At 60.2% G+C, this 57085-nt stretch carries 52 protein-coding genes and 1 other RNA gene (1 of these 53 cut by a window edge); 36 read left to right on the forward strand and 17 right to left on the reverse strand.

Translation table 11 applies throughout. The features are described from left to right. A partial coding sequence (locus G5358_RS01200; protein ID WP_421323439.1) for an acyl-CoA dehydrogenase family protein occupies positions 1 to 890 on the reverse strand: 890 nt, incomplete at its 3' end. 319 nt (positions 891 to 1209) lie between these two features. Here G5358_RS01200 and G5358_RS01205 point away from each other — a divergent pair. The 8 genes from G5358_RS01205 to ffs all read left to right on the forward strand — a co-directional run bounded on the left by G5358_RS01205 (position 1210) and on the right by ffs (position 9095). Then, positions 1210 to 2367 (forward strand): acyl-CoA dehydrogenase family protein, encoded by a 1158-nt coding sequence (locus G5358_RS01205; protein WP_421295747.1) that lies wholly within the window; start codon positions 1210 to 1212, stop codon positions 2365 to 2367. Positions 2368 to 2507: 140 nt separating this feature from the next. Further along, positions 2508 to 3290, forward strand: coding sequence for an enoyl-CoA hydratase (locus tag G5358_RS01210; RefSeq protein ID WP_069527382.1), 783 nt, complete (start codon positions 2508 to 2510; stop codon positions 3288 to 3290). A gap of 18 nt (positions 3291 to 3308) precedes the next feature. Then, on the forward strand, positions 3309 to 4421 hold the full coding sequence (locus G5358_RS01215) for an enoyl-CoA hydratase/isomerase family protein (RefSeq protein WP_323905606.1): 1113 nt from the start codon (positions 3309 to 3311) through the stop codon (positions 4419 to 4421). Positions 4422 to 4472: 51 nt separating this feature from the next. Beyond that, positions 4473 to 5375, forward strand: a complete 903-nt coding sequence (mmsB, locus tag G5358_RS01220; RefSeq protein WP_088869123.1) for a 3-hydroxyisobutyrate dehydrogenase — start codon at positions 4473 to 4475, stop codon at positions 5373 to 5375. Between the two features lie 52 nt (positions 5376 to 5427). After that, positions 5428 to 6207, forward strand: coding sequence for an SDR family oxidoreductase (locus tag G5358_RS01225; RefSeq protein ID WP_421222545.1), 780 nt, complete (start codon positions 5428 to 5430; stop codon positions 6205 to 6207). Positions 6208 to 6565: 358 nt separating this feature from the next. After that, positions 6566 to 8002 carry an arginine-ornithine antiporter gene (gene arcD, locus G5358_RS01230; RefSeq protein ID WP_005336921.1) on the forward strand — a complete coding sequence of 479 codons (1437 nt, stop codon included), beginning with the start codon at positions 6566 to 6568 and terminating at the stop codon, positions 8000 to 8002. A 105-nt stretch (positions 8003 to 8107) separates the two neighbouring features. Beyond that, a complete protein-coding gene (locus G5358_RS01235; RefSeq protein WP_421275241.1) occupies positions 8108 to 8896 on the forward strand; it encodes a sulfite exporter TauE/SafE family protein in 789 nt (262 codons plus the stop codon). A gap of 102 nt (positions 8897 to 8998) precedes the next feature. Then, an RNA gene (gene ffs / locus G5358_RS01240) (signal recognition particle sRNA small type) lies at positions 8999 to 9095 on the forward strand. Positions 9096 to 9425: 330 nt separating this feature from the next. Here ffs and G5358_RS01245 read toward each other — a convergent pair. Next, positions 9426 to 11252, reverse strand: coding sequence for an ATP-binding protein (locus G5358_RS01245; RefSeq protein WP_421298045.1), 1827 nt, complete (start codon positions 11250 to 11252; stop codon positions 9426 to 9428). Positions 11253 to 11260: 8 nt separating this feature from the next. Beyond that, entirely contained in the window at positions 11261 to 11752 is a 492-nt protein-coding gene (locus G5358_RS01250; RefSeq protein ID WP_149153032.1) for a molybdopterin-dependent oxidoreductase, read from the reverse strand. A 338-nt stretch (positions 11753 to 12090) separates the two neighbouring features. Here G5358_RS01250 and G5358_RS01255 point away from each other — a divergent pair, with 338 nt between their 5' ends. From G5358_RS01255 to G5358_RS01280, 6 genes are all read left to right on the forward strand, one after another. Further along, positions 12091 to 12441, forward strand: coding sequence for an STAS domain-containing protein (locus tag G5358_RS01255; RefSeq protein ID WP_005333409.1), 351 nt, complete (start codon positions 12091 to 12093; stop codon positions 12439 to 12441). Further along, positions 12438 to 12854 (forward strand): hypothetical protein, encoded by a 417-nt coding sequence (locus G5358_RS01260; protein ID WP_421323440.1) that lies wholly within the window; start codon positions 12438 to 12440, stop codon positions 12852 to 12854. Before G5358_RS01255 ends, G5358_RS01260 begins: the two co-directional genes overlap by 4 nt. Positions 12855 to 12872: 18 nt before the next feature. After that, on the forward strand, positions 12873 to 14978 hold the full coding sequence (locus G5358_RS01265; protein WP_421323441.1) for an SLBB domain-containing protein: 2106 nt from the start codon (positions 12873 to 12875) through the stop codon (positions 14976 to 14978). Position 14979: 1 nt separating this feature from the next. Beyond that, entirely contained in the window at positions 14980 to 15648 is a 669-nt protein-coding gene (locus G5358_RS01270; protein ID WP_421323442.1) for a capsular biosynthesis protein, read from the forward strand. A 23-nt stretch (positions 15649 to 15671) separates the two neighbouring features. Further along, entirely contained in the window at positions 15672 to 17162 is a 1491-nt protein-coding gene (locus G5358_RS01275; RefSeq protein WP_421323443.1) for a SpoIIE family protein phosphatase, read from the forward strand. 80 nt (positions 17163 to 17242) lie between these two features. Then, the gene (locus G5358_RS01280; protein ID WP_421323444.1) at positions 17243 to 18244 is read left to right on the forward strand and encodes a glycosyltransferase family 4 protein; all 1002 of its coding nucleotides are present in this window, start codon (positions 17243 to 17245) and stop codon (positions 18242 to 18244) included. Between the two features lie 298 nt (positions 18245 to 18542). Here G5358_RS01280 and G5358_RS01285 read toward each other — a convergent pair whose 3' ends face one another. Genes G5358_RS01285 through G5358_RS01295 form a run of 3 tightly spaced genes read right to left on the reverse strand, consistent with a single transcriptional unit; the run spans position 18543 to position 21527 of the window. Continuing rightward, positions 18543 to 19178 carry a sugar transferase gene (locus G5358_RS01285; RefSeq protein WP_005333398.1) on the reverse strand — a complete coding sequence of 212 codons (636 nt, stop codon included), beginning with the start codon at positions 19176 to 19178 and terminating at the stop codon, positions 18543 to 18545. After that, positions 19175 to 20368 carry a glycosyltransferase family 2 protein gene (locus tag G5358_RS01290; RefSeq protein ID WP_267516499.1) on the reverse strand — a complete coding sequence of 398 codons (1194 nt, stop codon included), beginning with the start codon at positions 20366 to 20368 and terminating at the stop codon, positions 19175 to 19177. The genes G5358_RS01285 and G5358_RS01290 overlap by 4 nt, the downstream gene beginning before the upstream one ends. Positions 20369 to 20399: 31 nt before the next feature. Then, positions 20400 to 21527: a glycosyltransferase gene (locus tag G5358_RS01295; protein WP_421323445.1), complete on the reverse strand. Its 1128-nt coding sequence runs from the start codon at positions 21525 to 21527 to the stop codon at positions 20400 to 20402. A 157-nt stretch (positions 21528 to 21684) separates the two neighbouring features. Between G5358_RS01295 and G5358_RS01300 the strand changes: the two genes are divergently transcribed. From G5358_RS01300 to G5358_RS01310, 3 genes are all read left to right on the forward strand, one after another. Beyond that, positions 21685 to 23100 (forward strand): GumC family protein, encoded by a 1416-nt coding sequence (locus tag G5358_RS01300; RefSeq protein ID WP_043819760.1) that lies wholly within the window; start codon positions 21685 to 21687, stop codon positions 23098 to 23100. 407 nt (positions 23101 to 23507) lie between these two features. Next, positions 23508 to 24584 (forward strand): hypothetical protein, encoded by a 1077-nt coding sequence (locus G5358_RS01305; RefSeq protein ID WP_245094231.1) that lies wholly within the window; start codon positions 23508 to 23510, stop codon positions 24582 to 24584. Positions 24585 to 24821: 237 nt separating this feature from the next. Then, positions 24822 to 25457 carry a hypothetical protein gene (locus G5358_RS01310; protein ID WP_159163473.1) on the forward strand — a complete coding sequence of 212 codons (636 nt, stop codon included), beginning with the start codon at positions 24822 to 24824 and terminating at the stop codon, positions 25455 to 25457. A 440-nt stretch (positions 25458 to 25897) separates the two neighbouring features. Here G5358_RS01310 and G5358_RS01315 read toward each other — a convergent pair whose 3' ends face one another. After that, a complete protein-coding gene (locus G5358_RS01315) occupies positions 25898 to 26743 on the reverse strand; it encodes a DUF1194 domain-containing protein (RefSeq protein WP_368151326.1) in 846 nt (281 codons plus the stop codon). A gap of 157 nt (positions 26744 to 26900) precedes the next feature. Between G5358_RS01315 and G5358_RS01320 the strand changes: the two genes are divergently transcribed. Then, positions 26901 to 27668 carry a hypothetical protein gene (locus G5358_RS01320; RefSeq protein WP_421323446.1) on the forward strand — a complete coding sequence of 256 codons (768 nt, stop codon included), beginning with the start codon at positions 26901 to 26903 and terminating at the stop codon, positions 27666 to 27668. Between the two features lie 87 nt (positions 27669 to 27755). Then, positions 27756 to 28205: a hypothetical protein gene (locus tag G5358_RS01325; RefSeq protein WP_421323447.1), complete on the forward strand. Its 450-nt coding sequence runs from the start codon at positions 27756 to 27758 to the stop codon at positions 28203 to 28205. Here the strand turns inward: G5358_RS01325 and G5358_RS01330 are convergent. The 4 genes from G5358_RS01330 to G5358_RS01345 are packed head-to-tail and all read right to left on the reverse strand — an operon-like array spanning position 28183 to position 33171. Beyond that, entirely contained in the window at positions 28183 to 28659 is a 477-nt protein-coding gene (locus tag G5358_RS01330) for a hypothetical protein (RefSeq protein ID WP_323912020.1), read from the reverse strand. The two genes, G5358_RS01325 and G5358_RS01330, sit on opposite strands and share 23 nt — an antisense overlap. Positions 28660 to 28670: 11 nt before the next feature. Continuing rightward, the gene (locus G5358_RS01335) at positions 28671 to 31223 is read right to left on the reverse strand and encodes a hypothetical protein (protein WP_421323448.1); all 2553 of its coding nucleotides are present in this window, start codon (positions 31221 to 31223) and stop codon (positions 28671 to 28673) included. Next, on the reverse strand, positions 31220 to 32419 hold the full coding sequence (locus G5358_RS01340; RefSeq protein ID WP_421323449.1) for a glycosyltransferase: 1200 nt from the start codon (positions 32417 to 32419) through the stop codon (positions 31220 to 31222). The genes G5358_RS01335 and G5358_RS01340 overlap by 4 nt, the downstream gene beginning before the upstream one ends. Then, the gene (locus G5358_RS01345) at positions 32416 to 33171 is read right to left on the reverse strand and encodes an acyltransferase (protein WP_139748195.1); all 756 of its coding nucleotides are present in this window, start codon (positions 33169 to 33171) and stop codon (positions 32416 to 32418) included. The genes G5358_RS01340 and G5358_RS01345 overlap by 4 nt, the downstream gene beginning before the upstream one ends. Before the next feature lie 299 nt (positions 33172 to 33470). Between G5358_RS01345 and G5358_RS01350 the strand changes: the two genes are divergently transcribed. From G5358_RS01350 to G5358_RS01425, 16 genes are all read left to right on the forward strand, one after another. Then, complete coding sequence (locus G5358_RS01350) at positions 33471 to 34790, forward strand: lipopolysaccharide biosynthesis protein (protein ID WP_421323450.1); 1320 nt, start codon at positions 33471 to 33473, stop codon at positions 34788 to 34790. Beyond that, on the forward strand, positions 34778 to 36184 hold the full coding sequence (locus tag G5358_RS01355) for an O-antigen ligase family protein (protein WP_421323451.1): 1407 nt from the start codon (positions 34778 to 34780) through the stop codon (positions 36182 to 36184). The genes G5358_RS01350 and G5358_RS01355 overlap by 13 nt, the downstream gene beginning before the upstream one ends. Then, positions 36181 to 37452, forward strand: a complete 1272-nt coding sequence (locus tag G5358_RS01360; protein ID WP_216953704.1) for a glycosyltransferase family 4 protein — start codon at positions 36181 to 36183, stop codon at positions 37450 to 37452. Before G5358_RS01355 ends, G5358_RS01360 begins: the two co-directional genes overlap by 4 nt. A 12-nt stretch (positions 37453 to 37464) precedes the next feature. After that, a complete protein-coding gene (locus G5358_RS01365; protein WP_216953702.1) occupies positions 37465 to 38601 on the forward strand; it encodes a glycosyltransferase family 4 protein in 1137 nt (378 codons plus the stop codon). 971 nt (positions 38602 to 39572) lie between these two features. Beyond that, the gene (gene hybO, locus G5358_RS01370) at positions 39573 to 40706 is read left to right on the forward strand and encodes a hydrogenase 2 small subunit (protein ID WP_047435203.1); all 1134 of its coding nucleotides are present in this window, start codon (positions 39573 to 39575) and stop codon (positions 40704 to 40706) included. Positions 40707 to 40708: 2 nt separating this feature from the next. Next, positions 40709 to 41755 carry a hydrogenase 2 operon protein HybA gene (hybA, locus tag G5358_RS01375; protein WP_421323452.1) on the forward strand — a complete coding sequence of 349 codons (1047 nt, stop codon included), beginning with the start codon at positions 40709 to 40711 and terminating at the stop codon, positions 41753 to 41755. Beyond that, the gene (gene hybB, locus G5358_RS01380; protein WP_021230238.1) at positions 41748 to 42935 is read left to right on the forward strand and encodes a Ni/Fe-hydrogenase cytochrome b subunit; all 1188 of its coding nucleotides are present in this window, start codon (positions 41748 to 41750) and stop codon (positions 42933 to 42935) included. Before hybA ends, hybB begins: the two co-directional genes overlap by 8 nt. Continuing rightward, entirely contained in the window at positions 42932 to 44635 is a 1704-nt protein-coding gene (gene hybC / locus G5358_RS01385) for a hydrogenase 2 large subunit (protein WP_268011003.1), read from the forward strand. The genes hybB and hybC overlap by 4 nt, the downstream gene beginning before the upstream one ends. Continuing rightward, positions 44635 to 45165 (forward strand): HyaD/HybD family hydrogenase maturation endopeptidase, encoded by a 531-nt coding sequence (locus G5358_RS01390; protein ID WP_268011001.1) that lies wholly within the window; start codon positions 44635 to 44637, stop codon positions 45163 to 45165. The genes hybC and G5358_RS01390 overlap by 1 nt, the downstream gene beginning before the upstream one ends. After that, positions 45147 to 45662, forward strand: coding sequence for a hydrogenase-2 assembly chaperone (hybE, locus tag G5358_RS01395; RefSeq protein ID WP_268011000.1), 516 nt, complete (start codon positions 45147 to 45149; stop codon positions 45660 to 45662). The genes G5358_RS01390 and hybE overlap by 19 nt, the downstream gene beginning before the upstream one ends. 131 nt (positions 45663 to 45793) lie before the next feature. Next, the gene (locus G5358_RS01400) at positions 45794 to 47404 is read left to right on the forward strand and encodes an ABC transporter substrate-binding protein (protein WP_319920648.1); all 1611 of its coding nucleotides are present in this window, start codon (positions 45794 to 45796) and stop codon (positions 47402 to 47404) included. After that, complete coding sequence (locus tag G5358_RS01405) at positions 47389 to 48393, forward strand: ABC transporter permease (protein WP_319920649.1); 1005 nt, start codon at positions 47389 to 47391, stop codon at positions 48391 to 48393. The genes G5358_RS01400 and G5358_RS01405 overlap by 16 nt, the downstream gene beginning before the upstream one ends. Next, positions 48383 to 49198, forward strand: coding sequence for an ABC transporter permease (locus tag G5358_RS01410; RefSeq protein ID WP_421323453.1), 816 nt, complete (start codon positions 48383 to 48385; stop codon positions 49196 to 49198). Before G5358_RS01405 ends, G5358_RS01410 begins: the two co-directional genes overlap by 11 nt. After that, on the forward strand, positions 49192 to 49980 hold the full coding sequence (locus tag G5358_RS01415; protein ID WP_270905745.1) for an ATP-binding cassette domain-containing protein: 789 nt from the start codon (positions 49192 to 49194) through the stop codon (positions 49978 to 49980). The genes G5358_RS01410 and G5358_RS01415 overlap by 7 nt, the downstream gene beginning before the upstream one ends. Further along, positions 49980 to 50615: an ATP-binding cassette domain-containing protein gene (locus G5358_RS01420; protein ID WP_421323454.1), complete on the forward strand. Its 636-nt coding sequence runs from the start codon at positions 49980 to 49982 to the stop codon at positions 50613 to 50615. The genes G5358_RS01415 and G5358_RS01420 overlap by 1 nt, the downstream gene beginning before the upstream one ends. A gap of 57 nt (positions 50616 to 50672) precedes the next feature. Continuing rightward, the gene (locus G5358_RS01425; RefSeq protein ID WP_319920652.1) at positions 50673 to 50804 is read left to right on the forward strand and encodes a hypothetical protein; all 132 of its coding nucleotides are present in this window, start codon (positions 50673 to 50675) and stop codon (positions 50802 to 50804) included. 88 nt (positions 50805 to 50892) lie between these two features. Here the strand turns inward: G5358_RS01425 and hypB are convergent, their stop codons facing one another. Continuing rightward, positions 50893 to 51741: a hydrogenase nickel incorporation protein HypB gene (gene hypB / locus G5358_RS01430; RefSeq protein WP_421323469.1), complete on the reverse strand. Its 849-nt coding sequence runs from the start codon at positions 51739 to 51741 to the stop codon at positions 50893 to 50895. Here hypB and G5358_RS01435 point away from each other — a divergent pair. Next, positions 51628 to 51984, forward strand: a complete 357-nt coding sequence (locus G5358_RS01435) for a hypothetical protein (RefSeq protein ID WP_421323455.1) — start codon at positions 51628 to 51630, stop codon at positions 51982 to 51984. The two genes, hypB and G5358_RS01435, sit on opposite strands and share 114 nt — an antisense overlap. Here the strand turns inward: G5358_RS01435 and hypA are convergent. The 5 genes from hypA to hypF form a co-directional block, all read right to left on the reverse strand. Continuing rightward, positions 51962 to 52303: a hydrogenase maturation nickel metallochaperone HypA gene (gene hypA, locus G5358_RS01440; RefSeq protein ID WP_101316454.1), complete on the reverse strand. Its 342-nt coding sequence runs from the start codon at positions 52301 to 52303 to the stop codon at positions 51962 to 51964. The two genes, G5358_RS01435 and hypA, sit on opposite strands and share 23 nt — an antisense overlap. 69 nt (positions 52304 to 52372) lie before the next feature. After that, positions 52373 to 53377, reverse strand: coding sequence for a hydrogenase expression/formation protein HypE (gene hypE / locus G5358_RS01445; RefSeq protein WP_421323456.1), 1005 nt, complete (start codon positions 53375 to 53377; stop codon positions 52373 to 52375). Continuing rightward, positions 53374 to 54486, reverse strand: coding sequence for a hydrogenase formation protein HypD (hypD, locus tag G5358_RS01450; RefSeq protein ID WP_421323457.1), 1113 nt, complete (start codon positions 54484 to 54486; stop codon positions 53374 to 53376). Before hypD ends, hypE begins: the two co-directional genes overlap by 4 nt. Continuing rightward, entirely contained in the window at positions 54480 to 54731 is a 252-nt protein-coding gene (locus G5358_RS01455) for a HypC/HybG/HupF family hydrogenase formation chaperone (RefSeq protein ID WP_040065728.1), read from the reverse strand. The genes hypD and G5358_RS01455 overlap by 7 nt, the downstream gene beginning before the upstream one ends. Positions 54732 to 54736: 5 nt before the next feature. Then, positions 54737 to 57085 carry the 3' portion of a carbamoyltransferase HypF gene (gene hypF, locus G5358_RS01460; RefSeq protein ID WP_421323458.1) on the reverse strand. Its footprint extends 90 nt past the window's final position, so only the last 2349 of its 2439 coding nucleotides appear in the window; its start codon lies off the right edge, out of view; its stop codon occupies positions 54737 to 54739.

Raw genomic sequence — 57085 nt, forward strand, 5'->3', positions numbered from 1 at the left:
ACCAGCGCCCGGCTGCTGGCGAGGCGGGTATACATGTCGGCGAGCTTGCCCTGCACCAGCTGGAACTCGCCGATGGCTTGACCAAACTGCTTGCGCTCACGCACATAGGGCAGCACTACATCCATGCAGGCCTGCATGATGCCAAGGGGGCCCGCAGCCAGCACCACCCGCTCGTAATCGAGCCCGCTCATCAGCACCTTGACCCCGCCGTGCAAGGTGCCCAGCAGGTTTTCCTGCGGCACTCGGCAGTTGTCGAACACCAGCTCGCAGGTGCTGGAGCCGCGCATCCCCAGCTTGTCGAGCTTCTGGGCGGTAGAAAAACCGGGAGTGCCGGCTTCAACGATAAAGGCAGAAATTCCTTTGGGGCCCGCACTGGTATCTGTCTTGGCATAGATGACGAAGGTGTCGGCATCGGGCCCGTTAGTGATCCACATCTTGTTGCCGTTCAGCACGAAGTGATCGCCCTCGCGCTCCGCGGTGAGGCGCATGCTGACCACATCGGACCCAGCTCCCGGTTCGCTCATGGCCAGCGCCCCCACATGCTCGCCGCTCACCAGCGGGGGGAGGTAGCGTGCTTTTTGCTCCGCCGTGCCGTGGCGGTGGATCTGATTGATACAGAGATTGGAGTGGGCGCCGTAGGAGAGGCCGACCGAGGCGCTGGCACGGCTTACCTGTTCCATCACCAGCACGTGGGCCAGATAGCCGAGGTTCACCCCGTCATACTCCTCCGCCACCGTGATGCCGTGCAGCCCCAGTTCACCCATCCGGGGCCAGAGATCACGGGGAAAGGCGTTGCTCTGATCGATCTCGCTGGCGCGCGGGGCGATCACTTTCTGGCAGAAGGCCGCAACCTGTTCGGTCAGGGCATTCAGGGTCTCATCCATCTGCATCCATGCTCTCCTTGCGGATATGACAGTCGGGTAGGAAGGTTGGTTCGACCGGCTGACTCGGCGTTACGGCTGGCAGTGGTCGGTCCATTTTGTACTTCACTTCTGCCATAAGTTTACGTTAGCGTAAACGTAAATCAATTGTTAATCTGTTGTGTATCGATAAAGCCGTGGTAGTGAGAGCGTCATCAGCTACCACGACAACAGCGCCATAGTGGCAGATCCGACTGACGCAGCGTGTGGGCGCCGCGTCATAAAGTGCTAACTCAGGAAAATAAGCGCGGGGAAGAAAGCGCGGGGCAACAAGGGAGCGAACGACAAGATGGATTTTACCCTGACCGATGATCAACAGGCGTATGTGGAGGCGGCCGCCGCCTTTGCCGATGAGGCGCTCAAACCCCATGCCGCGCGCTGGGACAAGGAGCATGAGTTTCCGATCCCGACCATCAAGCAGGCGGCAGAGCTAGGTTTTTGTGGTCTCTATACCCCGGAGCAGTTTGGCGGATTGGGGCTGCCGCGCCTCGATGCGAGCCTCATCTTCGAACGCCTCGCCATGGGCTGTACCTCGACCACGGCGTATCTGACCATCCACAACATGGTGAGCTGGATGCTGGGTAACTGGTTGCCCACCGAGGTTGCCAAGGAGTGGGTGCCCAAACTGGCCAGCGGCGAGCTGCTGGGCTCCTATTGCCTCACCGAGCCGGGGGCGGGTTCCGATGCTGCGGCACTCAAGACCCGGGCGGTGCGCGAGGGTGACAGCTACCTCATCGAGGGGACCAAGGTCTTTATCTCGGGAGCAGGCAGCAGCGATGTGCTGGTGGTGATGGCCCGTACCGGTGGTGAAGGTGCGAAGGGGATCTCTGCCTTTATGGTGCCGGCAGATAGCGTGGGTATCGTCTATGGCAAGCCGGAAGAGAAGATGGGCTGGAACAGCCAGCCGACCCGGGAAGTGGCGTTCAACGGAGTGCGAATTCCCGCACGCTACCGGCTGGGTGAGGAGGGGGAAGGGTTCAAGTTCGCCATGCAGGCCCTAGATGGTGGGCGCATCAATATTGCCACCTGTTCGGTGGGCACCGCCCAGCAGGCGCTGGACGATGCGCTGGCTTATGTGCAGCAGCGCCAGCAATTTGGTCACCCGATCAGCGAATTCCAGAGCGTGCAGTTTCGCCTGGCCGATATGGCGACCGAGCTGGCTGCCGCCCGTTTGCTGGTGCGTCAGGCCGCTGACAAGCTGGATCGCGGGGCACCCGACAAGAGTGCCTGGTGTGCTATGGCCAAACGGTTTGCCACCGACGTGGGTTATCGAATCTGTGATGAGGCTCTGCAACTCTTTGGCGGCTATGGTTATATCCGCGAGTATCCGCTCGAGCGCTATCTGCGCGATACCCGGGTACACCGCATTCTGGAGGGCACCAACGAGGTGATGCGACTCATCATCGCGCGCCGCCTGCTGGCCGATCCCGGTTTGTCGCTGGGCTAACCGGTGGTCGCATCAAGGGTGTGTTGCCTGCCACCCGGTTTGCACCATGCCATGCCGGTTTCGGCTTTGTGAGCCAGCCACAGGTTGGTGTCATTCAAGCCTGTCATCATGGCGGCAGCTTCATCGACAAGGACAATGTTATGACAAGGATCAGACTCGAATATCATGGCCACGTGGCCTATATCACCCTCGACCATCCCCCTGCCAACACCTGGACCCTCGCCAGCCTGCAGGCCTTTTTGCAGATGATGGTGGAGCTCGACAGTCGTCCCGATGTGGTGGCGCTGGTGATCCGTGGTGCGGGCGACAAATTTTTCTGCGCTGGTGCCGACCTCAATATGTTTGTCGAGGGGAATGTCGAGCTGGCCCGCGAAGTAGCCGAGGCCTTTGGCAAGGCCTTCGAGGCGCTGGCTCGTTTTCACGGCGTCAGTATCGCCGCCATCAATGGTTATGCCATGGGCGGTGGGCTGGAAGTGGCGCTGGCTTGTGATATCCGCATCGCCGAGCAGCAGGCGTTGCTGGGACTGCCGGAGGCCTCGGTGGGCTTGCTTCCCTGTGCCGGTGGCACCCAGCGCCTGACCGAGCTGGTGGGGCCGGGCTGGGCCAAGCGGATGATCCTCTGCGGTGAGAAGGTGAGTGCCTCGCTGGCCTACGAGATGGGGCTGGTGGAGGAGGTGGTGAAAACCGGTCAGGCATGGGAGGCGGCGCACCAGATGGCCCATCTGGTGGAGCGCCAGAGCCCGAGCGCCCTGCGCGCCTGCAAAACCCTGATCAATCAGGGCCGCAGCGGCCCGCGGGATGCCGCCTTGCCCCTTGAGCGAGCGCTGTTTCTCGATCTCTTTAGCGATGCCAACCAGCGTGAAGGGGTGGCCGCCTTCCTGGAGAAACGCTTACCGCGCTGGCAATATGGCCCAACAAAATAAATCCATACGGAGCCGTTTATGAGTGAGCCGGTCAAGGTTAGCTGTTATCCCACCGAAGATGGCCATCAGGTCGGGGTGTTGACCCTCGACAGCCCTGCGTCTCTCAACGCATTGAGCCTTCCGATGATCCAGATCCTGCAACAGACGCTGACCCGTTGGGAGCAGGATCCCGCCATCGTCTGTGTGCTGCTGCAGGGGGCGGGTGAGAAGGCATTTTGTGCCGGTGGCGATATCCGCTCCTTCTATTACCGCAAGCAGGAGGCAAGCGGATCGGAACTGTTCGAATATGCCCGCGACTTTTTCGAGCAGGAGTACCGGCTCGACCACCACATCCACTCTTACCGCAAGCCCCTGATCTGCGTGGCTGACGGTATCTGCATGGGGGGGGGTATTGGCCTGTTTGCCGGAGCCGATTTTCGGGTGGTGACCGAAAAGAGCCTGTTCGCCATGCCGGAGGTGACCATCGGCCTCTACCCCGACGTGGGGGCAAGCTGGTTTTTAAGCCGGATGCCGGGGCGGCTCGGGCTCTGGCTCGGTCTGACTGGCGCCCGCTTCAACGGGAGTGATGCCATCGGTCTTGGGCTGGCGGATCACGCCATCGCCAGCGGCGAGCGCAGTGCGCTGTTGTCACGCCTCGCCGTGCTCGAGTGGGCTGGCAGTGGTGATCCCCGCGAGCAGATCGATCTGCTGCTCAGGGAATTGCACAGTGAGGTGGCGGCCCGCTTGCCAGCGCCTGTATTGCTGCCCCATCAACAGAGGATCGGTGCCCTGCTGGCGGGGCGCACGCTGCAAGGGGTATTGGCGCGGTTGTTCGAGGCTCAGTTCGATGAACAGGAGACGGTACTCCAGCAGGCGCAGCAGCTCTGCCGCACCGGCAGCCCCATCAGCCGCGCCATTTTGTGGCGTCAATATTGGCAGGCTCGCCGCAACTCACTGGCAGAGGTATTTGCCGAGGAGCTGACCCTCTCGGTCAACTGTGTGCTCAAGGGGGATTTTGTGGAAGGGGTACGGGCACTGCTGATCGACAAGGATAAAGATCCCCGCTGGCAACAGTGGCCACCGGAGGGGGAGTGGCTGGACGAGTTCTATCGCTGGCCGCAGGGGCGCAATCCGTTGGCCTGCAAGGAATAACATCTTGGCAACCGGCGGAGGCCGCCATCAGCAACGCAAGGAGCAAGCGGGATGACAAGGATAGGGTTTATCGGGCTCGGCAACATGGGGGGGCCCATGGCGGCCAATCTGGCCAGGGCCGGGCACAGAGTGCAGGTGTTTGATCTGGTTGCCCAAAACATTGAGCGCGCCATCGCCGCTGGCTGCATTGCCACGGGGGATGCCCGTGAGGCGGTGACCGGCTGCGAGGTGGTGATCAGCATGCTACCTGCGGGGGAGCATGTGCGCGATCTTTGGTTGTCTGAGGGGCAGGATCTGCTGGCGGCCCTGCCGGTTGGTGCACTGGTGATCGACTGCTCCACTATCGATGTCGACTCTGCCCGTCAGGTCGGGGAGGCGGCCCGCGCCCGTGGTTTGCGCTTTATCGATGCCCCTGTCTCGGGCGGTGTCGCCGGTGCGGCCGCCGGGACGCTCACCTTTATCGTTGGCGGCGACGCGGCAGATTTCGAGGCGGCAAAACCCCTGCTCGCCTGCATGGGGCAGAACCTGTTTCACGCCGGGACGCTGGGGGCGGGGCAGATCGCCAAGATGTGCAACAACATGCTGCTTGCGATCCATATGGCGGGCACTGCCGAAGCGCTGGCCCTCGGGGTGAAGGAGGGGCTGGATCCCGCCGTGCTCTCCACCATCATGGGCAAGAGCTCCGGCAACAACTGGAGTCTGGAGCGCTACAACCCCTGGCCCGGAGTGATGGAGAATGTCCCTGCCGCCCGCAACTATCAGGGGGGATTTATGACCCGGCTGATGGTGAAAGATTTGGGATTGGCCATGGCGCTGGCCGAGCATGGCCACAGCGCTGTGCCGATGGGGGCGCTCGCGCGTAACCTGTTCAACCTGCATGCCGCTCAGGGGCAGGGGAGCCGTGATTTCTCCAGCATCGTCGAACTCTATCTGGATAAACAGGATCCCGCCTGACGGGCCACCTCTCTTCAAGGCATCTCTCTTCGACCAGCTACAAGGAGCATTGATGGATATCAAAGATAAGGTCATCGTTATTACCGGCGCTGGACGTGGCTTGGGACGGGCCATTGCGCTGGCCCTGGGCGCACAGGGGGCGACGCTGGCGCTGCTCGACATCAATCGCGTCGATCTGGAGGCGACCGCAGCCCTGGTGCACAGTCAGAATGATCAGTGCGATCAAGATAGCCAGTGCGAGCTGTTTGTCTGCAATGTGGCGAGCGAAGCCGAGGTTGAGTCGGTTTTTGCTGCCATCAAGGAGCGTTTTGGCGTGCTGCACGGTCTTATCAACTGCGCCGGCATTTTGCGCGATGGTATGCTGATCAAGGTGAAAGAGGGTGAGCTGGTGGAGAAGATGACGCTGGCCCAGTGGCAGAGCGTGATTGACGTCAACCTCACAGGTACCTTCCTCTGCGGTCGCGAGGGGGCGGCGCTGATGGCGCAAGGGGGGCAGGAGGGCGTTATCATCAACATCTCCTCTATCGCCCGCGCCGGCAATATTGGCCAGAGCAACTATGCCGCCAGCAAGGCGGGGGTTGCCTCGCTGGTGGTGACCTGGGCGCGGGAGCTGGCGCGCCATGGCATTCGGGTGATGGGGATCGCTCCCGGGGTATTTGCCACCGACATGACGGCGGCGATGAAGCCGGAGGCGATGGCGCGGATGCAGCAGGCCATTCCGGTCGGCACCCTTGGCGAGGCGCAACAGCTGGCCGAGACGGTGAGCTTTATTTTTGCCAACGACTATCTGTCGGGAAGGATGATAGAACTGGATGGCGGTTTGCGTTTATAGGGATTTACATAATGGGCCCCGGTGTTTCCACCGGGGCTTTTTTATGCAGATTATTTATACAGAGAGTGCCTGAATGGCGATGCATAGGAACCATGCGAGTCAGGTTGTGTTGGCAGAAAAATGAGAAATATCAATGGGTCTTGGTTAATTTGAGCCAGCTCACAGGCCATATGGGTCAGTGCTGTAAAATTGCGCGCGGTCAAGGCGGTGCATGATTGACGGGACGAGGGATTGCGGTCGGAATAGTCATGCAATATAGTTGCCGCCTTTTTCACGGGGTCAGGATTCCCAGCCCCTCCCATATTGCGCGCAGTATGAATACGGACGCTCTGCCGCCGCCTAAATAAACAGGATTGAAATGGACAAGAAACTAGGGCTGGGCGCCCTCATTTCGCTGGTGATCGGCTCCATGGTCGGCGCCGGGGTCTTCAGTCTGCCACAAAACATTGCTGCGCATGCCAGTGCCGGGGCGGTCGCCCTGGGTTGGGCCATCACCGGTCTGGGCATGATCTGTCTCGCGCTGGTTTATCAGAACCTCTCCATGCGCCGCCCCGATCTCGATGGCGGTATCTTCAGCTATGCCAAAGCCGGTTTCGGCGATTTTATCGGCTTCAACGCAGCCTGGGGTTACTGGCTCTGCCAACTGCTGGCCAACGTCTCCTACGCCATCGTGGTGTTCAGCGCCCTGAGCTACTTCTTCGATACACCTGACAACGTCATCTTCGGTGACGGCAATACGCCGGTGGCCATCACGCTGGCCTCCATCCTGATCTGGTCGGTGCATGCGCTGGTGCTGCGCGGGGTACAGGTTGCTGCGCTGGTGAATATCGTCACCACCATCGCCAAGATGGTGCCGCTCATCGTCTTCTGTGTCGCGATCCTGCTGGCCTTCAACATGGATACCTTCACTCTGGATATCTGGGGCCAGAACAATATGGAGCTGGGCTCCGTGATGGATCAGGTCAAGTCCACCATGAAGGTGACCCTCTGGGTCTTTATCGGGATTGAAGGGGCGGTGGTGGTCTCTGCCCGTGCCCGTCATCGCAAGGATGTGGGCCGCGCCACCGTGCTGGCACTGCTCGGCGCCCTGACGCTCTACGTGATGGTTACCCTGTTTTCGCTGGGAGTCATGAGCCAGCCGCAACTGGCGGCACTCAAGAACCCTTCGACCGCCATGATCCTTGAAGCCGTGGTCGGCCCCTGGGGCGCCTGGCTTATCAACATCGGTCTGGTGGTGTCTGTGATGGGGGCTCTGCTCAGCTGGACCGTGCTGGCCGCTGAAGTGCCCTACATCGCAGGCAAGACCGGCGTCTTCCCGGGCTGGTTTGCCAAGGAGAACAAGAACGGCTCGCCGCAGGTATCCCTCTGGTGCTCTACCTGTCTGGTGCAGATCTTCCTGATCATCATCTACTTCCAGAGCAGCACCTATCTGGCGCTGGTCAACATCGCCACCTCGGCGGCGCTGGTGCCCTACGTTTTCTCCGGTGCCTATGGCCTGAAGCTGGCATTGAAAGGGGAGACCTATCAGGGTCAACCTCATCAACGCAAGCGTGACCTGCTGCTGGCTCTGGTGGCGACCGTTTACGGTTGCTGGCTGGTCTACGCTGCCGGTGTGGAGTACCTGTTGCTGGTGGCGCTGCTCTACAGCCCGGGCATCTTCATCTACTGGAAGGCGCGTCAGCATCACGGTCTGCGCGGTCTTAACAGGCTGGAGCAGGGGATGACGGCGGCTCTGCTCGGCTGCGCCGTGCTAGCCTTCTACAAGGTGATGGACGGTACCATTCCACTGCACTAACCGGCACAATGAAGAGATGGCCCTCCCGCCATCTCTTTTTTTTCATGCAGATATCCACTGTTGCCCGGCCGTGTTGGCCGTTTATCGTTCAAGACAGGAATTTTTATGCTGTTTATGGGTTACCTCCTGCTGGGGGCCTTTGCGGGTATGCTGGCGGGGCTGTTCGGGATTGGCGGTGGATTGATCATTGTTCCTGTGCTGGTGGTCAGTTTTCGTGCGATGGGATTTGAACCCGAAATCATTACCCATTTGGCCCTGGGCACTTCCCTTCCCACCATGATCTTTACCGGATTCAGCTCGCTTAGGGCGCACCAGGAAGCGGGCGCCGTCGACTGGGTGATGATCCGCAGATTGGGGGCTGGTATGTTGGTTGGTGCCTGGCTCGGTGGTATGACGGCCAATCTGCTCAGTACCAGCACCCTCAATATCATTATCGGCTGCTTCGCCTGGACTATGGCGCTGCAGATGGGGCTTAACCTCAAGCCCAAGGCGGAAAGACACCTGCCAGGAGCGTTCGGCACCGGCATTGCTGGCACAGTGATAGGCTGGATGTCCGCGCTGTTTGGCATTGGTGGTGGCTCGCTCACCGTCCCTTACCTGAGCTGGAACTCGGTGCCGATGCGCAATGCGGTGGCGGCCTCTGCGGCTTGCAGCATGCCCATCGCGCTGGCGGGGAGTCTGAGCTACCTCTATGCGGGTTGGGATCATGCCGATCTGCCCGAGTGGAGTGTGGGCTACATCTATCTGCCAGCGCTGCTCGGCATTGTGCTGACCAGTACCCAGTTCGCCCGCCTTGGTGCCAAGCTGGCGCATCGCCTGTCACCCACACGCCTCAAGCAAGCATTTGCCCTGCTGATGCTGCTGGTGGGGGCGAAATTTATGCTGTTTAGCTGATTCATTCGGCAGATTGTTGAAAAATAAGGCAAACGAACAATCGAAGGGCAGAAAGCCATTGCATTGAGAGGCCAGTTTGCCTATTCTCCTCGCCGGTGGTCCTATTGGTCCTCTCGCATTGATAACCCGTCGACCTGGTCAGGACCGGAAGGTAGCAGCCAAGGCGGGGGACTCGAGTGCCGGGATGTGGCTGGTAGGGCCACCACTTGTTTCTGCAATTCAATAAGTTACAGCTAATAGCCCCCTTCAGACCTCTTGGTAATCCACTTTGTGTGGATGAATCAAGAGTCTTCATAGTGAATCTCTGGCTCAGTCCCCACGGCATCCGGTATTACCGGAAAGTCACCACGCTCCCCTGTGGCCGTCGTAAAGAGATCAAAAAATCCCTGCATACCCGAGACAAGCTGACGGCCCGTGCAGCTGTTGCGAAGCGGCTTGCCTGTGCGCGTTCCAGACCCAAGCCCATTCAGTTGCCTGCCGAGGTCAATGTTGCCCCACATGAGCAATCAGTAGCCCGGAATCCAAGGTTTTATTGTTTGGTGACACGCATGGCTGCGTTGTATTTGAGCCGCCCATGGGAAATATGTCTGTTTATCTCGCTCAGTAGCGTCTCTTTATTGATGGGCTTGGTGATATACCCGTTCATGCCATGGGAGAGATAGTATTGCTTGGATTCCGGCATCGCATCAGCCGTCAGGGCGATGATGGGGATATCTGCCCAAGGCATCTGGGAGGTGCGGATCCGGGTGGTGGCCACCAGGCCATCCATCACTGGCATCTGGACATCCATCAACACCAGATCAAATTCGGTGTGACCCAGTTTCTCCAGCGCCTCTTCTCCCTGAACGGCCAGTGTGACCTGATGGCCCACGGAGTCGAGCATGGCGCCGATCACCTTGCGGTTGGTGGCATTGTCATCAACCAGCAAGATGCGATAACTCTCCTGATCCAGCGGTTTGGACGGCAGGCAAACAATCGAGGGGGTCGTGGCTCTGGCGGGCCAGATGTAGGTAAAAGTACTGCCATGTCCCTCGCTGCTCTCTACCGAGATATCGCCGCCCATCAGGCGTGCGAGGTTACGGGATATTTCAAGTCCCAGGCCCGATCCGCCATATTGGCGGGTGATCGAGACATCCGCCTGGGCGAAACGTTGAAACAGGTTCTTTAACTGACTTTTGCTCATGCCGATCCCGGTGTCCTGGATCGAGATGTGTATCGAGTGGCGATCCTGCTCCAACAGGGTGCTATCAACATGGATCTTTACTTCCCCCTGATGGGTGAACTTGATGGCATTGCTCACCAGGTTGAAGAGGATCTGGCGCACCCTCAGCGGGTCGATCATCAACCACTCCGGCGTATCGGGGGCAACAGTCAGGGTCAGTTTGATCCCTTTTGCATCGCAGTTGCTCTGCATCAGGGCCCGGATATCCTCCAGCAGCTGGGGCAAGTGATGGGGGGCCAGTTGCAGCTCGATCTTGCCCTCTTCCAGCTTGGATACATCGAGAATGTCGTTAAGCAGACCGAGCAGATGGTTTGCCGATTCGCGCGCCGTCTCCAGATAGTCTCGCTCCCTCGGATCCATATCCCGGTCGGCCAGCAGTGAGAGCATGCCGAGAATGCCATTCATGGGGGTGCGAATTTCATGGCTCATGTTGGCCAAAAAGCTGCTTTTGGCTCTTGTGCCTGCCTCTGCCGCCTGATTTGCCCGCAGCAGTTTGTCATTGAGCTGCTGCATCAGTTTGTGCTGCAGAAACGAGATATTCATTTGCCGCCAGATCAGCAGGGCGAGCACAAAGAGCAGCGCAAATTGCAGGGTCGCGATGAGTGTCGTCGTGATGATCTGCTCCCTCACGCTGTCGCGGCGCGCCACATCAAACAGGGTCGCCTGCTGGTTCACCTCTAGGGTCAGCTGATGGAGCAGGGGGAGCAGGGAGGCGAGTTGTTGGCGCAGCTCCTGATGGGCAAGATTGTCGAGCGGCTTGGTGGCTTCCGGCCCGAGCCAGATATCCGCCAGAGAGATGTAGGAGCGAATGGCTTTGCTTGCCTGCTGGTAGATCTCTGTTTGCTGAAGCAGGCTGCGATCCTTGCTCTCCAACACCAGATCCATGCGGCTGACCAGAATATCGTATCTGAGTTGGAAGGTCGGTTGCGACTCATGGAGCAGCGAGCTTTGAAAACGCAGCGCTTCGTTATAGAGCTGGAAATAGTTCCACATCACGTTGTCTTCGCCCTGGCTGGTACTGCGCTGCAGATCCTGAAATTGCCGGTACTGGATGGTACCAATACCGGCAAAGGCAAGGAGCAGCACGCAGAGCACCACAAACAAGAAACGTTGACTGGCCGCCATGGAACGCATGATGGGATCTACTCCACTTTTATCGCGCTGATCTGCCAGATAGCCCGACCGTAATAGAGCTTGTTTTGCAGTTCGGGATATTGATCGAACGGATAGACAAGGAACAGCGGCCCTTTGTCACGCACCGACAGTGGCTTGCCATTGATCGTGCGGGCGAGGATGACCCGATACTGCTCGGCATCGCTTGTCGGCACCTGTACCGAGTAGTCATTGAGCGCGGTAATGGTGAGCTGTTTGCCGGTTGCCCCGACCTTGGCCAATACATCTTGCAGCAGCGGGCCGCGAAAAGTCTTGGCTTCGTCATACCAGGGGGTATGGGTTTTGATTTCGTGTACCGGCAGTTGATCCAGCATGGCGCTGTCCCACAGGGCCAGAGCCTGATGAGTGGGGCTGCTGATGGCGCCTTCAACCTTCAACACGGCGCTGTCAGGGGAGGGGGCTGCGTGTGCGGTGCCGCAAAGGGCTGCCAACAGTGGTGCGATGTAAAGGCCTGCTTTCATGATCTCTCCTTCCTGGAAAATGGCGGCATGGGGGCCGAGCCAACGGTGGCTTGTGAGCTGTGTCCAAGGGTAAGCAATAATCGGGCCCAGTCTAATGGGCTTGAATTATCAGCTATTTAGCCTGTTATCGGGCGATCTCGGCCAAGGTGAATTGCAGTTTGCAACGTGCGGGGGAGGTTAATTGCAATTTGGCAATCAAAACGAGGAGTGGGTGTCGGTGAATAAGGCGCAAAGAGTATCATTTGGAGAACAAGTGCTGTGGCACTGCCCGGCATAACATTTGCAACGTGCTGAATGCCGTGACAGCAAATAGTCTGAGAATCGACAAGGAGCTAGCGATGGAAAGCATGACTTACACCCTTAATGATATCCAGGTAGTGGTACTGGAAAACGAGTTTGACGCGATGGCCGTCAGTGAGCTCCGCCCGTTGTTTGAAACCCTCTCGACCCACCCGGGAGATATCCTGGCCGATATCAGCGATGTTCATTTTATTGATTCATCGGGGATCGGAGCCTTGGTATTTCTCTATAAAAGATTGATTATGAACGGGCATCAGATGGCCCTTGTCTGTGGACCCGGTCAACCTCATGACCTGCTGGAGATGTTGCATATCGACCGGGTGATCCCCTGCCATGAGAGCATCAAGGCCTATATGCGTTCCCGTGGCATGATGGCCGCTGCATCATGAAACGGGTTGCTATCCTGCTTTCGTCCATTCTGCTGTCGGGTTGTGCGCAGTGGCCGCCGCAAGGGTATGGCGGCATGGCAGAGGCAAGACCCACCCGTATTCCGGTCAATGAGGATGAATGGCGGGTCTGGTCTCGTTATGATGAGCGTCAGAAGGAACTCGACTTGCAACTGACGGAATTAAAGCAAGCGAGTCTGCAGGGGTGTATGCCTGCCGAGTTGAAACGACTACAATCTCAACGTATTGATATCGAACGGGATATGCACGGACGGCTCTGGTCGGATGTAGCCTGGCGTCAGACCGTGCTGGCACAATCACTACAACAAGTACGTTTGCGGCTGCAACAGACAACAGCGGATGGCTGTCGTGCTGATTGGTCAGGGCTCCCCTTACGCCAATGGGGGCAGACGTAACAGACGAAAAGGATGTCTATGAAACGGGGCGCTCTCGAAGGATTGATCTGTGTTCTCTTGCTGTTGTTCACCTGCCCGTTACTGGCCTCCACCTTGTTGGCTCCCGGTGATCGGTTGGCCATCGTGCAACCCGGTGAGCCTGCTTTTGATCAGCCTTTCCAGATCAACAAGCAGGGGGAGATTGCACTGCCTGAAGTCGGCAACCTAGTGGTGGGGGGGAAGACCCTGCAACAGGCGGATGAGCTGATCCGCACCGCCCTCAAACCTGTTTACAACAACCTCTCTCAATTGACCGTCACCTTGCTGGAAAAGCGGCTGCTGATCAGCGTGATGGGCTATGTCAAAAAACCCGGCAGTTATGATCTGGCGCCCGATGGCAACGTGCAGATGGCCCTCGATGCCGCTGGCGGTCTGGTGCCCGGTGCCCAGCTCAACAACATGCAGGTGCGGCGCGGCAGCACGGTCTCTAGCTTCGACTACAAGCGTTATCTCGATACCGGCGATGCCAGCGTGTTGCCGCCATTGCAATCCCTTGATGTGGTGTTCGTGCCAGCATCCCCTTTGATCGGCAACGTGCAGATTGATTTTGATGCGGCAACCCTGGCGGCAGGCGGGGATGGCGATACCGGCAAGGCGATCAAGGTGTTTGGTGAGGTCAACAGCCCCGGCGCCTTTAGTTTCAAGAGTGGCAACTCCATCGTGGATCTGCTGATGCGAGCCGGTGGGGTGACCCGCTTTGCCGGGGTGGAGCGGATCCGGGTGATCAATGGTGATGCTCCCGAGCTGTTCGATCTCAAAGCCTATCTCGACTCCGGCAACAACAAGTTGCTGCCCAATCTGGCGCCGGGCGCCACCATCTTCGTGCCCAAGGATGAAGAGCAGATAAAACGGGGGGCGCGCACCATCTACATCATGGGCGAGGTGTTCAAACCCGGCGCCTATGAGGGGCGGGAAGGGGACTCCTTCCTCGATATTCTGGCCAATGCCGGTGGCCCGACCCGCTATGCCGAGAGTCGCCAGATCCGTTTGCTGCGCACCGATGGCACGATCGAACCCATCGACTTGCAGGCCTATACCGAAGGGATACAAAAGGCGCTTCCCCAAGTCAAACCCGGTGATGCCATCTTTGTGCCGGAAAAGACCGATATCAACGAGAAGTCCTGGTTGAAGGTGGCACCCGGGCGGGCTGTGATGGTGATGGGGGCGGTGCGGATCCCGGGCCGCTATGAATGGTCTGACGAAATGTCGCTGCTGGATCTGATCGCCCACGCCGGTGGCCCCAACGAGCGGGCCGATATCGCCAAGGTGCAGATCCTGACCGCCGAAGGGGGGCAGGCCACGCCGACCCTGTTTGATCTCGACAAGTTTCTCCATCAGGGGGGGGCGCTGGCCAGCCTGCCAAAGATCCGGGCCGGATTCACCATCATGATCCCCGAGCTGCCCACCGATCCCAGTGATAACAAGTCCCAATGGGTGCGCCAGTCACCGGACAGTTCCATCTATATCTTCGGTCAGGTCGGGGCCCCCGGTCGCTATGCCTTCAATGAGCAGATGGGCTTTATCGACATCCTGTCGGCCGCCGATGGTCCGACTGCGGCGGCGGATCTGCGCAATGTGCGCATCGCCCATCGCAGTGGCAGCACGGCGCGGGTCAGCAAGCTCGATCTTGCCCTCTACTTTGAAACCGGCGATGAAACCTTGCTGCCCAAGGTGCTGCCCGGTGACTCCATCTACCTGCCGGAGAAGAATCGCCCCTGGCTCGATGAGCCGAAGGAGAACACCATTCGGGTGCTGGGAGCGATCGCCCGCCCGGGTCGCTACCGCTTTGACTCTTCCATGACCCTGCTGGATCTGCTGGCCGAGGCGGGGGGCCCGACCAGCAGCGCCTATATCAAGAAGATTGTGGTGATCAACATGGCCACCAGTGGTCAGGGGGATCAGGCCCGCAGCTTCGATCTCGACGGCTTTGCCAAAGAGCCCGACTTTAGCCAGTTGCCGGTGCTGCGCGCAGGGGACACAGTCTTTATCCCTGACAGCAAGAGCAGTAACTGGGCCATCTTCATGGATGGCATGCGCGACATTTTGACCACGATCTCGGTGGTGGCCCTGGTCGGGACGCTTTGATATGAGCATCCCCATTCAATATCTGGAGCTCGAATCCCTCTATGCGGCGACGGTCGCCCGGGGGATCCGCTCGCTGGCGGTCACCTCGTCGGAAGGGGGAGAGGGGGTGAGCTCCATCTGCGATGCGCTGGCAAGGCGCTCGGAAGCGGATGGGCTGCGCACCCTGCTGGTGGATCTCAACCTCTATCATCCCGGCCGCGCCACAGCGGTTTCCTGGGGGCCCAATGATGTGCCCGAGCCGGTAGCCACTGGCCGCTCCTTGTCCCTGCTCCCGGCGCCGGGCAAGGATCTGATGGCCTTTCGCAACAAGGATACCTTGCGTCAGCTGCTGGTTCGCTGGCTGGAGCATTACGACGTGGTGATCTTCGACACTTCGCCGCTCACCGCCCTCAATCGGGGCAATATTCCGGCCGATCAGGTGTGTGGGGCCTGTGAAGGGGCACTGCTGGTGGTGCTGGCGGGAGTGACGCCGACGACCGTGGTACAAAGTGCGGTGGATAAACTGACCCGTGCCGAGGCCAATCTGATTGGTGCTGTCTATAACGACAAACTCAACCCGGGGCTGGCCAGCGAGATCCTGCGCGAACTTAATCGGCTGCCCAGTAACCGGGTGACCGAATGGCTCAAGCGCTGGTGCCGGCGCAGTGCCTTGCTCAATTTCCGGATCTGATCGCCCGCTGATGGAGGCCCGATATGGATGACTGGTTGCGATCTGCTCCGGCAACCTTGCAGGCGGTGCGCGAACTGCGCAACCGGCTGGCACAGGGGCTCTCCCTGTTTCAGGTCTCCCCAAAGGATCAAGCCAACTGGCTGCTCTGTTTCAGTGAGCTGGCCACCAATAGCGTCAAACACACAGCTCCTCCCGCGACCCGGCTCTGGCTCACGCTGAAAGAGGATGAAACGGGTTTGAGTCTGATACTGGAAGATGATGGCGGCCCGCAGCCCGATCTTGCCAGCGCGCCGTTACCCGATGAGCTGCAGGAGGGGGGATACGGGCTGGCGCTGGTGCACCAGCTGTTTGCCGAGGTGCACTTCTCTCGCGATGGTGATCGCAATCGCGTGACCCTTCGCCAGCAGGGCCCGGTCAACCAGCTGCCGATGATCGCGGTGATCGACGATGACAAGGTGATGCGTGCCCTGCTCACCGCCTACCTTCATGAGCACTACCGGGTTGAAAGTTATGCCGATTCCCATGCCGCCCTGCTGGCGCTCGGAAAGCAGCCCCCCGCGCTGGTGCTCTCCGATATCGAGATGGAAGGGATCGATGGCTTTGGGCTGCGCCAGCAGTTGATGAAGGATCCCAAGATGAAGGGGGTGCCCTTTATCTTCCTGACCGGTCATCAGGATCAGTGGACCCAGAGTCGGGCGGGGGCGCTGGGGATCGATGACTTTCTGGTCAAACCCATCACCAAGCAGGACCTGTTGCTGGCGGTTTCGCGGGTGCTGCAACGCTCGCAGCAGCTCAAGTCGCAATGGGGCGAGCAGCTGGATCAGCGCATGACCTCGGCGTTGCGCCCGTTATTGCCCGCCACCTCCATAGGGGGATACCAGCTGGCGTTGCAAACCCGTGCGGCCACCGTGGGGGGCGGGGACTTTCTGCTGGTCAAGGATCGGGTGCTGTGGCTCGGGGATGTGATGGGCCACGATGTAGAAGCCAAGTTTTTTGCCCATGCCTATGCCGGTTATCTGCGCGGTTTGCTGACGGCGCACGATCTGGAGCGCGCCCCCGCCCGTTTGCTGACCATCTTGTCCAATGCGGTTCACAGTGATCCGCTCCTTGGGGCTACCCTGCTCACCACCCTCTGTATTGAGCTCGGCAACGAGGGGCGGGTGCAGTGGGCCAGCGCGGGCCACCCGGCGCCCTGGCTGGTTGGGCCCGGCACCATCCGTCAGGTCGGCGTGACCGGCCCCTTGCCCGGTTTGCGCCCGGATCCCCACTTCGTGACCAATGAGCGTCAGCTCAAGCCCGGCGAGATCCTGCTGTTCTGGACCGACGGCCTGCTCGATAGCCGTGATGCCGCAGAGCGCCAGCGCTGGGAGTCGCAGCTAAAAGAGATCTGCCTGACTTCGGGGCCCGGTCTTGAGCAACTGGCTCATCGCATTGCCCGCTGGTTTGATGAACGCATCAATGATGCCGCCCTCGATGACATGACCCTCCTGCTGGTCGCCTGTCCCGGCGCCTGATCCTGCCCCTCTTTGCCTGACTGGCCCGCTCTATGCAGCGCCTCATTTCAGGTGGCATGGAGCCACGGGAGGAGGGCCTTATGTTACCCATGCAGCAGATCTGGCTGGCCATCGATGCGCGTCAGGTCGGTGGAATAGAAGTTCACATTATCCACTTGGCCAACGATCTGCTGGCCAGGGGATTTCGCCCCACCATAGTGCTGGTGAGCAACCACGGCATGACCCCCTTTACGACCCTGCTCAAACAACAGGGCTTGCCCTACGAGGTGTGCCACAACAGCCGCGACTTTATGCGCCGTCTGGCCCGCCAGCCGGCTTCTGTGCTGATCCACACCCACGGCTACAAGGCCGGGGTGCTGGGGCGGCTGACAGCCTGGTTTACCGGTAAATCGGTGGTTTCGACCTTTCACAGTGGGGATGACGGGGAGGGTTTGCTGAAGTTTTACAGCTGGCTGGATCGCACCACAGCGCGTTTTGCGAAGTGTATTGCAGTAAGCGAGCCCATCGCTCGCAAATTGCCTGTGCCAAGCACGGTGATCAGCAACTTTGTCCCCATGCCTGCGACGCCGGCTGCGGTAACTGGCAACCGGATTGCCTTTGTCGGTCGCCTCTCGCCGGAAAAGGGGCCGGAGGCGTTCTGCCAGCTGGCTGCCTTCTGCCCGGAGGGAGCGTTTCATCTCTACGGGGATGGCCCCATGAAAAGTGCCATGTTGCAGCAGTATGGTGATCGCGTCCAGTTTCATGGTTTCAAGAACATGGCCAATGAGTGGCACAACATCGACCTGCTCTGCATCACCTCCCGCTTTGAAGGGTTGCCGTTGGTGGCCCTGGAGGCGATGGCTCACGGTATACCGGTTTGTACCTTTGCGGTGGGGGGCCTGGTCAATCTGATCGACCATAAATCCAATGGCTGGCTGGTGGAGCCCGGCCATGTGCGGGATATGGCGGAGCTGGTCAACTACTGGCTGCGCAGCGATGGAGTGGTGCGCAGCAAAATGAGTCAGGCGGCCCGCAACACCATAGCCCGCGGGTACAGCGTCAACAACAGAGTGACCGATATTCTGGCCGTCTACGGCGCCTGAATCCCCAAGGGGAAACCTGTCAAAACGAGTGGCCGCTGGCCACTCGTTTTTTATGTGCCGGTGTTATAGGGAGCAGGGGGCGCAGGGGGCGGATTGCTTATGTGATCACGCAACGCTTGGGTTTCTGCGGTGGGGCAAACGGACATCAGGCCTGTGGATGGAGCCAGATAAGGGCGGTCAGATCGCTGACTTCTCGGTGATTACCGCGGACGTGCCACAACGATGCGCCATAAAAAAGGCCATTGCAGTGGCAATGGCCTGAGGGTCTCGAGGTGTGGTTGAGGTCGGCGCGGCGGGATTAGCGCCCCTTCTTGCCTACCATGATGGCGATCGTCTTGCCGATGATATGCACATCCTGCACCAGCCAGCGCCAGGGGTGGAGCAGGGCGACCGAGTAGGCCAGATCGAACGCCAGCTTGCTGCGCACATCATCCAGCGACTCGTCGTAACCCTGATTGACCTGTGCCAGACCGGTAATACCGGGGGCCACTTCATAGGTGCGTTCGATAAAGTAAGGCACCGCATCTTCCAGCCGGTTGGCGATCCCGGGTCGCTCCGGACGGGGGCCGATCAGCGACATCTCCCCCTTGAGCACATTGATAAACTGCGGCAGCTCATCGAGCCGGGTTTTGCGCAGAAAGTCGCCGCTGCGGGTGATCCGGCTGTCCCCCTTGCCACACCAGACCGGCCCGGTGGCCGCCTCGGCGTCGGCGCGCATGGTGCGAAACTTGATCATGAAAAAGAGCTCGGTATGGGTGGCGTGGCTACGCCCGATCCGCAGCTGACGAAAGAACACAGGCCCCGGGCTATCGAGCCGGATGGCCAGCATGATCAGCGGCCACAGTGGCAGCGTCAGCAGCAGGCCAAGAGTGGCACCGAGCAGATCCATGCTGCGTTTGACCACCAGGGTCAATCTTGGAATGGGGTGTGTCATACGGCTTTCTCCTGTGACATGAAACGTATGGGGGCGCGCAGGCAGTAGCGCAGGGTGCCCATGCCGTTGTACCAGTGTCCGAGCACCAGATAGTGGATCTTGCGAAACAGATTGGGCCAGGGGTGCACAGGGGTCAGCTGGATCAGGATGACCAGTAGATACCCCAGCAGTTGCAGCCCCAGCAGCAGCTGAAACAGCAGGGATTGGGTGGCCAGCGGGATGGCGCAGAGCCACAGCAGGGTCAGGCAGAGCGGCATCAACACCCGCAGCCCCTTGCCACTGGCAAAGTTGAAGGCAACCCAGCCGAACTTGGGGTGCAGCAGGGGCAGCAACCGCAGCAGCTGCTGGGTGTTGCCAGCGCCGATCCGCTTGCGCCGTGTCGCCTCCAGCACGGCATCGGAAACTTCCAGCTCTAGTGCGGCGCAGCGATTGTCATAGACAGCCCGATACCCTTTGGCGATGGCCTGCATCGGCAGGATGAAATCGTCGTTGATGGTATCGGCAGCCAGCGGGGTGAGGCACTCCCGGCGCATCATGTAAAAGGCCCCGTGGGCCCCCAGCATGCCGCCAAGGGCCGACTCGCAGAGTTTGATCTGGCTTTGATAGTGCCAGTAACTCTCCTCGCCCTGAGAGCCCGGTTGCCAGAAGCGGTACGCTTCCCCGACCACCCCTACCTTGGGATCGGCAAAATGGGCGACCGCCAGCAGCAGGCTGTCGATGGGCAGCAGGGCCGAGACATCGGTGAGGGCCACCAGATCGCTGTGCACCCGGGTCATGGCCTCGTTGAGCACGGCGACCTTGCCGCGATTGCGCGGGTGATCAAACAGCCTGATCTGCAACTGCTGCAGGGCGGGATCACCGAGCTGGCTGAGCGCAATGGGGTAGCTGTTGTCGCTGCAGCCGTCGAAATGCACATGCACCCACAGCTTGTCGGCGGGGTAATCGAGGCTGGCGAGGTTTTGCAGCTTGGCCGCGATGGTCGCCGCCTCGTTGTAGACCGGCATCAGCAGGGTGATGGTCGGCAGCGCCTCATCGGTGGCGTCTGCTTTGAACCCTCGATCCAGGGGGCGGGGCGGATTGGCTACCTTGCGCGCCTGCCGACCACCGAATTTGAGCAGCAGGGGATAGCCGACATGGTGGTAGACCACCAGTACAGCGCACAGCCAGAACACGATCATGATCCATTCCATGGGATGCTCCTCTGGTCATCGGGTCGCTTGATCAGCGGCTGTAAAGCTGCTGATAGGCCTGAGCCATCCGGCTCAAGCTGCTTTGCTGGCACACAAACTCTCGGGTGACGGCACGCAGGCTATGGCACTGCAGCAACCCTTGTGCCAGAAGCTGGGCAAGGCGGTCGGGATCCCGCTCCGACAGGATATGGCCGCTGGCCTGACAGACGATCTCTCTGGCCGCCCCCACATCGCTCATCACCACCGGCACCCCGCACGCCTGTGCTTCCAGCACGCAGAGCGGCATCCCCTCCGCCAGCGAGGGGAGGCAGAAGAGATCCAGCCCCTGATAGAAGCGTGGCATGTTTTCGACCAGCCCCAGAAAATGGACCCGATGGGCGATCCCCAGCTGCTGACACTGTTGTTGCAACGCATTTTGCAAACTGCCGACCCCTGCCAACGCAAGATGCACCTCCTCCGGCAGGGTGCGGATCGCCTCCAGCAGCAAGGTGTGACCCTTGACCGATTCAAGGCGGGCGGCGCAGCCAATCAGTTTGACCCCTTGCGGCAGCCCCATCTCCTGACGGGCGAGGGCGGCGGCGCCCGGGGCAAAGCGCAGCTCATCGATGCCGTTGGGGATCACGGTTGGCGACAGCTGGCCCAGCTTGGCCAGCAGCTGGTTGGCCACCGGCGTGGCATCGGCCACCAGAATGGGTTTGAAGGCGCGCAGCCCCCACAGGGCCAGCGTGCGTTGATGGGGATCATCGAGATACCAGGCATCGTGCTCTGTGTGTACTAGGGTGGGCACCCGGGCCAGCCGACTGGCGAGGCCGCCATAGAGCATGGGCCCAAGATGGTGGGTATGTACCGCGGCTGGCTTGAGTTGGCGCAGCAGTCGGGTGAGCCGCCAGAGGGTTGCCAGCGACCATCCCGCGGGCTTTTCCAGACAGTGAATATTGCCTGCGAAGGGACGCAGAGCGGGCCATGCCCTTAGCACATCCCCTTTGCGCCCTTCGAGAGATATGATATGCACCGGCTGCTCGGCAGGGCTCGCCTGAGTGAGGTTGAGCACCATGGTCTCCAGCCCGCCGGGTTGCAGGTGCTGCACGACCTGTACGACAGGCTGGGCGCTGGAGTTCCTGCGGGGATGGGGTCTGTGCGATGGGCTTGATGACAACATGGTTCGCGCTCCGGCAAGGGAAGGGGTGACACCCCGGATAGCGGGAGAATGCGAATCTTGTACCACTCTTGCGATCTGCCCACAGAGGCGATCCGCACCTCTGGTGGCACTGCCCTTGCATCGTGTGGGGGGAGGGCTTTTCTCAGGGAGTGATGCCATGCCTGTCCAGTTCTATTACAACCTCTACATCATTCTCTTTGCCGCCTGGCGGCGCCGCTATCTGCTGGTGATCCCGGTACTGGTGATGCCGCTGGTGGGCGTGACGGTCGGCCTGCTCACCCCCAAGGAGTATGAGAGCCGCACCACCTTTATGGTGCCGCAAGATGCCAACCAGACCCCGACCCTCAAGGATCTGATCACTCAGGAGAGTCTCAAGGATCGCTTTGCGGTGCTCGAAGCCCTGCTGCGCAGCCGTTATGTGCTGGACGGGGTGGCGCGGGATCGCGGCCTGGTCAATGACGAGACCCCGCCTGCCCAGCGCGATGCCATCATGGACTGGCTCTCGAGTGCCGTCTCGCTGCGGCTGATTGGCGATGAGGTGATCGAGATAAAGGTCAAGGCGGATTCGGCGGCCAACAGCGCCGGTTTGCTCGAAGCCATTTCACGGCGCTTCTTCTTCAACCTGCTCAGCAAGGGGCGCCAGTCGGCGGAATCGTCCGAACGTTTCCTGCAAAGCCAGCTCGACAGCCGCCGCAGCGAACTGCAAGCGGCCGAGCAGCTGCTCGCCGATTTTAAACGGGAGCATGCCAGCGCCTTGCCCCAGCAGCAGAGTACCAACGTCGCCCGTCTTTATGGCTTGCAAGAGCGTTATGCCGAGAGCCTGATCACCCTGCAGCAGGCCAAGGCCCGGGTCGATCAGCTATCGCTGGGGCAGGAGAGCCAGCTGGCCCGCCAACTGGATGAGAAGCTGCAGCTGATGCGCACCGAGCTGGTATTGCTGCGTGCCCGCTACAGCGACGAGCACAGCAAGGTGCAGAGTCTGCGCTATCAGATTGACCAGTTGCAGCAGGAGTTCGAGCAGCTCAAATCCCAGCCGGATATGGCCCGCGGGCCCGAGTGGCAGTTGGCCCAAACGCAGCTGACGGAGGCAGAGCAAAACGCCGCTGGCTTGAAGAGTCAGCTGGATGGGCTGGACAAGGTGGTCGACTCCCAGGGAGATACCGAGCGCCAGCTCGCCGAGCTGGAGCGGGATCTGGCGGTCAAACGCACTCTCTATCAGGATTTGCTGCTGCGCTATGAAAAGGCCAAGGTGACCGGCGATCTGGGCAACTTCGAGCAGGGGGAGCGGATCAAGGTGATCGACAAACCCTTCGCCCCCAGCAAGCCGAGCAACTACCCGCTCTGGCTGTTTTTGCTGGCGGGCATTGTTGGCGGGCTGGGGCTGGGCTGCGGTCTGGCACTGGTGGCCGAACTGGCGGATGCCAGCCTGCGCCGCTCCGATCAGCTGGCCGCCCTGGTCAAGGCGCCGGTGCTAAGCCGCATTCCCTACTGCGAGCCGGTGCCGGACTATCCATCCCATAGTGATCAGGCGCTCGATGGGCAGGTGTTGCCCATGTCACCAGAGCCGGGGTGATTGCCACAAAAGCTGGCTATCAGCCTGAATCTGGATATTTCTGAACAGGCCTTGTGATAAGGCCTTTTTTAGGGGGATATAAACCGCGACTAAACCCCTTGTGGTTTGATCTCCACAGCTCGTCGATTTTTTCCAGCGCAGATGTGAAATATGATGTGACTCGTTATTTTACCATCTTAAATTTTTCTCTCTGTGAGGTTGGCTATGTTTTCTATTTTTGTTTATTGGCTGCGTCAATGTATTCTGATACAATCGGAACCCAAGGTCGTTTTTGTGTTCAATGTTATTTAATCGACCATTCGATGGTTTAGGTTTTTTATTTGTAATGTGTGATTCGGCACGGTTATATTGAATGCTTTTAGTATGTAGGTGGTTGTTGATTTAGTTACTGTAATGCGATTGGGATAATGATGGAAAGTATGATTTTTCATGAAAGGCTAAGGGATTTTAAAATAATTGAAAAGCAATTAATTGAGTCAAATATATTGCTTAATCCATATAACATTGATTCTGATGATATGTATAAGATTGAAAATTATCTATTAAATAGAGATCAGAGATTTAGTTGCTTACTTGATAGAAATATTGTTTCATATCTCATTGATCTGGTGAAAGGTATCGAGTTGCAACCAGATTCTGAACGCAATAAATGCCATAGACTTGCCGCTGCATTACAAGCTTTCTTTAACGCTGCAGATATTAAATCTGAACCGGGCCTTTCATATCATGAGTATATTGAAAATGCCTCAATAGAGAAGGCGGATAAAGAGTTGAGTTTTTTTCGATCTGCGGATAACTTGAATGCAAATATTTATCTTGATATCGCATTAGAAAAAATCCATTCAATTCCTAGTGATCTAGTCCCCAAATTTGATTCTGGAGAGTTATTGAATTTTGATCCTGAGTACCGCGTAAAAGAATTTGAGTTTAACATTGTCGTAATTAAAAAAGGTTTAAGCATTCGTTCAAAATGCACAAGTGATTACGAGGCAATGATATTGTTGTTAGAGTGGATGTTTGAGGAATATGTATTTTGCATACCAGCATTTTATTTTATGGCGATATATTTTAGTCGTCATAGGATACCAAAGATGATTAAGTCTAATTCTTTGAAAAGTGTTAGAAATGCAGCTTGGGATTTAGCATTATTACAGCACTGGATATCATTGGTTAATAATGATAGAGAGCAGATCTGGTTGTTGGCAAGTATGGATAAAGCTATCGCTAAAACTGCAAATCTTATGCTTACTCGTTCAACAGAAAGTTCAGATGACTACCTAGATAGGATTGAGAACACATTTTCTTCTATGTGGGGTAAGAAATTCGGTCATGGGCGTAAACTATTTCAAAGATTTCTCTACTGGCAAAAAAATATAGATAGTCCGTTGAGAAGATTTAACCACCCTGAAAATAGAACTTCTGAGTATATGTTGGCAGTGAGAGCGTCGGTACATGATGAATATATGCGTATGTTAGTTGTCTAGACCGTAGGTTCGATTAGCAGATGGGCATAATCGGACGCTCGTGGTGAAATTCCATGTCAATGCGGCAATAACGTCACGACCGATGCCAGTTCGAGAGTGAGTTTTTTGGGGGAAGTGCGAAGTGGCAATCAGAGAGGGTTTTGGTGAGTTAGAGAGACATATTAGAGAAAGACTGCGAACGTCCGATTACGCTTCGCTAATCAAATCTTCGGCCTTTGTCAGAAGGACATAATAAAGATGAATTGGATGCCAGGTAATACTAAGCAGGGTACATTTACCATTGTGGTTGCTATCCTGTTATTAGTATGTGCCCGAGTTGGATTTTATATAAATAACCCCGCGGAGTATTTTTCGACTAATCTTTTGCCGGAACTAACCGGAATGCTAATTGAATTATGCATTATACTTTTCATTGTTGATCGTTGGCAAGAGCAAAACAGAGTTCAACTTTTAATCATCAAAGAGAAACGCCTAAGAGAGTATCTGATTTTTTTCTTACGGCACGGGTTTAAAACATTGCCCCGTAAGTACCGTGTTGGTAATTTTTATGGTGAAGAGCATGAACAGAACATTGAGTACCTAGATAGTCTATTTGATTTTATTAAGGATGGTGGATTGGCTACACAAGAAATTGATGCCATTCGTGGTCAATGTGATATTGATTTAAATACATTTGGAAACTTGCTTCCGGTTGCGTCGGAGTTAACGGATGATCATTTCAAGGCATGGTCTCGAATTATTTATTTTATGGTGCGCATATCAAAAGGGTTAGGTGATGATGTAGAAAGTATTAAGTATATAATCATAAATATTAAGAGGTATGAGAGCGCATCCCATGCAAGTGGCATATATGTTGGTTCGGAGAATGTGTGAAAATATTAAAAATGATTCTTGGTGTGTGGTGCTTAATATTTTTTGAGTCCTTATTTGCAATGTAGTAGGCCTGCCAGTAGTTGTTAATATTTAGGATCGTTTAACTGCAAATACTATAGCTCGTAGGTTCGATTAGCCGGTAGGCGTAATCGGACGATCGCGGTGACACTCCCCGCCAATGTGGCAAGTACGTCCCGACCTGTGTCAGCTAGAGAGTGAATGTCGGGGCGCAGAAGTGGCCATATGAGCGTTTTGGCGAGTTAAAAGAAAGGCCGCGAACGTCCGATTACGCTTCGCTAATCGAACCTACGGTGCTGAGTTAGCTGACAGAATACGGGTGGTATTCAAACCAAAAGTTGTGCAGCCCCTGCCGAAAGCCATGTTTACGGCAAAAAATCAGGGAGCCATGGCTCCCTAATCGCGACACACGGGGTGATTCACTAGCCGATGGCTGGCGTTTGTTGCCAGTTGGCTTGCTGCAGGCGTCCCTGATTACGGCGTTGATAGCGCCAGGCCAGCAGTAGCGGCATACCGAGCAACAGCTGGGCGGCCAGCGGGATCTCCTCGATGGGGGCGGCCAGTGCCCCTTCCGGAATAATGCCCCCCTCAATTTCGGCTGCCAGTTTGAGCTCCAGCGCATTGCCAAAGTCGGCGAAGGTGGTGGCATTGATCACAAACGCATCCTGACCGCCCGCCACGTTCTCCACATACCACTCTTGCAACACCCCATCGGCGTAGTCCTGACCTATGGTGATGCCGTTAATGGTGTCGATGCCGGAGGCGAGCAGTTGATCCCGCACGGTGGAGGTATCCAGCCCGTTGTTCTGGATACCGTCACCCGACACATCCATCACCTGGCGGGCGGCGGTGTAGTTGTTGGTATCAAACTGCTGGGCACCAAAGGCCATGGCCGAACCGGGGGCCGTCATCCCCGCATAGGGGCGGACCAGGGCATCCAGGGTGGCGGCGAAGTTGTTGATGGAGGTCATATCGTAGAGGTGGAACCAGTCAGTCATCACGCTCTGCTGGTTGCTGCTGCTCCACATGATCATCTGTACGGCGATGGAGCCGAGTTTGCCACCACTGGTGTCGAGGATGGCGCTTTGTACATCCTGACTGTAAAAGGCGTCCACATACCCCTGTAATTGCAGATTGAATTCCGATGAACTGACGCTGCCCGACACATCCATCAGCAGTTGCAGTTCGGTATCGACTTCGGTCAAGGCGTATGCGGGGGAGGTTACCAATAACATCCCCAGCAGCCCTGCCAACGGTTTGAGTTTCATTGCTCACTCCTTCTCCCTGGCGCTAGTGCCAGCAGGGGGAATGAATAAAGCGTGCCAGCTTTGTTGCATCCTCTGACTTGGCTTGGTCCGGGTGAGAGCGGGCAGGCATGGAACTTGCGACAGCGGTCAAAAGCGCTGATAACCGGCAGGAGTTGCGATGGAGATCCGTCCCTGGCAGTGGGCACCCAACTGGCTGCTACTTGGTTTGGCCAATCAGTGGGGCATGGTGTGGCTCAATATGGGCCACTTCAACTTGCTGGTGGTGTTGCTGATTGCTATCTGGTGGCAAATTGCATCGCGGGTTGCACCGAGCTGGCGCCCGCATCCACTGGCGCTCGCCCTCTTTATCCTGCTGATCCTGATCCCCAGCGCCAGTTGCAAGGCGCTGGCCTGTCTGTTGCTGGTGGCCTCGCTGTGGCGCCGTCATCAGAGTGGCGATGAGCGGGCGGTGTTGCAGATTGTGCTCGCCTTTACCGTGGCGGTGTTGTGGGGGCAGCAGGTGTTTGCCCTGCTCTCCGGCCCCGTGCTGGCCCTCGATGCCTGGGGGGTAGGCCAATGGTTGCAACTGCTTGGCTGGGAGACTCGCCTTGATGGCAATCGCATCGAGCGGTTGGGGGGCCATGCGCTGATCGTGCTCAAGGGGTGCTCCTCGTTTTCTCAACTCTATCTGGTGGTGCTCTCCTGGCTGGTCTCCTGCTGCTGGCTGGCGCCGGATCGGCCCCTCTACCGGCAGTGGCCCATGTTGCTGCTGGTTTGCCTGCTCTATATCGGGGCCAATCAGCTGCGGCTGGTGCTGATGAGCCTGGATCTGCGCTGGTATGGCTGGCTGCATACCGGCTCGCTGGCCCAGCTCTACCAGTGGGCCATCATGTTGCTGGTGATGACCATCCTCTTTATCCTGGGGCGCCGTGATACGTCTATCTAGGGGATATCTACGGTTGGTGGCGTTATCAGAGCCGGGTGGTCAATATGATGCTGCTGGTGATGACCATCCTGTTTCTAAGGGGGCGCCATGATGCGTCTATCTAGGGGATATCTGTTGCTGTTGCTGGTGGCGCTGCTCAGTGCTGCCGCCATGGGCTGGCGTTATCAGAACCGGGCAGTTAACGAGGGAGCCAAGCCGATGCTGCGGGAGCTGGTCCAGATGGGCTGGCGCTTGCGGGTGGCTACGCCGGTATTGGGCGGCACCTATGTCAGCTATCAGCTGGCCCATCCCCGCTGTGATGGTCTGCTGCAGGCCATGCTGGTGGCGCCGGATAGCGAGGCGATGTCAGTGACGCTGGCGGGTGAAGGGATGAGTCAGGGGGTGATGTTTTTAGGCGAGCTGCACCAGAGTCCGCCGCTGATCTCGTACCGTCTGACCCAGGGTTGGCGCAAATTGTGGGGGCTGGCACCTTATCCCCTCTATCGGGTGGCCTTGCCGACTTCTTGCGTTGACATTATTGCGCCGCCGCTGGGGTGACCGACCCCGATTCACCGTTTGGCAGAATGCGGATCAGCAAGGTATTGGGGGCCAGCATGGGGTCATAGCGGGGCTCCAGTTCAATGGCGCGAGCTCCCAGCAAGCGGGTGAGGGCTGTCAGTCGCACGCTCGCCATCCGCGCACTCTCCAGCATGTCGGTTTGCAGCCCGGGGCCGCTTACCAGCGCAATTCGGGCCGGATCCTTGCGTCCTAAAAACTGATGCAGCAGCTGCTCCTGATCCGCTGGCAGTTGTGTCTCCGCTTGCTGGTACTGCAGTTGCAGCTGGGGCTGTTCGGCCATTTGCTGTTCCCGCAACTGGTTGAGGATTGGCAGGGTCTCATTGGCCGGCTCCTGACGGGTGCAACCGGTGAGGATCAGCAGCGGCAGCATCAGAGGCAACAGGCGGCGCAGGGCGCTGTCTTTGGCTGTGGAGCGGGGAGTCTGGTTGGCCATACGCAGTCACTTCAGGAGGATGAGTTGGCACCAGTTTGCAATGTTTTCAATCCCTTGGCCAGTTGTTCAATCTCGCGGCGCCACTGGATCCAGGCGGCAGAGGGCAGTTGCTCTGCCACCTGCCAGCGGGTCGGCAGCTGATCCCGCAGACGCTCCAGCAGCAGGGCGGCTTCCACCTGATAGCGGGCCTCCTGCTCCAGCCAGGCGAGCCAGCGCAGATCTTCGATGGCTTGCTGCAACAGCAACAGATCGTGAGAGAGGCGGTGCGCCTCGCAGGCTTGCGGGCCGAGCAGCATAAAGTCGCTCTCCCGCCCATCGGTGGGGTCATAGGGCAGGGCGGTGGGCATGCGGCCATGCCACTGCAAATAGCCCTCGGCGCCGCTCTGCCACAGATAGAACCCGGCGGCTCTCGGGGTGCCCAGATTGTAAAACCAGGGGGTGACCTTGTGTTGGCGCACCCGCGCCACATCGGCCTTGTCGGCGCCAAAACCTGCGTTGATCAGGGCAATCTCCACCTCTGCCAGCAGACCAACCTGACCCGGATGATTGAAGTGGCCTGCGCGGATCACCGCCGGATCCCGCCGTTTCATCTCCCGTGCCAGGGTGGTGATGGCGGGCAGGGTGGCGAGATCCGGCTCATCAAACAAGCTCCATGCCAGCGGGGGCAAGCCGCTGGTGGTCAGCCCCTGTTGCCGCGTCTGCCACTGTTCGAGCTGGCTGGCTGGGTCGCTCCCCCAGCGTTTGAGCGGGGTATAGGCCAGCAGGGGCGGCACAAAACCGAGCCCCACCGCCTCTCCCATGACATCCCGCATCCCCGCTTCATCCTGTGGCAGGGCAGGCGAGAGGCCAGTGATCCCGAGTTTGGCGAGCCGCTCCAGATCGCAGCGACTGGCCTCTGCGATCTGCTGCTTTAGCGCCTCGGGGTCGGGGTTCAGCCAATTCAGATACGGGGGGGCTTCGACATAGATGCCGACCGGCTTGCTGGCCGCGGGCAGGGTCAGCGGCAGCACCTCGATAGTCAGCGGTAACTGCACCAGTTGCTGCTGGCTGAGCAGCTGAATATTGCCCAGATAGTGACCGGCAGGCGCATCGCGTGGGACGGTGATCTGCAGTACCAGACGCCGAGGTACGCCTGCCAGCAGGGTGAGTCCGGCGATCCCCTCGACCAGCTCCTGATCCGAGGGGGCTAGCAGGGTGCCGCTCGCCTGCGGGCGAACCAGATGCCACTTGCCGTAATAGGGGGTCAGCGCCAGCGGCGATCCTGCCTGCTCGGGGGGCTGGATCACCAGCAAGGGGGCCGGATCGTCGGTGGCGGCGTGGATGGCAAACTCCAGCAACAGCTGGCTGCCACGGGCGGCCAGCACGGGTTGTGCAGCCTGCTGCAACGCATCGGCCGCAGATAGCGGGGCGATCTGCAGGGTTGGGGCGGCATCCGTAATCGGCGTGAGGCTCAGTTGCTGCGAAGCAGGGGCTGGGGCTGGGGCTGGGGTTGGGGAATAGGGGGCCAGAGTCCACTTTTCCAAAAACAGCTGGCGCTGCTTGGTCAGCACGCTTGCGGTAGCGTCGGCCAATACGGCGAGATCTTTTCCACTACTCGGGAGAGCCTTTTTGCTGGTGGGGGCCAGATAGGGAGCAAGCAGCAGCCCCGCCAGGTATTTGGCATCCGGTGAGTGACCCACCAGTGTGATAGTGAGCGGGCCGCCGGGGTGGTTCAGGGTGACATGAACGGGGCCGCCTTGACGAGCCCCGAACAGCTGCCAGGGATCCGGGTTTGGCAGCGCCTCGCGAGATTGCCCCGCCAGATAGCGCTGCGTTAGCCACTCCTGCGGTTGCCACTGCTCGGCCCAGATGGGCTCGCCATTGACCAGCACGCTGCGCTCGAAGGGGTGGGGCAGGTACTCCCACTCGCCGGTGTCATCCAGCCAGAGGGTGAGCTGGTAGCGCCCCTTGGCGACCTCCAGCCGTACGCCATCCAGATTGCGCAGTCCATCGCGAACAAGGGCATCGCCGGAGGGGCGCAAGATGGGGGTGGGGTGGCCAATCAGCCGGGGATCCCCCGGGCTCAGGGCCTCAAAGCCGGTAAAGCGGGGCGCAGCCGCCGCCCCCAGATCCAGCGCAATGGTGCCCTCAGGCAGAGTCAGACCGGGCTCCCAGTACCAGCGGTGAATGGTCATTGAGGGGGCGTTATCGGCCATAAAGAGATAGAGCTTGGTGAGTTTGTCCAACGCCAGCGCTCTGGGCTGGCTGGTGCGCCACTCGCTCAAGGCAAAGCGCTGGGTGAAGGGGCCGGGGGCGACAATCCGCTCCAGATTGACCCGGCTGCGGTAGTTGACCGAGGCGTTATCGTCGATACGCAGGATCAGGGTTTGCGGGTGGGCGCTGGGGTTATGGCCCTCGATCACCAGTTCATCATCGCTGCCTATTGGCCAGTTGTGGGTGCTCAGATCGAGCCGCTGGGGTGTCTGGTTACTTGTCAGGGGCAGCGGGGTCTGCCCCTCCAGCCGGGTGGCGGCCATTGCTGCATGGCAGCAGAGCAGGATAACCAGCCAGAGCCCTTTGCTCATCCGGGCAGCCCCTTCAACCAGTTGTTCAGCTCGGCAGCCTTGTGATCCCAGCTTTGCAGGGCCACCTGCTGCTGGCGAGTGTGGCGCCCTTCGCTGCGGGTGAGCCCCTCCCAGCCACTCTCCTGAAACCATCCTGGATTGGATTGATCAAAGGCGGCCCGGTTGATGGCCTGGGCCAGGCTCTCCCCATCGTGGGGGAGCTGGATCTGATCCCGATAGCCATCGAGGGCCGGAAAATCGGTGCTGACGATGGGGCGCCCTGCGGCCAGATATTCGCGCAATTTCAATGGATTGCAGGCACGGATCTGGGCGTTGTCGACAAAGGGCAGCAGGCTCACCTGCCAGTGCTGGGCATAGGCTGCCAGCGTGTGGTGGGGACGGGGCCCCAGCAGATGGATATTGGGGAGCCCCTTGAGGGGGGAGATATCGGTCTGGACCGGGCCAATCAGCACCAGATCCCAATGGGGCAGGGCGGCCGCCGTCTCTGCCAGCAGGGGGATATCAATCCAGTCGCTCAGGCTGCCGTAAAATCCGGCAATGGGGCGGCCGGAGGGGAGATCCGCCGGACGCTCTCTGGGGGGCATAAACAGCTCGAGATCCACGCCGTGGCTGAGGAGCCGGGTTTTATGAGGGGGAAAGCGGCTGGCCAGCGCGGGGCTGGCGGCCAGAATGAGATCCGCTTTTTCCACCAGTCGGGCTTCGCAGTGGGCAATGGCTTGATGATCCACCCCCGCCAGCGCCGAGAAGTCATCGCCGCAGTAGTAGATCACCGCCCGCTCTTCGAGCTTGCCAATCAGATCGACGGCGCTGGGCAGGGAGATCCAGAGCAAGGGGCGATCCAGCTCGGGCAACTGGCGCCGGATCTGCGCCGCCAGCCAGTGGCCATTGATCTTGCCCGCCAGACGACTGCCCGGCAGCGGCAAGGCGAGCGGCGGCAGTACCTGGGGGCTGCTGACCTCTGATGGCGCAACCGACTGGCCGCCAGCATGGCGCGCGCCGCGCAGCACCGCCCCCAGTTTGCGGACGATGCGGGTGAGATCATGAAGGGTAAAGCGGGGGCAACGCATGCCGATGGAGTTGACCCAGAGCACTTGATAATCGGGCAACAGACGCTTGATCAGGTGTTGGGTGCTGGAGGGGTGCTGGCCCCAATCCTCGCCCAGCACCACCAGTTGCGGCAGTGAGTGTGGTTTCATGCAAAGGTCTCCGAAGCGTGTGCGGGGTCGCTGTGATCCTGTGGTTGCAACGGGCGCAGTACTGTGGCCGGTACACCCGCTGCCAGCACACCTGCGGGCAGATCCCGAGTGACGACGCTGCCTGCGGCGACAATGGTGCCGGCGCCTATGGTGACACCGGCCATCACCATCACCCCGGTGCCAAGCCAGACATCCTGCTCCAGCACAATGGCCCCCACCTGTTCATCGCGATCCGGTTTGCCAAGGGCGCGATCGCGGGCGTTGATCGGATGCCCCGGGTAGCCCGCCAGAAAGGCACGCCCTGCAATCCGGACGTTATCCCCCAGCACTATCTTGCTGCCCACCGCCAGGGTGGTCTGCCAGCCAATCCCGACATTGCGGCCAATCACCAGCTTTGGCGTCTGGCTCGATGCCCGGCCGCTGATGGTCATGGCGGCGCTGAGGCGGCAGTCGGCACCAATTTCGATGGTGACCGGACCGCTGATATAGGGGATACCACCATAGAGATAGAGGCGCGGGGCGGGTGCCGTCAGGCGAGATTGAAACAAGGGGGTCCACCAGAGGGTGCGGGTCAGGGTTGCCAGCGCGTTGCTGCCCAGCAGATAGAGCCGATAAAGCAGCCGATGCAGGGGTGGGATCACGGGGAATGACCAGTGGCGGGCACTTTTGGCCAGTCGCCATACCCGGCGAGCCAGTGGCGTTTCCCCCTGTTTGGCCCAGCTTTTCATCCGGTGCAGGTTGATGGTGTTCATGGCGACCTCTCCCTCTGGTGCAGTCCGTTGCTCGCTAAGCAGAAAGCAGGGATCGGGCCAACAGGACGACCCCAGCGGGATCGGGCCAAAAGGGGCTAAGAGGAGGGGCAGATTGCGCCGGTCGGTGCAATTTGCAGCCCGCGTTGTGCAAAACGCAAATGCCAGTCTCATTCTGGACCTGTTCAGGCCGGTTAAGCCGCGCAGAGAAGCTATCGTCTCTGGGCGGGAGTGAGTGGCGTGGGCTTTGCATTAGCGGTAGCTGACCCGAAGCGGGATGCTTCGGGTGGCTGGGAGGCCCTATGAAACTTGGTGTGAACCAGATTGCCATGCTCTATTACGCCGGCGGCTTGCTCCTGATGAAGGGGATCTCCCTGCTGATGCTGCCGGTGTTGACCCATCAGCTGCTGCCTCGTGAATACGGCCAGCTCGAGGTGCTGCTGACCCTCATCAATCTGGGTTCCCTTATTTTGGGCTTCGGGCTGGTGGATGCCCTCTACCGCTTTGCCGGATTGGCGAAAGACGAGCAGGAGCGCCAGCAGGTGGTGGCCCGCATGTTTGGGCTGGTCTGGCTGATCGCCCTGGCCAGTCTGGTGCTGCTCTGGCTCTTGGCACCTGTGGTGCAAGCCTGGCTGCCGGTGGAAACCCGCCTTGCGGATGTGCGCTGGGTGCTCTGCGCCCTGCCGTTTGAAGGGGTGATCGGCGTGCCGCTGGCATGGCTGCGGATGCGCAATCAGGCCCGGCTCTTTTTCGTGGCGACCGCAGGCAAGGCGGTGATCCAGTCGGTGCTGACCGGTTGGTGGCTCTGGCTCGGCTGGGGCGTGAGCGGGGTGCTGGCCTCCGGCACCCTGACCTGCGTTGCACTGGCGTTGCTGCTGAGCCTCTGGCAGTGGCGAGATAGCGGGATCCGCTTTGACTGGCAGCACTATCGGCCGCTGCTGCGCTATGGATTACCCCTGGTGGTGAGCGGGCTGGCAGGCTTTGCCCTGAGCGGACTGGATCGCTGGCTGCTGGCCGATGTGGTGGGGGAGGCGCTGCTTGCCTACTACGCGGTGGCGGGCAAGCTGGCGCTGGCGGTGGGGTTGTTGCTGCAACCCTTTGCTCTCTGGTGGTATCCCCGCCGTTTCATGCTGCTGCGCGAGCCGGATGGACTGCGACTCAATGCCCACTACAGCGTGATGGGGTCGGTGCTGGGGTTTGTCACCGCGGGGATTGTCGGGCTCACTGCCCCCTTGCTTATTCGCTGGCTGACCCCGGAGAGCTATCACGGGGCGATCGCCTACATTCCGCTGCTGGTGCTGGGTATGGCGGTGCGCAATGTGTCGGACTTGCTCAATGTCGGCTGCTTTAGCGGCGAGAAGAGCAATGCCCAGATGGTGATCAATCTGGGCTGCAGCGCTCTTGGGGTGGCAGGCTTTCTGCTCGCCATCCCCCCCTTCGGGGTCGCTGGGGTGATCTGGACCCTGCTGCTGGTCTATCTGGTGCGGGCGCTCGCCTTTTATCTGGTGAGCCAGCGGTTGCTGCCGCTGCCGTATCGCCTCTCGACCCTCTGGGCCAGTTCGCTCGGGGCGATGGCGATGGTCTGGCTCGGCCAATGGTGGGCAGGATCATGGCTCGTCTAACGCCAGCCATCTGGGCAAGCGCCATCTGTCTGGTGCTGGCTCTGCTCTGGTGGCGGCTGCCCCATCCCTTGCTGCTGCCGGTGCTCGGCCTTGCCATTCCCGCCATCTGGTTTGCCCTGCGCTGGCCCTTCTTGATGGTGCTGGGATTTGTCACCTTCTCCTTTTTTCGGCTGCATGAGGTGTTCCCCCAGCTCTATCCCCTCAAGATCCCGCTGCTCTTCTCGCTGGCCGCCATCGGCGCGCTGGTCTGGCACATTTTGCTGACCGGCCGGATCAAGCCCTACTGGAGTCCAGCGCTGAGCTGGCTGACGGCTTTCTTTGTGATGGTCTCCATCGGTGTGCTGTTTGCCAGCAACCGGGGCGAGGCGATCGCCACCTGGACCGGCAGCTACAGCAAGATCTATCTGATGACCCTGGCCACCGCCTGGCTGGTGCGTACCCCGGGGGATTTTGCGTTGGCGGTGCGCACCTTCGTGGTAGCGGGCTGTCTGGTGGCACTGGTGGCCCTCTACAACAAGGCGAGCGGGATCGGGCTGGTGGAGGGGACCCGGGTGACCATAGGGCGCGAGCTGGGCTCTGTGCTGGGGGATCCCAACGATCTGGCGCTGGTGCTGCTCTTTCCTGCCGGCTTTTCGCTGAGCTTGCTGCTCAATCAGGGCAATGGGGTGGGGGGGCGTTTGCTGGGGGGGCTTGGCTTTGCGCTGACTGCGGCCGCCATTATCGCCACCCAGAGCCGGGGTGGTCTGCTGGGTATCTGCGCCGTTGGTGGCCTGTTTGCCTGGCAGCGGGTGAAGTCGAAAACCCTGTTGATCTCGCTGGGGATGGTCGCGCTGGTGGTGCTGTTTGCCGCTGCCGGGATCAGCGACCGGGCATCTGGCGGCGCCGCCGAGAGCGGGGTCGATGCCTCGGCCATGGGGCGGATCTACGCTTGGCAAGCAGCCTGGGGGATGGCGCTGGGCCATCCGCTGGTAGGGGTGGGCTTGTCCAATTTCTATTACAACTACTTCTTCTACAGCCCCCATTGGGATGGACTCAATCATGCGGTGCACTCCACCTGGTTCGGGGTGCTGGCTGAAACCGGCTTTGTCGGGCTGGCGCTGTTTATCGGCATGGTGACGGTGACCCTGCGCAGTTGCTGGCGTTGCCAGCTCGCTGGCATGCCTCCTGCAGTGATCACGGCGATGCAGGGGGTGATGGCCAGCATGGTGGGGTTTGTGATTTCGGGATCCTTCCTGACCCAGGGCTTTACCTGGCCCATCTATCTGGAATTGGCGCTGGCCGTCGCCGTCATCAAGTACGTGCAGCAGGCGGCCAGAGAGGTGAAGGCCACCTCTGAGGATCATCAGGAGGCAACCCGGTTGCCGGCAGTGCCACCAAAGGGAGCAAGAGGATGAACGCAACCCCTGTTTTGCTGGTTCACTACGGAGAGGACTGGATCCGCGGCAGCGAACGCTGCCTGCTGGATCTGCTGGCCCACCTCGATCGCAGCCGGTTTACGCCGTTGCTCTGGTGCAATAGCCCGACGCTGGCGGCAGAGGCGACCACCCTCGGGGTCGAAACCATGGTCGAGCCGTTCAGCCTGCTGCTGGGATGGCAGGCGCCACGTTTTGATCTTGCGGCCCATCGGCGCCTCTCCCGGCGAGCCAGAGAGCTCATCACCGAGCGGCAGATTGGGCTGGTGCATGCCAACAGCGCGGCCCCTTGTCAGTGGCTGGTGGGGGTCTGTCGGGCGTTGCAGGTACCGCTGGTGTGCCACCTCCATGCCCGTTACCAGCCAAGAGACAGATTCAGCCTGCGGGTTCATCAGGCAAGCGTGCTGATCGGGGTGAGCGAGCCGGTGTTGACCGGTTGGCGCCAGGATGGCTGCGCGGCCGAGCGGTTGATCCGGGTACCCAACGGGGTGGATGCCGCTCGCCTGAATGGTGGTGCTCACTGGCCGGTCGTCGGCATGCTGGGCTTGCCCCCGGGGGATATGATCATCGCAACCGTCGGCTCATTGATCAAACGCAAGGGGATTGATCTGCTGATCCGCTCGCTGGCTGCCCTGATGGCATCGGGGGAGGAGGCTCAGTTGCTGATTATTGGCAGCGGTCCGGAGCGGGAAGCATTGGTGGCGTTGGCTGTCGAGCTCGGTGTGGCCGAGCGGGTCCACTTTCTTGGCGAGCGGTCGGACAGTGCCGCTATCTTGCGAGGCGGGGTGGATCTGCTGGTCTCCGGAGCCCGTGAGGAGGTGTTTGGTCTGACGTTGGCGGAGGCGGGCATGTTGGGGCTCCCGGTCAGTGCCTACCGAGTGGGCGGCATCCCCGAAGTGGTGGAAGAGGGGGTGACCGGTTTGCTGGCAACCCCGGGGGATTGGGCCGAGATGGCTGATCACTGGCGGCAATTGAGCAATCCGCAGCGCCGATGTGAAATGGGGCGGGCCGCTCAGTTGCGTGCCGCACAGTTGTTCACGGTGGCGCGCTATGTCGACGGGGTCACGGCGGTGTGGGACGCCGCGCTGGCTGGTCGTTGGCACGCCACGGCCCCCACACCCTTCCGACCACTCATGCATTGGGCGGGGCAACGCCTCCTTGCCAGAGGTCGCAATATGCTGGCGAGTGGGATGGCAAGAGTGGCGCAAAAAGTGCAACTGGGGTTTGGCCGCCGCAAGGTGCCAGAGTAAGGGAGCAGCAAGATGAGCATGCAAACTGAGCCGGTGTTCGGAAAGGTCATCGTTGTGGATCCTATCCCGTTTCGCGGTGGCTCCAAGGTTGCGACCGAAGTGCTGCTCGATGAGTTGGCCAAACGGATGCCCGGGCTCACATGCCATGTGTTGACCCAGGATCCCGACTCCTGGTCCCGTTGTCAGCATCATCCTCTTTGGTTGCCCCACATATTGAAGGGGCGGGAGTCCGGCATCGGTTATCTGCTTAAACAGGGGTGGCAGACCCTGCTGATCCTCTGGCTGGTGTTGCGTCTGGGGCAGGTGAAGTGCCTGGTGGCGGCGTCCGGGCCGGGGGTGGATCTCTGCTGTTACTGGGCTGCCCGCTGGTTGCGGTGCCGGGTGGTTCAGCTGATCCATGGCCCTGTGGGGTGCTCGGGGCTCTCTGCCAGAGCCCTGCAGCGGGCGAGTTTTGTCTTTTATCTCGAATCAACCCGCAGCTCCCTGGCGGCATTGCTGGCCAGGCTTGGCGAGACCGAGTTCCCGTCACACTGGCAGCCATTTACCAATGGTTTGAGCGAGATTGATTGGCCCAAAGCGACTCTGGGGGGGCCTCGTATTTTGTGGGCGGCTTCGTTGTTGCGCTGGAAGGGGCTGGAGACCATGCTGGCCGCCCATCAACTGATCCCTGACGCTCGCCCCGAGCTGATGGTGTGCTATCTGCAGCCCAAGGGCACGCTGCAACCCTGCAGCCAGCCTCAGCCACAGCTGCCAGACACGCACTGGTATGCCAACCCCGCCAATCTTGACGAGATCCGATCTCGATGCGGCATTTTTGTCTCCACCAGTCATCAGGAACCGTTTGGTCTCTCCATTCTGGAGGCCATGGCGGCAGGATTATGCGTAGTGATCCCGGCCGATGGCGCCTGGTGGGATCGACACCTCACCGATGACGTGAATTGCTGCAAATATCAGCCAAACGATCCCGGCGATCTGGCGCGGGTGCTGGCCAGCCTCAATGCCATGCCCGACGTGGTCAAGCGACTTGGCCATCATGCCCGCCTGCATGCCATGGTCCATTACAACGCGGCGGATACCTATCAAAGCACACTGGATCAGTGGGAAGGTATGTTGCGATGGGATGCGTTGAGCCTTGCCGTGAGTGGTTAGCGCTTGCTTGGCCAGCAGGCGTGGCGGTTGCCGGTGCCACTGCTCAACTGAAGGTCCACGGATTTTTCTTGGTTGGCCCGTTTATCCCTCTCTCATTATTGCTGACTATTACTGAACGAGAACAATTATCATCGTTGCTGATGAAGAGGGATATTTACGCTTTGGTTAATTAGTCAAGGTGACGTTAAGGTAAATAGTATGAGTGTGAGCGGTAACATCTGTAACCTGATAAACGAGTTCGCCGCCAATTAAATATTATCACTTTGTTGCAGATGGTCTGCTGATGAACTGTTTATCTTACCGTAAAATTGAATGTGAATTCATGATGATGCGTAAACATATCCACCGTCGCGATATTTTACTCGTCTCGACATCGGATGATAAAGCATATCTGGATACCCTCCGATATGAATACATCATCTGCATCTTCTTACTGCTCAGGTTCAACAGACGGGGATGCAACCAGGGGCGCTGCCGCTAGTGCTTTCCGGCAGAGTCCATCTGCGCGAATTTACGGGAAATTCTGCCATGAAGGCCCTGGCAGCAAGGGCTGAGCGGGTCTCTTGTTCCTGCCATGATTTGGTGTTGCAAACCGTGCTGAGTCAGATATAAAGCCAGTAAAATATGCAATTCAGTGAGTAAAGGTATATTTGATTGAACATTTATTGTCGGGTGTCAATACTGTGAAGTAAGCGGCATGGCACAGTCATTCCGCATGTTAATTTAACTGGGAACAAAAGGGTATTTGGTCCGGTGATTAATTATTTGCTGTCCAATTAAGTTCATAAAATTTATTTCCCTGCCAAATATCTCTTTGGGGGTAATTAATTCTGTTTGTGATGTGGCTCGCTATGTAAATAGGGGGAAGCCGGTCGAAGTTGATAGAGATCAATACTGTGATGTGGGTGAGTCCTTAGCATTTCTCCTATTAAGCATTTACCAAACAAGTGCTCACTACGGGAATAACTAGAATGGTCGAGGATAATTTTTTATCGGCTCATGGGATTAATCGCCGTGATTTTATGAAATTGTGTGCCGGGATGGCCGCAACCTTGGGATTAAGTCAGCATGCCGTCGCCAAGATGGCCACCGCGCTCACCAGCCCCGAGCGGCCGCCGGTGATCTGGATTGGGGCGCAGGAGTGCACCGGTTGTACCGAATCGCTGCTGCGCGCCACTCACCCCACCATCGAGAACCTGATCCTCAACACCATTTCGTTGGAGTACCACGAGGTGCTCTCGGCGGCCTTTGGTCATCAGGCGGAAGAGAACAAGCACAACGCCATCAAGCGCTATAAAGGCAAGTATGTGCTGGTGGTGGATGGCTCCATTCCGCTCAAAGATGGTGGTGTCTACTGCATGGTGGCCGGTGAGCCTATCGTCGACCATATTCGCCGTGCCGCCAGTGATGCCGCTGCCGTCATCGCCATCGGCTCCTGCGCCGCCTGGGGCGGTGTGCCTGCTAGCGGCGGCAACCCGACCGGTGCTGTCAGTCTCGAAGAAGCCCTCGGCAATATCGGCACCCCCATCATTAATATCCCGGGCTGCCCGCCCAATCCCCACAACTTCCTCACCACGGTTGCCTACTACATCACCTACGGCAAGCTGCCGGCGCTGGATAGCAAGAAGCGTCCGCTGTTTGCCTATGAGCGGCTGATCCACGAGAACTGCGAGCGCCGTCCGCACTTCGATGCAGGGCGTTTTGCCAAGGAGTTTGGCGATGAGGGCCACCGGCAGGGCTGGTGTCTCTACCATCTGGGCTGCAAGGGGCCGGAGACCTACGGCAACTGCTCGACCCTGGAGTTCTGCGATGTGGGCGGCGGCATCTGGCCGGTCGGCATCGGTCACCCCTGTTATGGCTGCAACGAGCAGGGGGTCGGTTTTAGCAAGGGGATCTTCCAGCTCGCCAAGGTCGAGAACCCGACCCCGCGGGTGGATAAACCCGATGTGAAAATTCAGGAGGGGGGCTATACCTCGCCCACCGCGACTGGCCTGATCGGTGGCGCCCTCGGGGTGCTGGTGGGGGTGAGTCTGATGACGGTGCGTGAACTCGGTCGCCAGCAGAAGCGCCACGAAGCCGGGCAGCACCCATCACGGGAGGAGTAACCGTGAACAGACGCAACTTCCTCAAATTTGCCTCCGTCGGTGCACTGGCGGCGGGCACAGCCGTACCCGGCACCGCACTGGCGGCGGCCAAGAACAAGCCGCCCATTCCCGGCGCGCTCGGTATGTTGTATGACTCCACCCTTTGCGTCGGCTGTCAGGCCTGTGTGGCGGAGTGTCAGCGCCTTAACGGCAATCCGGCCAATCCAGCCGGGGCGCAAACCTGGTCCAACAACGACAAGCTGACCCCCTACACCAACAACATCATTCAGGTGTGGAAGAGCGGCACTGGCGAGCACAAGGATCAGCTGGTGGATGGCTATGCCTACATCAAGAAGCAGTGCATGCACTGTGTCGATCCCAACTGCGTCTCTGTCTGTCCGGTGCAGGCTCTTAAAAAAGATCCCAAGACAGGCATCGTTCACTACGACCCGAGCGTCTGCACCGGCTGTCGCTACTGCATGGTGGGTTGCCCGTTCGATGTGCCCAAATATGACTATGACAACCCGCTGGGGGCGATCCACAAGTGCGAGCTCTGCAACCAGAAGGGGCTTGAGCGGATCGATCAGGGCAAGTTGCCCGGCTGCGTCGAGGTGTGCCCCACCGGCGCCGTCATCTTTGGCACCCGCGAGGAGCTGATGGCCGAGGCCAAGCGTCGTCTGCTGGCGACTCCGGGCAGTGAGTACGCCTATCCGCGCCAGACCCTCTCTGCCAACGACCCTTACCTGCACGAGGTGCCCAACTACCAGCCTTACGTCTATGGCGAGAAAGAGGGGGGCGGCACCCAGGTGCTGGTGCTGGCCGGGGTGCCCTATACCAAGCTCGACATGCCCGATCTGCCGGAGCTCTCCTCCGGTGCCCGCTCCGAGCATATCCAGCACACCCTCTACAAGGGGATGGTGCTGCCCATGCTGGTGCTGACTGGCCTTTCGGTGCTCATTCGCCGCAACACCAAGAATGGTCACGATCACCATCATGATGATGGCCATGATCAGGGGAGTACGCAGATCAAGGATCAGGGCACCACAAAGGGAGGCAAGGATCATGAGTAATCACAAGGCGTATCCCCTCGGCGGCAAGCTGGTCAGCTGGCCTGTGCTGGTGCTGGCCCCCTTTGCCGTGCTGTGCGGCATGTTGATTTTAAAACGCCTCGTATTCGGGCTGGGCTCGGTCACCGATCTGAATGGCGGTTATCCCTGGGGACTCTGGATCTCGTTCGATCTGCTGATCGGTACCGGTTTCGCCTGCGGCGGCTGGGCACTGGCCTGGGCTGTCTATGTGTTCAACCGGGGCGAGTATCACCCGCTGGTGCGACCGGCTCTGTTGGCGAGCCTGTTTGGCTACTCGCTCGGAGGTCTCTCCATCACCATCGACGTGGGGCGTTACTGGAACCTGCCGTACTTCTACCTGCCCGGTCATTTCAACACCTCCTCGGTGCTGTTCGAGACGGCGGTCTGCATGACCATCTATATCGGGGTGATGGCGCTGGAGTTTGCGCCCGTGCTGCTGGAGAAGTTCGGCTGGAAGGCGTCACTCATTCGCCTCAACAAGATCATGTTCTTCGTGCTGGCGCTGGGGGCTCTGCTGCCCACCATGCACCAATCCTCCATGGGCTCGTTGATGATAGTGGCGGGGGAGAAGATCCATCCGCTCTGGCAAAGCTACGAGTTGCTGCCGGTCTTTTCGCTACTGACCGCATTTATCATGGGCTTCTCCATCGTGGTATTTGAGGGCTCTTTGGTGCAGGCGGGACTGGCGGGGCGGGGCCCCAACGAGAAGTCGCTTTTCTACAAGCTGACCCAGGTGATCGACATCTTCCTGATCCTGTTTGTGGCGCTGCGCTTTGCCGAGATCGTCATCCACGACAAGTCGGAGTATCTCTCCGAGTTCAATCGCTTCTCCATCATGTTCTGGAGCGAGATTGCGCTGATGATCTTCCCGCTGCTGGTGTTCCACTGGGACAAGAGCCGCCGGGATTCGCGCATGTTGTTCCTGGGGGCCCTCAGCATGCTGCTGGGCGCCGCCCTCTGGCGACTGGATTACTCCTTGCTCGCCTTCAACCCCGGCAATGGCTACCACTACTTCCCCTCCGCGGAGGAGGTGCTGATCTCTCTGGGCTTTGTTGCCATCGAGGTGTGTGCCTATTTGCTGTTGATCCGGCTGCTGCCGGTACTGCCATCACTTGAACGTGTTCACCAAGATTATCAGGCCCGAGGGAAAGCCAACGTATGAGCCAACGTATCACCATAGACCCCATCACCCGCATTGAGGGGCACCTGCGTATCGACTGCGAAATCGAAGGCGGAAAAGTGACCAAAGCCTGGTCGTCCGGCACCATGTGGCGCGGGATGGAGGAGATCGTCAAGGGCAACGACCCGCGCGATGCCTGGATGATAGTGCAGCGTATCTGCGGGGTATGTACCTCCATTCACGCCATCGCTTCGGTGCGGGCGGTGGAGGACGCCATCGGTGCCAAGGTGCCGGTCAACGCCCAGTTTATCCGCAACCTCATCATCGCGGCCCACAACATCCACGATCACATCGTCCACTTCTACCAGCTCTCCGCGCTGGACTGGGTGGACATCACCGCGGCCCTTGAGGCCAATCCGCAAAAAGCGGCGGACATGCTCAAGGGGGTATCGACCTGGTCCCTCAACAGTGCCGATGAACTGACCAAGGTGCAGGAGAAGATCCGCGCGCTGGTGGCGAGCGGCCAGCTCGGCATCTTTGCCAACGGTTACTGGGGTCACAAGGAGATGAAGCTGAGCCCGGAGGTAAACCTCATCGCCGTGGCCCACTACCTGCAGGCGCTGGAGTGCCAGCGCGATGCCAACCGCATTGTCGCCATCCTCGGTGGCAAGAGCCCGCACATCCAGAATCTGGCGGTGGGCGGCGTGGCCAACCCCATCAATCTGGATGCACCGAGCGTGCTCAACCTGGAGCGCTTGCTCTATGTGAAGAGCTTTATCGACCGGCTCGGCGAGTTTATCGAGCAGGTCTACAAGGTGGATGCCGCCATCATAGCCGCGCACTACCCCGAGTGGCTGAGTCTGGGGCTGGGGGCCAAGCACTACCTGAGCGTGCCGGAGCTCCCCACCGACGCCAACGGTGGCAGCTTCCTGATGCCGGGCGGCTATATCGAGAATGGCAATCTGGCGGGTTATCGCCCCATCGAGAGTCATCAGGATGGCTGGCTGATGGAGGGCATCGCCGAGAGCAACAAGCACGCCTGGTACAAGGATGACGCCCCCCTCAAGCCGTGGGAGGGCAAGACCGAGCCCGATTACACCGGCTGGCAGGATGATGGCAAATACTCCTGGGTCAAATCCCCCACCTTCTACGGCAAGGTGGTGGAGGTGGGGCCGCTCGCAGACCTCTTGGTCAAGCTGGCCGCCAAACACCCGGAGACGGTAGCGCATTTCGATCAGCTGAACGGTATCTACAAGGCGCTCACCGGTTCCGCCATCAAGACCGAACAGCTGCACTCCACCATGGGCCGCATCATCGGTCGTGCAGTGCGCTGCTGCGTGCTCAAAGATACCCTGTCACATCAGTGGAAGGCGCTGGTGGACAACATCGGCAAGGGGGACACCACCGCCTACATCAAGGCGGAGATCCCGGCGGACAAGGAGTTTCGTGGCGTGGGCTTTGAAGAGGCCCCGCGCGGCATGCTCTCCCACTGGATCGTCATCAAGGGCGGCAAGATCGAGAACTATCAGGCGGTGGTACCATCGACCTGGAACTCGGGCCCGCGCAACTTCAACGATGAACCCGGCCCCTACGAGCAATCTCTGGTGGGCACCCCCGTAGCCGATCCGGCCAAGCCGCTGGAAGTGGTGCGCACCGTTCACTCGTTCGACCCCTGCATGTCCTGCGCAGTGCATGTGGTGGATACCCAAAATGGTGAAACGACTCAGGTGAAGGTGCTGTGATGAACACCCTGATCCTTGGCGTGGGCAACCTGCTCTTGAGTGACGAGGCCGTCGGCGTGCGCATCGTTGAGGGGCTGGGGCGCGAATACCGTTTCGCCCCCGGCATCGAGCTGCTCGACGGTGGTACCGCCGGCATGGAGCTGCTCGAAGCGATGGCCAGTCGCGATCACATCATTCTGGTGGATGCGGTGCGCAGTGGTAACCCGCCGGGCACAGTGGTGACCCTGAAGAATGAGGAGATCCCGACCCTGTTTGGCCGCAAGATCTCCCCGCACCAACTGGGGCTGGCGGACGTGCTCTCGGCGCTGCACATGACGGGGGAGTCGCCCAAGCGGCTCACCCTGATCGGGGTCGAGCCCGAATCCCTCGAGCCCCGCATCGGCCTCACCCCTGTGGTGGCGGCTGCCATGGGTGAGGCGACGGATCGGATTTTGACCCTGCTGGCTGCCGTTGGTGCGCCCGCCATTGCGCTCTCTGAGCAGGAGAAAGCTGAACAAGAGCAGGAGGGCCTATGGCGCAGTCTCATTTAAGCGAGCTTGATGCTGCGCAGGAGTTTGCCGGTTTTGCCAGCAATCCCGCGCCTCTGCTGGTAGCCCAGTTCGAGCGGATCGCTCGTGAAGAGATGCAGGCGTTGCCTTTCTATCACGCCACCATGCCCATTGTGGCGGAGTGCACGTTGTTTGAAGGTCAGTGGCTCGGCTGTGTGCTCACCCCCTGGATGCTGAGCGTGGTGGTGTTGCCGGGGCCGGATCAGCTTTGGCCGGTGCGCAGCAACAGCGATCGGCTCGCCCTGCAGCTCCCCTGCGGCAACATGACCTTTATGGTGGGTGAATTGCCCGAAAGTGGTCAGCTGTTGTCCTGCTCCCTGATGTCGCCGCTCGATCCCCATCTCGGGGCCGGGGAGGGGCGAGCGCTGGTGAGCAGCACCCTCAAGATGCTGCTCTCCTTGCCGGTGCAGCAAGGGGCTGGCGGTGTGGATCTGGGTCGCAGACGGCTATTCGGTGCCCGGCGCGGTCAACCGGCATAGTCGCTAGGTTTCACGCGAAATCAAGTTTAGAATAGGGGGCCATTTTGGCCCCTCACTCCCATGTTCAGACACGCATTCCACCTCTTTTTTGAGTGATGATCCGTGAGTGGTACAAAACAAGAAGGATCCCCATGACTGTTCCACGCAATTCCCTTCGCCATTACGCCAGATCCGGCGCTACCGCCCTGTTGACTCTGCTGCTGGGCTCTGCCTCTCACGCGGCGCTGGCCGCCGCCCAATCTGTGCCTGCCGAGCTCAAGCTCGCCATCGGAGCCGAACCCACCGAAGGGTTTGACCCGCTGCTCGGCTGGAGCCACGGCAGCTACCTGCTGCTGCATAGCCCGTTGCTCAAGCAGAACGCCGATCTCAGCTGGCAGAATGTGCTTACCCAGGCTGTGACCCCGAACAAGGATGGCAAGGGGTGGCTCATTACCCTCAGGCCTGACCTGAAATTCTCCAACGGCGCGCCGCTCACCGCCGAGGATGTGGCCTTTACCTACAACAGCGCCGCCAAGGGTGGCGGCAAGATCGACATGGGCAACTTTGTCTCGGCCAAGGTGCTCTCGCCCACCGAGGTGGCCATCACTCTTAGCGCCCCCCAGAGCACCTTCGTCAACGTGCTAGGATCCTTGGGGATAGTGTCGAAGCAGGATTACGACGCAAAAGCATATGCCCAAAAACCGGTCGGTGCAGGCCCTTACCGGTTGGTGAGCTTCCTGCCCGGTCAGCAACTGGTGGTAGAGGCGAACCCCTATTACGCCGGTGGCAACAATGACTTCAAACGGCTGGTCTTTGTCTTTATCGATGAAGAGAGCGCCTATGCCGCGGCCCAGAGCAGCCAGCTTGATGTGGTGCGCATCGCCCCGTCACTGGCGCCCACCGTGCCTGCTTCCCTCAAGCTCTGGGTGCGCCCGAGTGTGGAGAACCGCGGTATCGTCTTCCCCATTCCGCCTGCGGGCGGCAAGGATGCCAAGGGTTATCCCGTCGGCAACGACGTGACCTCGGACGTGGCGGTGCGCCGCGCCATCAACTACGCCATCGACCGCAAGCTACTGGCCGATCAGCTACTGGAAGGGCACGCCATCCCCGCCTACAGCGCGGTGGAAGGCTTGCCCTGGCTGAACAAAGCCACCGCCTTCAAGGATGGGGATGTCGCCCACGCCAATGCCCTTCTCGACGAGGCGGGTTGGAAGATGGGCAGTGACGGCATTCGCCACAAGGGCAATCTGCGCGCCGCCTTTACCCTCTGGTACACCAGTGGCGACAGCACCCGCCGGGATTTGGCGGAAGCGGTGCGGGCCATGCTCAAACCCATCGGCCTTGAGGTGAGCCTCAAGTCCGGCAGCTGGGAGCAGGTGGAGCGGGAGATGCACGCCAACCCGGTGCTGATGGGGTGGGGGAGTCTGGATCCCATGGAGCTCTATCACCACTACCAGAGCGGCTCCGGTGGCGTGGAGTTCTACAACCCGGGCTACTACAGCAACCCTGTGGTGGATGGCCACCTCAAGCAGGCGCTGGATGCCCCGAACTGGCAGGCGGCCGTGCCGTTCTGGCAGCAGGTGGAGTGGGATGGCAAAACGGGCGCCGGAGTGCAGGGAGATGCCGCCTGGGCCTGGCTGCTCAATGTGCAGCACACCTATCTCGCCAACCGTTGCATCGATCTTGGCAAGGGGGCGCCGGAAATCCACGGTAGCTGGTCACTCCTCAACAACCTGCAGGATTGGCGGTGGACGTGCCGCTAAGTTCGTCCACTATGATGAGCGTCACGGTGAAAGCCCTGCTGCGTCTGGCAGGGCTTTTATGCTTGGTGTCGGTCGCCACCTTTGTGTTGCTCAGCTACTCCCCTATCGATCCCATCAAAGCCTATATCGGCAACGATCTGCTCCATGTGCCGCCGGAGCAGTACGCCCGCATCGCCGCTCGCTGGGGGCTGGATCAGCCGCTCTGGCTGCGCTACTGGCACTGGTTTAGCCAGGTGCTGCAGGGGGATCTCGGCTACTCCATGCTCTACAACGCGCCTGTGGGTGAAGTCATAGGCCAGCGCTTTGCTGCCTCTTTCCTGCTGCTGGCGGGCGCCTGGCTGCTCTCCGGCTGTTTCGGGATTTTGCTGGGCCTCTGCGCCGGTCGCTATCTCAATCGCTGGCCCGATCGCCTTATTTGCCGTTTTGCCTACCTACTCGCCTCCTTGCCCACCTTCTGGGTCGGCCTGTTGCTGCTCGCCCTGTTTGCGGTGCACTGGCCGCTACTGCCGGTCTGCTGCGCCTGGACGCCGGGCCTCTCCGCAGATGAGGCTGATTGGGCTATGCGAGCACGCCATCTGTTGCTGCCGGTCACCACCCTGGCGCTGCTAGGGGTGGGCAATATCGCGCTGCACACCCGGGGGCGGGTGGCCGAGGTACTGGATAGCGACTTTATCCGCTACGCCCGCGCTCAGGGGGATGGCGGTTGGCCCATGCTGCGTTTTCATGTGCTGCGCCATGCCCTGACCCCGGCGCTTTGCCTGCAGTTTGCCTCCCTTGGCGAGCTGATTGGCGGCTCGCTCTTGGCCGAGAAGGTCTTCTCCTACCCGGGGCTCGGCCAGGCCACCGTGGATGCGGGGCTGCGGGGGGATATCCCCTTGCTGATGGGAATCGTGCTCTTCTGCACCCTGCTGGTCTTTATTGGCAATACGGTGGCCAATTTGCTGCTGGCCCGTATCAATCGGGGTTGGGAGGGCGAGCATGCTGTTTAATCCGCTTCCCTCCATACTGCGGCTGGTTTTTGCCCTGCTCGGATTGGCGCTGTTGGCCACTTACGGCTGGAGCCTCTCTCATCAGGATGTGCCGATGGATCTGCTGGCGCGCCAGCAGCCCCCCTCGTTGGTGCACTGGTTTGGCACCGATCAGATGGGGCGGGATCTCTGGTTGCGGGCCTTTCAGGGCACCCTCACCAGTCTGGAGTTGGGGATCAGCACGGCGCTGTGCAGTGGCCTGCTGGCCATGGTGGCGGCAAGCGTGTCGCTCATTCACCCCAGATGTGATGCGGCGGTGCGAATGGTGATCGACGCCATGCTGGCGCTGCCCCATATGCTGCTCTTGATCCTTATCTGCTTTACCGTGGGGGGCGGTATGCGCGGGGTGATCCTGGCGGTGGCGCTCACCCACTGGCCCAAGTTGGCGCTGATCCTTTGCGCAGAAGCGCGGCGGATCGCCTGCAGCGACTATGTGGTGCTGGCCCGCTGTCAGGGGATGGGAGCGCTGCGTCGCTGGCGCACCCACCTGCTGCCGGGGCTGCTGCCCCAGTGGTTTATCGGCACCCTGCTGATGTTTCCCCATGCGGTGCTGCACAGCGCGGCCTTGAGCTTTCTCGGCTTTGGGCTGGCGGCCCATGAGGCCTCGCTGGGTCTGCTGCTGGCCGATGCGTTGCGTTATCTGGCCGGTGGCGGCTGGTGGCTGGCGCTCTTCCCGGGGCTGATGTTGCTGCTGCTGGTTCTGCTGTTTGATCAGGCTACCCGCGCCTTGCAACAGCTGCTGTGGCACAGGAGTGAACCATGCTGAGTTTTGATCAGGTGACCATAGAGGCAGCCCACTACTCCTGGCTGGGGCGGCGCAGTTGGCAGCCATTGCTGACCGATATCAGCCTGCAACTGGCGCCGGGGGAGATAGTGGCGCTGGTGGGGGGGAGCGGCGAGGGCAAGAGCCTGCTGTTGCAAAGCGCCCTGACCCTGCTGCCGGACAACCTGAGGATGCGCGGCAGCATCTCCCTCGATGGCACACCTCTGTGCGATGCCAGCCGCGCCCGTCTGCGCGGTCACACCCTCTGCTATGTGCCACAGGGAGTAAGCGCCCTCAATCCATTGCTGACGGTGGAGCGCCAGCTGGGACGGGCGGCACGTCTCTGCGGCCAGAGCGGTTCTCGCGAGCGGCTCGGCGAGCAACTGCTGCGCTACCAGCTGCCCGCGACCACCCTGGACAGATTCCCGCGCCAGCTCTCCGGCGGCATGGCCAAGCGCATTCTGGCCTGCACTGCGGCGCTCGGCGGTGCCCGCTACATTCTGGCGGACGAGATCACCGCCTGGCTCGATGAGGGGTTGGCCTGCCAGCTGCTCGGCCAGTTGCGTGAATTGGCCAATCAGGGCAGCGGCATCCTCTGGGTGACCCACGATTTGGCGCTGGCGGCCCGCTTTGCCGATCGCATCGTGGCGCTGCATCAGGGGCAGGTGAGCGACACCTTGAGCAGCCACCATCTGCGCCAGGGGCAGGGGAGCGAGATGCTCCGCGCCCACTGGCAGGCGCTGCCCGAGTTCAATGCGCTCTTCTCTGTGCCGGAGGTTTACTGATGTTGGAAGTACGAAATCTCACTATCGCCCAGGGGGAACGTCCCCTCTGGCAGGGGTTATCGCTGATGGTGAAAGCGGGCGAACGGCTCGGCATCTCTGCGCCGAGTGGCCATGGCAAGACCACGCTGGGGCGGGTATTGGCCGGTTGGCAACCGGTTGGGGCCGGCGGGCAGATCCTGCTGGATGGGCAGCCGGTGCCTGAACAGGTAAAAGGTTATAACCCCATCCAGCTGGTGCCCCAGCACCCGGAACTCACTTTCAATCCCTATCGCACCACCGGGCAGGCGTTGTGGGATGTATGGCGCCCCGATGAGGCCATGCTGGCCCGCTTTATGGTCAAGCCTGAATGGCTCGGTCGTAAACCCGGCCAGCTCTCCGGTGGCGAGCTGGCCCGAATCGCGCTGCTGCGCGCCCTCGATCCACGCACCCGTCTGCTGATTGCCGATGAGGTGACCGCCCAGCTGGATCCGCAAATCCAGCGCCAGCTCTGGCAGGAGTTGATGATGGAGTGCGAACAGCGCGGGCTTGGCATGCTTGTCTTCAGTCACCAGCAGGCGCTGTTGCGCCAGATCTGCCATCGGGTGCTGCGCTTTGGTGAGCCGGAGCAGGAGGCGATGGCCCGTAGCGTGGCCTGAGGATTGGCTTCCCCCTCATCCCCAGCCCTTCTCCCGCAGGGGGAGAAGGGAGCAAATATGCGCTTCACTAGTAAGATTTACCTCGGCGAATCTGAATACTGGCAGGGCATGATCGGTGTCGACTCTTTGGTTCCCTCTCCCTGGGGAGAGGGCCAGGGTGAGGGGACGCTGGCTACTCCGAACAGATAGCACGACCGACAAGGTCTACAGATAAAAGAGAGGGAGGCATCAGCCTCCCTCTCTTGCTTTCTACCGTTATCAGCGGAGTTTAACCGGTTCAGGCTGTGGCCAGCCAGTTGAGCCAGGCATCCATCCCTTCGCCTGTGGTGGCGCTGACCTGGATCACCTGAATATAGGGGTTGACCCGTTTGGCGTTCTCGATGCAGCGGGCCACGTCAAAGCTGACGTAGGGCAGCAGATCGATCTTGTTGATCACCATCAGCTGGGCGGCGGCGAACATGTCCGGGTACTTGAGGGGCTTCTCTTCCCCCTCGGTGACGGAGAGGATCGCCACCTTGTACTTCTCGCCGAGATCGAAGCTGGCGGGGCAGACCAGATTGCCCACGTTCTCGATAAAGAGGATGCCCCCTTCATTGGCGGGCAGCTGGTGGCAGGCATCGTGAACCATTTTGGCGTCCAGATGGCAGCCCTTGCCGGTGTTGATCTGCACGGCAGGGACGCCGGTGGCACGAATGCGTTCCGCATCGGCACTGGTTTGCTGATCCCCTTCGATTACCGCGCAGGGGCGCTTGTCGGCCAGCTGGCGCAGGGTTTCGCACAGCAAAGTGGTCTTGCCTGAACCCGGACTAGAGACGAGATTGAGCACCAGCTGGGCCGCCTCGTCGAAGTGCTCGCGGTTGTGGGCTGCCAGCGCGTTGTTCTTGGCCAGCACATCCATCTCGATGGCGATCAGCTGGCGCTGTCCCATGCCGGGCACCGACAATCCCGCTTCCCCTTTGCCGTAGTGCAGATCACCCTGCTGGTGGTCATGGTCATGGTCATGGCTGTGATCATGGGGATGCGCGTGGGAATGGCCGTGGTCATGAGAGTGGGCATGATCATGATGATGGTCGTGGGGGTGATCATGGTGGTGCTCATGGGGGTGATCATGCCCCTCATGGCTTATGGGAGCCCGCACCCCGTGGTAGTGGTGATGGACATCTCCCTGATGGTGATAGTGGTGGTGAATGATCAGGGTGCGCGGCGCACTCTGCTCGTGATCATGATGGTGATGGGTGTCATGAGCATGATGATGGTCGTGCTTATGATCATGTTCGTGATGATGCTCATGATCGTGCTCATGGCCGGCAATCCGCGCCTGGCCGCATCCGCATACGCTACACATATCAACTTACCTCGATGTCGGTGATGCGCAGGCTATCACCCTGCGCGACTCGTAATTTGTATCCGCCGCACCCGGGACAGGCCTGCCCGCGCTCGGTGAGGGTGACCGTCTTGTTGCAGTCGTAACACCAGGCCTCTGCCGCCTGATGCTGAAAGTGAAGTTGGGCCCCTTCGACGACTGTGCCCTTGGCGGCGGCCTCGAAACAGAAGGCAATGGTGTCCGGGTCAACGCAGGAGAAGCTGCCGACCTCGAGCCAGAGGGCGGTCACCTTGTTAAAGCCCCGCTGGGTGGCCTGCTCGGCAGCCAGATCGATGGCGGCCATGGCCAGAGACATTTCGTGCATGGTGGCTCCTTAACCGATATGGGGAGGAGCAGTGGCTCCTCCCTGTAATTGACGGAACGGCATGACCGCTCAACAGATCCGCGGCAGCAGCTCCCCTTGCGGCAGCTCCAGATAACGGCGGCTACCCCAGGGGTTGTTGAGGATCACCTTGTGGCGATCGCTCGCCTGAACCACGCCGATCTGGCTGGCTGCTGGGTTGAATTGCCGCAAGATGCCCAGTGCGTCCTGCGCCTGTTCGGCAGGCAGGGCCAGCACCATGGTCCCCTCGTTGGCGAGATCATGGGGCTCGAAACCGTAGAGCTCGCACAGGCCGCGCACCGGATCGCACACCGGAATGGCGGACTCCTCCAGCTCGATGGCCACTTGGGAGGCGCTGCTCCACTCGTTGAGCACGGCGGCAAGGCCACCGCGGGTGGCGTCGCGCAGGGCGTGAGGGGTAATCCCCGCTTTTAGCAGCGCTTCTACCTGCGGCCAGAGGGTGGTGCAGTCGCTCTTGAGATCAGATCCCAGTTGCAGGGCGTCGCGGGCCATCAGGATGCAGGCGCCGTGGCTGCCGATATCCCGCGACACCAGAATGGCGTCACCGGCCTTGAGGTTGCGTACCGAGATGCCCCGGCTCTGCTCAGGCAACGGGAAGGTGCCTACCCCACTGGTGTTGATAAAGATCTTGTCGGCCGCTCCCTTGGGCACCACCTTGGTGTCGCCACAGACGATGCGGGCGCCGCTGTTGGCAAGCTCCGCGGCCATCGACTCGACGATGCGGGCGAGATCGGCGTAGGGGAACCCCTCCTCGATGATAAAGCTGCAGCTCAGATACTCGGGCTTGGCCCCCATCATGGCGAGATCGTTGACCGTCCCGGCGATGGCCAGCTTGCCGATATCGCCCCCCTCGAAGAAGAGCGGCGAGACGGTAAAGCTGTCGGTGGTGAAGGCAACGGGGCCGTTTACCGGCAGCAGGGCGGCATCTTCACCGCGCAGCAGGATCTCGTTGCCAAAGTGGCGAAAGAAGAGCTGGTTGATCAGCTGATTCATCTCCACGCCGCCGCCGCCGTGGCTAAGTTGGATTTCTCTCATTGGATCCCCATATATCGGTAGTAGGCATTGCAGGCCCCTTCGGAGCTGACCATGCAGCTGCCCATGGGCTGGGTCGGGGTGCAGCCCCGGCCAAAGACTTTGCACTGGTTCGGTTTGGCCAGGCCGCGCAGGATATCGGCGCACTGGCACGCCTTGTGGTCATCGATGGGGGTCTGATCGAGCGCAAAGTGACGCTCCGCATCGCGTTTGGCAAACGCATCCCGCAGGCGCAGGGCGGAGGCGTTGATATCCCCCAGACCTCGCCAGCGAAAGTGCTCGCGGGTCTCGAAAAAGCGTTCGACCAGCCGCTGGGCGGCTTTATTGCCACTGGCGGTGACGGCGCGGCTGTACTGCACCTCGAGCGCGTGGCGACCCTCCACCTTCTGGCGCACCATCATCAGCAGGGCCTCCATTACATCCACCGGCTCGAAGCCGCTCACCACCACAGGCACCTGATAGCGATCGACGATGGGCAGGTAGATATCGGCGCCGGTGATGACGCTGACGTGGGAGGGGCCGATAAAGGCGTTGACCTTGGCAACCCCGTCGGCCATCACTGCGTGGATGGCGGGGGGCACCAGCACATGGTTGATATGAAACAGCAGGTTCTCGATCCCTTGATCTTCCGCGGCAGCCAAGAGCGCCGCAGTCATCGGGGTGGATGTCTCGAAACCGATGGCGAAGAAGACCACGGTTTTCTCCGGATTCTCTTTGGCGATACGCAGGGCGTCGAGGGGGTCATAGACCGGACGGATATCGCTCCCCTTGGCGCGCTGCTGGGCCAGCGTGCCTTTGGAGCCCGGCACCCGGATCATGTCCCCCAACGTCACCAGAATGACATTGGGCTGGCGGGCGAGCTCGATGGCCTGATCGATGCGCTCTTTGGGCATGATGCAGACCGGGCAGCCGGGGCCGTGGACAAACTCGATGCTGGCGGGCAGCAGCTGGTGCAGGCCGTACTTCATGATGGTGTGGGTATGGCCGCCACACACCTCCATCACCCGCAGCGGTTCGGGCAGATCTTTTGCCAGTTCATTAATTTGGGCGGCGAGGGCGTGGATCACCTCTGGCTGGCGAAAGCCCTGAAAGAGATCATTCAAGGTCAGCATGGCAAGATATCCTGTTTGGGCATCAGGGCCACCATCTGGCGGAAGCTCTCGAGGCTGGCCTGCGCCTCCTCTTCGTCAATCTTGCTCATCACAAAGCCGATATGGAGCAGCACATAGTCGCCCACCTGGAGGGGCTCTTCGAGCAGCATGCAGCTGACGCGCCGCTGCACCCCCAGGGTGTCGACGGTGACGCAGTTATCTTCGGGGTGCAGTTGCACCACCTGAGAGGGGATGGATAGACACATGGATTTCAGGACTCCGACAAGGTGGCACAACCGGCTGTGGCAGGCTGGTGCGTGGCAATATGGTGGATGGCAAACCAGAGCTGACCGGCGGCGATGCCACCGTCATTGAGCGGCAGGGTTTCGCTGGTCAATACCTGCCGGTCGGCTGCTTCGAGAGCGGGCACCAGCTGATCCATCAGCACCCGGTTTTGAAAGACGCCGCCCCCGAGCATCACCGGATAGCCGGGGAAGCGCTCGGCAAGGGCGATGACCAGAGCGCTGATGGCGCGGATAAAACCGGCGGCCAGGCTGGCGGTTGAGGTGCCTTGACGCCGCTCGCTGACAAGGGTGTTGAGCAGCTTGGCCCACTCGATATGCAGTGGCCCCTCTGTTGATTGGCTGAGATCAAAGGCGAGGGGGAAGGGCTGTTCATCGGGGGCCAGCTGCAAGGCAGCCGCCTCCAGCAAGAGTCCGGTCTCGCCCTCGTAATCGGGGGTGTCGATCACTCCCAAGAGCGCCGCCACCGCATCGAACAGCCGACCGATGGAGCTGGTGTAGGGGGCGTTGCGACCGAGATGCCAGAGCTGGTGCAGGTTGCTGATCCGCTTAAGGGGCAGTTGCTTGATCAACGGAATATCGAGGGCACTGATCTCCTCAGGGCTGTGCGATTCAAACAGCAACCCCAGCAGCTGACGTACTGGCTCGCGGATGGCCGCTTCGCCGCCGATCAGCTTGAAGGGGGCAAGGTGGGCAACCCGCTCAAATCCCTGAACGTCTGCGATCAGCAGCTCGCCGCCCCAGAGAGTGCCGTCATCGCCAAGGCCGGTGCCATCGAAGGCAACACCCAGCACCGGGCCCGTGATGTTGTGCTCGGCCATCACCCCCAGCAGGTGGGCGTGATGGTGCTGCACCTCGAGATGGGTTGCACCCTGATCCTGGCAATAGCTTTTGGCCCACTGGTGGCTGAGGTAGCCCGGGTGGCGATCCGAGACCAGCAGTTCGGGGTTGAGATCGTAGAGATCGCGAAAGGTGGCCAGGGTCTGCTCGAAGTGCTCCTGTATCGGCAGGCTGTGCAGATCGCCGATATAGGGGCTGTAGATGCGCTGGCGGCCGAAGGCGAGCGCCAGCTGGTTCTTCTGTTGCGCCCCGACCGCCAAGAGCGGCGCCTTGACCGCCTCTTGCAAGCTGGGGGTGCAGGGGGCATAGCCCCGGGCCAGCCGCAACGTCTGGCGTCGCCCGCCTGCCCACTGCACCAGACTGTCGTCGCACGGGTGCAGGATGGGACGGTTGTGATCCAGAATGCCGTCAATCTCGCTGCCGAGTTCCCTGACCACCGCCTCGCACTCGATAAGGATTGGGCTGCTGCGACCATTGGCGCTGGTGGCCACCAGTGGGATGGCGCAGGCGTCTAGCAGCAGCTGATGGAGCGGGGTATAGGGGAGCATGGCGCCAAGGTAGGGGATGCCGGGGGCGATCCCCTCGGCCAGCGGCGCGGTTGTCAGTTGGGATTCTGACGGTCGATCATCGTTTTTTCGCTTGCGCAGCAAGGTGATGGGTCTGGCCTGAGAGGCGAGCAGCTTCCACTCGTCTTCGCTGCCGGTGACATGCAGTTTGGCCTCGGCAAGGGAGCCTATCATCACCGCCAGCGGTTTGCGCGCGCGCCGCTTGAGCATTCGTAATCTGGCAACACTCTGTTCGTTGCGGGCATCACACATCAGGTGATAACCCCCCATCCCCTTGACTGCGATCAGAGCTCCCGCTTGCAGGGCGCTTGCTGCGGCCTGCAGGGCATCCTCGCGCTCGGCCAGCGCATCGCCGTTGCCGCTGCGCCAGCTGAGGTGGGGCCCGCACTCGGGGCAGCTTACCGGCTGGGCGTGGTAGCGTCTGTCCAGCGGGTTTTCATAGGCCGCCGCACAGCGCGGGCACATGGCAAAGCCCGCCATGGCGGTATGGGGGCGGTCGTAGGGGAGGCGGCGGATAATGGTGTAGCGCGGGCCGCAGTGGGTGCAGTTGGTAAAGGGGTAGCGATGGTGGCGATCCGAAGGGTTGGCCACATCGTTGGCGCATGCCTCGCACATCCCCTGATCCGGCGAAATGGCGACCGTGGCCGCGCTCTGCTGCTGGCTCGCTTTAATGCGAAACTGGCCATGAAATTGGCCATCGAAGTCGGGATCATGAGCAAGGGGCAGTTCCCGCTCGCTGAAATGATCGATGCGGCTAAGCGGCGGCGCCAGTTCCCGCAGTTCGCGGGCAAAGCTGGCCAGCTGCTCAGGGGATCCTTCGGCGCCAATGGTGACGCCGTTGGCATCGTTCAACACATAGCCGGCAAGGCCGTGGCGCAGTGCCAGCCCATAGACGAAGGGGCGAAAGCCGAC

Source organism: Aeromonas sp. 604176, from assembly GCF_049170755.1.
GTDB lineage: Bacteria > Pseudomonadota > Gammaproteobacteria > Enterobacterales > Aeromonadaceae > Aeromonas > Aeromonas veronii_A.

Coding starts and splice junctions, on each gene's coding strand:
- hypA (WP_101316454.1), bottom strand. CDS start 52,303: ATGCACGAAATGTCTCTGGCCATGGCCGCCATCGATCTGGCTGCCGAG.
- G5358_RS01400 (WP_319920648.1), top strand. CDS start 45,794: ATGACTGTTCCACGCAATTCCCTTCGCCATTACGCCAGATCCGGCGCT.
- G5358_RS01415 (WP_270905745.1), top strand. CDS start 49,192: ATGCTGAGTTTTGATCAGGTGACCATAGAGGCAGCCCACTACTCCTGG.
- G5358_RS01425 (WP_319920652.1), top strand. CDS start 50,673: ATGCGCTTCACTAGTAAGATTTACCTCGGCGAATCTGAATACTGGCAG.
- hybE (WP_268011000.1), top strand. CDS start 45,147: ATGGCGCAGTCTCATTTAAGCGAGCTTGATGCTGCGCAGGAGTTTGCC.
- G5358_RS01320 (WP_421323446.1), top strand. CDS start 26,901: ATGGAGATCCGTCCCTGGCAGTGGGCACCCAACTGGCTGCTACTTGGT.
- arcD (WP_005336921.1), top strand. CDS start 6,566: ATGGACAAGAAACTAGGGCTGGGCGCCCTCATTTCGCTGGTGATCGGC.
- G5358_RS01350 (WP_421323450.1), top strand. CDS start 33,471: ATGAAACTTGGTGTGAACCAGATTGCCATGCTCTATTACGCCGGCGGC.
- hybC (WP_268011003.1), top strand. CDS start 42,932: ATGAGCCAACGTATCACCATAGACCCCATCACCCGCATTGAGGGGCAC.
- G5358_RS01360 (WP_216953704.1), top strand. CDS start 36,181: ATGAACGCAACCCCTGTTTTGCTGGTTCACTACGGAGAGGACTGGATC.
- G5358_RS01340 (WP_421323449.1), bottom strand. CDS start 32,419: ATGAAACCACACTCACTGCCGCAACTGGTGGTGCTGGGCGAGGATTGG.
- G5358_RS01290 (WP_267516499.1), bottom strand. CDS start 20,368: ATGGAATGGATCATGATCGTGTTCTGGCTGTGCGCTGTACTGGTGGTC.
- G5358_RS01210 (WP_069527382.1), top strand. CDS start 2,508: ATGACAAGGATCAGACTCGAATATCATGGCCACGTGGCCTATATCACC.
- G5358_RS01325 (WP_421323447.1), top strand. CDS start 27,756: ATGATGCGTCTATCTAGGGGATATCTGTTGCTGTTGCTGGTGGCGCTG.
- G5358_RS01265 (WP_421323441.1), top strand. CDS start 12,873: ATGAAACGGGGCGCTCTCGAAGGATTGATCTGTGTTCTCTTGCTGTTG.
- G5358_RS01435 (WP_421323455.1), top strand. CDS start 51,628: ATGGGGATGCGCGTGGGAATGGCCGTGGTCATGAGAGTGGGCATGATC.
- G5358_RS01295 (WP_421323445.1), bottom strand. CDS start 21,527: ATGTTGTCATCAAGCCCATCGCACAGACCCCATCCCCGCAGGAACTCC.
- G5358_RS01270 (WP_421323442.1), top strand. CDS start 14,980: ATGAGCATCCCCATTCAATATCTGGAGCTCGAATCCCTCTATGCGGCG.
- G5358_RS01305 (WP_245094231.1), top strand. CDS start 23,508: ATGATGGAAAGTATGATTTTTCATGAAAGGCTAAGGGATTTTAAAATA.
- G5358_RS01355 (WP_421323451.1), top strand. CDS start 34,778: ATGGCTCGTCTAACGCCAGCCATCTGGGCAAGCGCCATCTGTCTGGTG.
- G5358_RS01205 (WP_421295747.1), top strand. CDS start 1,210: ATGGATTTTACCCTGACCGATGATCAACAGGCGTATGTGGAGGCGGCC.
- hybO (WP_047435203.1), top strand. CDS start 39,573: ATGGTCGAGGATAATTTTTTATCGGCTCATGGGATTAATCGCCGTGAT.
- G5358_RS01335 (WP_421323448.1), bottom strand. CDS start 31,223: ATGAGCAAAGGGCTCTGGCTGGTTATCCTGCTCTGCTGCCATGCAGCA.
- hybB (WP_021230238.1), top strand. CDS start 41,748: ATGAGTAATCACAAGGCGTATCCCCTCGGCGGCAAGCTGGTCAGCTGG.
- G5358_RS01310 (WP_159163473.1), top strand. CDS start 24,822: ATGAATTGGATGCCAGGTAATACTAAGCAGGGTACATTTACCATTGTG.
- G5358_RS01330 (WP_323912020.1), bottom strand. CDS start 28,659: ATGGCCAACCAGACTCCCCGCTCCACAGCCAAAGACAGCGCCCTGCGC.
- G5358_RS01275 (WP_421323443.1), top strand. CDS start 15,672: ATGGATGACTGGTTGCGATCTGCTCCGGCAACCTTGCAGGCGGTGCGC.
- G5358_RS01285 (WP_005333398.1), bottom strand. CDS start 19,178: ATGACACACCCCATTCCAAGATTGACCCTGGTGGTCAAACGCAGCATG.
- G5358_RS01255 (WP_005333409.1), top strand. CDS start 12,091: ATGGAAAGCATGACTTACACCCTTAATGATATCCAGGTAGTGGTACTG.
- G5358_RS01250 (WP_149153032.1), bottom strand. CDS start 11,752: ATGAAAGCAGGCCTTTACATCGCACCACTGTTGGCAGCCCTTTGCGGC.
- G5358_RS01410 (WP_421323453.1), top strand. CDS start 48,383: ATGCTGTTTAATCCGCTTCCCTCCATACTGCGGCTGGTTTTTGCCCTG.
- G5358_RS01455 (WP_040065728.1), bottom strand. CDS start 54,731: ATGTGTCTATCCATCCCCTCTCAGGTGGTGCAACTGCACCCCGAAGAT.
- mmsB (WP_088869123.1), top strand. CDS start 4,473: ATGACAAGGATAGGGTTTATCGGGCTCGGCAACATGGGGGGGCCCATG.
- G5358_RS01225 (WP_421222545.1), top strand. CDS start 5,428: ATGGATATCAAAGATAAGGTCATCGTTATTACCGGCGCTGGACGTGGC.
- G5358_RS01390 (WP_268011001.1), top strand. CDS start 44,635: ATGAACACCCTGATCCTTGGCGTGGGCAACCTGCTCTTGAGTGACGAG.
- G5358_RS01315 (WP_368151326.1), bottom strand. CDS start 26,743: ATGAAACTCAAACCGTTGGCAGGGCTGCTGGGGATGTTATTGGTAACC.
- hypE (WP_421323456.1), bottom strand. CDS start 53,377: ATGAGAGAAATCCAACTTAGCCACGGCGGCGGCGGCGTGGAGATGAAT.
- G5358_RS01420 (WP_421323454.1), top strand. CDS start 49,980: ATGTTGGAAGTACGAAATCTCACTATCGCCCAGGGGGAACGTCCCCTC.
- G5358_RS01280 (WP_421323444.1), top strand. CDS start 17,243: ATGTTACCCATGCAGCAGATCTGGCTGGCCATCGATGCGCGTCAGGTC.
- G5358_RS01365 (WP_216953702.1), top strand. CDS start 37,465: ATGAGCATGCAAACTGAGCCGGTGTTCGGAAAGGTCATCGTTGTGGAT.
- G5358_RS01300 (WP_043819760.1), top strand. CDS start 21,685: ATGCCTGTCCAGTTCTATTACAACCTCTACATCATTCTCTTTGCCGCC.
- G5358_RS01215 (WP_323905606.1), top strand. CDS start 3,309: ATGAGTGAGCCGGTCAAGGTTAGCTGTTATCCCACCGAAGATGGCCAT.
- G5358_RS01345 (WP_139748195.1), bottom strand. CDS start 33,171: ATGAACACCATCAACCTGCACCGGATGAAAAGCTGGGCCAAACAGGGG.
- G5358_RS01235 (WP_421275241.1), top strand. CDS start 8,108: ATGCTGTTTATGGGTTACCTCCTGCTGGGGGCCTTTGCGGGTATGCTG.
- hypD (WP_421323457.1), bottom strand. CDS start 54,486: ATGCTGACCTTGAATGATCTCTTTCAGGGCTTTCGCCAGCCAGAGGTG.
- G5358_RS01260 (WP_421323440.1), top strand. CDS start 12,438: ATGAAACGGGTTGCTATCCTGCTTTCGTCCATTCTGCTGTCGGGTTGT.
- G5358_RS01245 (WP_421298045.1), bottom strand. CDS start 11,252: ATGCGTTCCATGGCGGCCAGTCAACGTTTCTTGTTTGTGGTGCTCTGC.